The organism is Pseudomonas sp. Y24-6, assembly GCF_020295325.1.
GTDB classification, from domain to species: Bacteria; Pseudomonadota; Gammaproteobacteria; order Pseudomonadales; family Pseudomonadaceae; genus Aquipseudomonas; species Aquipseudomonas gregormendelii.
The window spans coordinates 171785-228335 of record NZ_JACBXG010000003.1 but is presented as its reverse complement, the minus strand read 5'-3'; the positions used below and the strand labels follow the sequence as shown (position 1 = coordinate 228335).

Below are 56551 nucleotides of genomic sequence, written 5' to 3'. Positions count from 1 at the left end.
GCCAGCAGCTCACGGGCCGCTTCGGCACGACCGGTGTCCATTTGCGCAGCGTTGAGCACGCCCTCTTCCTGCTGAGTCTGCAACTCAGCCACGCGTTCCTGATACAACGCGACGTTCAGGGCAGTACGATCCTCTTCAAGCTGGGCGCGACGGCCGCGCAAAACAGGGATCAACAGAAAACTCAGGGCAACCAGAAGCAGCAGACCTGCAGCAAGCCAGAAATCAATCATTCTTGGTTTTATCCAACAGGTGGTCGAGGCGCTCGCGTTCATCCACGGAAAGCGAGTCCGGGCTATCGGTGCGCAGGACGCGACGACGGCGAACAATCACGGCAATGATCACAAAACCGCCCAGCAGCAAGCCGGCGGGGCCGAACCAGAGCAGTGCGGTCTTGGCATTCAGCGCGGGGTTGTAGCGGACGAAATCACCGTAGCGATCGACCATGAAGTCGATGATCTGCTGGTTGTCCTTGCCCTCGCCGAGCATGCGGAAAATCTCTTTGCGCAGATCAGCGGCGATCGGCGCGTTGGAGTCGGCGATGTCCTGGTTCTGGCACTTGGGGCACCGCAGCTCCTTGGTCAGCTCGCGAAAACGCTCGCGGTCACCTTCCTTGGCGAACTCATAGGTGTCGATGGCCGCGTGAGCCATCCCGGCCATGCTCAAGCCCAGCACTGCGGCGGCAATCCAGCGCTTCATGGCTTGGCCTCGTCGACCAGCGCCTGATACTTGGCGGCCAGTTTTTCGCGCCAGACCTGTTCGTCGATGACCCCCACGAACTTGTCGCGGATGATGCCCTTGGCGTCGATGAAGAAGGTTTCCGGTGCGCCGTAGACACCGAGGTTCAGGCCCAGGGTACCTTCGTCGTCGCGGATATCCAGCTGGTACGGGTTGTGAAACTCCGCCAGCCACTTCAAGGCGTCCGCGTTGACGTCCTTGTAGTTGATGCCATAGATCACCACGCCCTTTTCGGCCAGCTTGTTCAGTACCGGGTGCTCGACGCGGCAGGAAATGCACCAGGTGCCCCACACGTTGACCAGCGCCGGCTTGCCAAGGATGTCCGCCCGGGTCAGCGTCTTGTCACCCTGCACCGCAGGCAGGGAGAACTCCGGGAACGGCTTGCCGATCATCGCCGACGGCAGCTCCGCCGGGTCCAGGTACAACCCGCGGTACAGAAAAACCGCCACCACCAGGAAAATCGCAAGCGGCAGCAACATCAACCAACGTCTCATGCAGTGGCTCCCGACATGCCCAGTGCTTCACGCACGCGGCTTTTGACCTTGACCCGATAACGCCGGTCCAGCGCCGCCAGCAATCCGCCGAAACCGGTCAGCAATCCGCCGAACCAGATCCAGCGCACGAACGGCTTGACGTGGACGCGTACGGCCCAGGCGCCATCGCCCAGAGGTTCGCCGAGGGCGACGTAGAGGTCACGGGTGAAGCCGGCATCGATCCCGGCCTCGGTCATGACCGAGTTCTGCACGGTGTACAGGCGTTTTTCCGGGTGCAGCACGCTGATTTCCTTGCCGTCCTTGATCACCCGAACGGTGCCCTTATCGGAGGTAAAGTTCGGGCCTTCGAAGTGTTTGGCACCTTCGAATACAAACTGGTAACCGCCCAGGCTCATGGATTCACCCGGCGCCAGGCGCAGGTCGCGCTCGGCACTGTTCTGGCTCGACAGGACCACGCCGAGGGCACACACGGCGATGCCCAGGTGCGCGATCTGCATGCCCCAGTAGCTACGAGTCAGGGTCGGCAGGCCCTTGATCAGGCCCTTGTGACGAGTCTTGTCAAAGATGTCGCGCACGCCGGCCAGCAACACCCAGGCCGCGAGCATGAAGGTCGCGATCACGGCCCAATTGAAATCGCCATAGGCGACGCCAGCGATCACGGCTAAAGCAGCGCTACCCAGCAACACCGGAGTGAGCATGCCCACCAGCCATTTAACCGGGGTGTCTTTCCAGCGCACCAGCATGCCAATGGCCATGACCACCATCAGCAGTGCCATCAGCGGGATAAACAGCGCGTTGAAATACGGAGGGCCGACCGACAGCTTGGCCCCGGTCATGGCATCCAGGATCAACGGGTACAAGGTGCCGAGCAGGATCATCGAAGCCGCCACCACCAGCACCAGGTTGTTGCCCAGTAACAGGGTTTCCCGGGACCAGAGGTTGAAGCCGACCTGACTCTTCACCACCGGCGCACGCAGGGCGAACAGCGTCAGCGAACCACCGACCACGAACAGCAGGAAAATCAGGATGAACACGCCGCGCTCCGGATCAGAGGCGAACGCGTGCACCGAGGTCAGAACCCCGGAACGCACCAGAAAGGTTCCCAGCAGGCTCAGTGAGAACGCAGCGATGGCGAGCAACACGGTCCAGCTCTTGAACACGCCACGTTTTTCTGTGACGGCCAATGAGTGAATCAGTGCGGTGCCGACCAGCCAAGGCATGAAGGAGGCATTTTCCACCGGGTCCCAGAACCACCAGCCACCCCAGCCGAGCTCGTAATAGGCCCACCAGGAGCCCAGGGTGATGCCGATTCCGAGGAAGGCCCAGGCGACGATGGTCCACGGACGCGACCAGCGGGCCCACGCCGCATCAAGACGACCGCCCAGCAGCGCGGCGATGGCGAACGCAAAGGCCACGGAGAAGCCCACGTAACCCATGTACAGCATCGGCGGGTGAACGATCAGGCCGATGTCCTGCAGCAACGGGTTGAGGTCACGACCGTCGGCCGGGATCTGCGGAAGGATGCGTGCGAACGGGTTGGATGTCAGGATCAGGAACAGCAGGAAACCCGTGCTGATCATGCCCATGATCGCCAGCACCCGGGCCAGCATCACTTGCGGCAGTTGCCGCGAGAACACGGATACGGCGAAGGTCCAGCCGCCCAGGATCAATGCCCAAAGCAGCAGCGAGCCTTCGTGCGCGCCCCACACGGCGCTGAATTTGTAGTACCACGGCAACGCGCTGTTGGAGTTGCTGGCGACGTAATCCACGGAGAAGTCGTCCGCCATGAACGCGTAGGTCAGGCAACCAAAGGCAAACAGCAGGAACGCGAACTGTCCCCAGGCCGCAGGTTGCGCAAGGCTCATCCACAGGCGATCGCCGCGCCAGGCGCCGAGCAAGGGCACCACCGACTGAACCAGGGCAAAACACAGCGCCAGGATCATGGCCAGGTGGCCCAGTTCCGGGATGTACAACCCGGCGCTATAGAGTCCAGCAGTCATCAGTTAGCCCTCTTTCGCAGGAGTAGGTGCCGACATGCCACTGTCTTTCAAGGCCTTGGTCACTTCCGGCGGCATGTATTTTTCATCGTGCTTGGCCAGCACTTCGTCGGCTACCACCACGCCCTCGGCATTGAGCTTGCCCAACGCCACGATCCCCTGCCCTTCACGGAACAGATCGGGAAGGATGCCGCGGTAGCTGATGGTCACGGTCTTGTTGAAATCGGTGACATTGAATTTCACGTCCAGGGAATCGCCGGAACGTTGCAGCGAACCGGCCTCGACCATGCCACCGGCGCGAATGCGCGTGTCCTGCGGGGCTTCGCCGCTGGCGATCTGGGTCGGTGTGTAGAACAGGTTGATGTTCTGTTGCAGGGCGCTCAGGGCCAGGCCGACAGCAGCGCCAACCCCGACCAGGATCGCGAGAATGATGATAAGACGCTTTTTGCGCAGCGGATTCACTTGCCGTTCTCCCGGCGCAGACGACGCGCCTCTTGTTGCAGATACCGCTTGCGGGCCAGGATCGGCGCCGCCACGTTCAGAGCCAGCACTGCCAGGCAGATGCCGTAGGCTGACCAGACATACAGGCCATGATGGCCCATGGCGAGGAAGTCGCCGAATGAAGCAAAACTCATCGCGCGGCCTCCAGGCTGTGCTGCACTTCAGCTTTCACCCAACTGGCCCGGGCTTCGCGCTTGAGCACTTCCAGGCGCATGCGCAGCAACAGCACTGCACCGAAGAAGCAGTAGAAACCCAGCACGGTCAGGAGCAGCGGCAGCCACATTTCAGCGGGCATCGCCGGCTTTTCGGTCAGGGTGAAAGTGGCGCCCTGGTGCAGGGTGTTCCACCACTCCACCGAGTACTTGATGATCGGGATATTGATCACACCGACAATCGCCAGCACCGCGCACGCCTTGGCGGCGCTCTCACGATTGCTGATGGCGTTGCCCAGCGCAATGAGACCGAAGTACAGGAACAGCAGGATCAGCATGGACGTTAGTCGCGCATCCCAGACCCACCACGAGCCCCAGGTCGGCTTGCCCCAGATCGCGCCGGTGACCAGCGCCACGGCGGTCATCCAGGCGCCGATGGGCGCTGCGCATTGCAGGGCGACGTCGGCCAGTTTCATCTTCCATACCAGCCCGACGATGCCGCACACCGCCAGCATCACATAGATCGACTGCGCCAGCATGGCAGCCGGTACATGGATATAGATGATGCGAAAGCTGTTGCCTTGCTGATAGTCGGGCGGCGCGAAGGCCAGGCCCCAAACCACGCCAATACCTATCAGCAGCAACGCCGCGATGCTCAACCACGGCAGCAGTTTGCCGCTGATGCCGTAGAACCATTTGGGTGAGCCGAGCTTATGAAACCAGGTCCAGTTCATTACTGTTTCCATCACGGTTGCTCTTCGCTATGAAGAGCCAAGGGTCTGCCTTTTTTTCAAAAGAAAACGATCAAAAAATGACCAGACCTCATTATTATTCGCCGACGCTGATCTTCAGGCCAGCAGCTATTGCAAAGGGTGTAAGGGTTATCGCCAGGGCGGTCAGGCTACCAAGCCACAACAGATAACCGGTCGCCGGCATGCCCATCAGTGCCGCCTGCAAGGCGCCACTGCCGAGAATCAATACCGGGATGTACAGCGGCAGTATCAAAAGCGCCAGCAGCAAGCCACCACGCTTCAAACCCACGGTCAACGCCGCGCCCACTGCACCCAGCAAGCTCAGCACTGGTGTACCCAGCAACAAGGAAAGCAGCAACACCGGCAGACAGGCGGCAGGCAATCCGAGCATTAACGCCAGCAGTGGTGCGAGCAAAACCAGGGCCAGGCCGGAGAAGGCCCAGTGTGCCAGTACCTTGGCTAAAACCAGAAGGGCCAGGGGGTGCGACGAAAGGACCCACTGTTCAAGGGAACCATCTTCGAAATCACTGCGAAAGAGCCCGTCCAGCGAGAGCAAAACCGATAAAAGGGCTGCTACCCAGACCAGTCCCGGAGACAAGGTTTGCAACAATTGAGACTCGGGCCCGACCGCCAAAGGGAACAGTGAGACCACGATGGCGAAAAATACCAGCGGATTGGCCAGTTCGGCCGGACGACGGAACAGCAAGCGCGCTTCGCGGGCAACCAACAGGCCAAAAACACTCATACGGCCCAGTTCCCCAGATCAATGTCGCGGTAGCCGGCCGGCATACGGCTCAGCGTGTGGTGGGTCGTCAGTACGATCATGCCGCCCTGCTCACAGTGGGCCGCGAGGTGTTCCTCGAGTTGCGCCACGCCCTGTTTGTCCAGCGCGGTGAAGGGTTCATCGAGAATCCATAACGGCGGACTGTCCAGGTACAACCGCGCCAACGCCACACGCCGCTGCTGGCCGGCGGACAGGGTGTGACAGGGCACATCCTCGAAACCACGCAGCCCGACGGCGCCGAGCGCCTGCCAGATGGCTTCATGGGAGGCCGGTTGATGCAGGGCGCAGAGCCAGCTCAGGTTCTCTTCCGGGGTCAGCAGGTCCTTGATCCCGGCAGCATGGCCAATCCACAACAGGTTGCGTGCCAATTCGTGCCGTTGCTCGCTGAGCGGCTGGCCGTTGAGCAACACTTGACCGGCCGTCGGCTGCATCAAGCCTGACAAAAGCCGCAGCAAACTCGTCTTGCCGCTGCCGTTGGGCCCGCTGATTTGCACCATTTCGCCACTGGCCAGTCTCAATTCGAGATTTTCGAAAAGCAGCCGAAGGTCTCGCTCACAGGCAAGGGCAACGGTTTGCAGGACTGGACTGGTCAAGAGATCACGGGCCTTTACGGTTCAAGTCGGCGGTATTGCGGCCGCTAAAGAGATGCAGAATAAATGCATTGGCGGCCCGTTATGGGGAGCTGCGTCAAACAAATGCATTGTTTCGCGCGCCCCATAGACGACGGGGCGGCATTATACATGCCATCCCCTACTCTCAAGAGTGCAATTTCCTCAGGTTGTGACCGCGTATGACAGGCGAAATGAACATCCTCCCGATCTCGCAGAATGCGCCGGCCACTTCACGCCCGCAAACCGGCGGCGAACTGCTCAAGTTGCTGACACCCATGGAGGGCCTGATATCCGCCGGCCAATCCGCCAACGCCGAAGTGCTGTCACTCAAGCAGGCCGACCAGGCCTTTCAATTGCTGCTCAAGATCACCCTGGAGAACGGGCGCCAGACGACGCTCCAGGCCATCAGTGCCCAGCCTTTGCCCCAAGGCTCCAGCCTGGCAATCACACAACCCTCGGCGGGCAACCTGGCGATCACCCTGCAACAGGCCCTCGCCTCAGGCGCGGCCACCCTCACCCGCCTCGACCCGGCGCAATTGCCCGCCGGCACGCTGCTGCAAGGCAAGGTCCTGACGTCCCAGGTGCTGCCGCAGGAATCCGGCCAGCCCACGGTGTATCGCTCAATGGTCGGCCTGCTCAACACTGCCCTGAGCGGCAGTACCTTGAGCATCGACAGCCCGACCCCACTGCGCATCGGCACTCTGCTCAGCGCCCTGGTGCAAGACAGCCAGACACTCAAATTCGTCCCGCTCGGCAGCCGCTCGGAGCAACTGGCAGTAACCCAGCAACTGGCCAGCCAGCACAGCCGGCAAGGCTCCTTGGACGGCCTGCTGAAGCTTCTGCAGAACCTGCCCGCCGGGAGCCAGACCTCCAGCGACTTGCGCGCTGCTGCCGAAAAGCTGCTGGCTGGTCTGCCGGATATTCAGCAATTGAGCAGCCCGAAAGGCTTGGCGCTGGCCCTGGCGAACAGCGGCGCGTTCCTCGAATCAAAGCTCCTTGGCGGGCTGAATCCGTCGCTGGCCCCGGATATGAAAGGTGATCTGCTCAGGCTGATCGCCCAATTGAGCCCGGCCCCCAACACGCACATGAACGCGATCATTGCCGCCAACACCCTGGCCCAGGCCATGCCGAGCTTCATGCGCAATGCCCTGGGCATGCTCAGCCAGGTGAGCGCCAAGCCCTCGCCGACCAGCTTTCCCCTGGCCGATCGCCTGTTGCAGAGTGCCGAAGGTGAGGATGATCTCGAACACCTGCTGCGCTTGGCGGCCGCTGCAGTATCGCGCCTGCAAAGTCACCAGCTGTCGAGCCTGGAACAGACAGGGGTGACCGCCGATGGGCGCTTGATGAGTACCTGGCAGCTGGAAATCCCGATGCGCAACCTGCAGGACATTGTGCCGCTGCAGCTCAAATTCCAGCGTGAAGACGCGCCGGAAAAAGAACAGCCGAAAGATCGGCATGAAGAACGCCCGCCCAAACAGCAACTGTGGCGAGTGGAGTTGGCGTTCGACATGGAGCCGCTGGGGCCGTTGCAGGTTCAGGCCCAGCTGATCAGCGGCAGCCTGTCTGGCCAGCTGTGGGCCGAACGGCCGTACACCGCCAGCCTGATCGAAAGCAACCTGGCAGCCCTGCGGCAACAACTGCTCGATTCTGGCCTGAACGTGGGCGACATCGACTGTCACTTCGGAACCCCACCCCAAGGCCCGCAAACAAGCCTCGAACAACGCTGGGTGGATGAAAACGCATGAGCCATTCCGACACTCCACGCCAGGCCATCGCCCTCAAGTACGACGGCACCCACGCCCCGACGCTCACGGCAAAAGGCGACGATGCCCTGGCTGAAGCGATCCTGAAGATTGCCCGTGATTATGAAGTACCGATTTATGAGAACGCCGAGCTGGTGAAATTGCTGGCGCGAATGGAGTTGGGGGAGAGTATTCCGGAGGAGTTGTATCGAACGATTGCGGAGATTATTGCGTTTGCCTGGAGGCTGAAGGGTAAATTTCCGCAAGGGCAGGATCCGGATGCGCCGATGGTGGAGAAGGACGTGACTGCACGTGGGGATGATTATTGAGGAGCCGTTTGTAAAAGATCGCAGCCCGTTTCACTCGACAGCTCCTACAGTGGAACGCGCACGGTCCCGTAGGAGCTGTCGAGTGAAACGGGCTGCGATCTTTTGATCTATCAGCTCTTGTGCAACTTGCGCATCAACTCCGCCTCGGCCTGGGTCAGGCCACAGGACGCCGTCAGCTCTTCGGCGCTGGCGCCCATGCCCACCAGGCGCGCTGCCTGGGCAAAAGACAGGCTCGACGGGTCACGTTGCTCAAGCGCCACCAGCTTGTCCGGTATTGGCCCGACTACCGCGCGCAGTTCCTGCAGCTCCTGGCCCATGCGCACGTTACCGTCCTGGTAGTTCTCAACGCGTCGGGTCAGGTCCTTGATCCGCTGATCGCGCAGCGCGTCGCCCTCGACCTGTTTAGCGGCGAGCTGTTTTTGCGCACGGACGTACGCCAGGAACATTGCCAGGGTGCCTGCCCACAAAAGGAACAGGACAATGACCGCGACCTCAAGAATCAATCAGATGTTCTCCAGGTCCGACCATTCTTCTTCGCTCATCATCTTGTCGAGCTCGACCAGGATCAGCAGTTCGTTGTTCTTGTTGCACACGCCCTGAATGAACTTGGCGGACTCTTCGTTCCCCACGTTTGGCGCGGTTTCGATTTCCGACTGACGCAGGTAAACCACTTCCGCGACGCTGTCGACCATGATCCCGACCACTTGCTTGTCGGCTTCGATGATGACGATGCGCGTGTTGTCGCTGATCTCGGCGTTCATCAGGCCGAAGCGCTGACGGGTGTCGATCACGGTGACGACATTACCACGCAGGTTAATGATGCCGAGCACGTAGCTTGGCGCACCCGGAACCGGGGCGATCTCGGTGTAGCGCAGTACTTCCTGGACGCGCATCACGTTGATGCCGTAGGTTTCATTGTCCAGTTTGAAGGTTACCCATTGCAGGATCGGATCTTCAGAACCCTTTGCCGCCGTCGCCTTGTCATTCATACCCTGACCCCTCAAAAAACCGCCGTTGGCGGTGTGCGTTCGGTGCAGCGGCCCTCGGTAGGTCGCTGCCTGTTTGTCATGTCGGTGTGTGGGCTGGCTTTTTGCTGCCCATGTGCCTTGCCCCGCCGCTGGCGATCAACTCCGCCAACTCGGCAACATCAAGCAACGCACACATGTGTTCAATCACGGTACCGGCCAGCCAGGGGCGTTGGCCCCGCTGGCTGCGCCATTTGATTTCGTTCGGGTCCAGGCGCAGGGAGCGGCTGACCTGATGCACCGCCAGCCCCCATTCGTAACCCTGGACCGAAATCACGTATTGCAGGCCCTGGCGAAAATCGTCGCGGTAGCGGTCGGGCATGACCCAGCGCGCGGTATCGAGGACTTTCAGGTTACCGGCCTGGCTCGGCAGAATCCCGAGGAACCAATCCGGCTGGCCGAACAAGGGTGTCAGCTCATGACCTTCCAGCGAGTAGATCGAGCCCAGGCACACCAGCGGCACCGCCAGGGTCAACCCGGCCACATCGAACAACAGGCATTCGAAGGGCTCGGCGGCCCAGGCGGGCCTGCCGTTGCTGTCCACCGGCGGCAGCCTGTTACCGGGCGGCAGGTGGACTTCGACAACCGGTGGAACCAGGGCCTGAGGCAGCGGCGCGATGGTCGACACGGGTGCCAGGGCCGGCGCAGGTGCTTCAACCAGCACTACCCTGGCCTGCTCAACCTGAACCTCTTCAACCGCAGCCACTACCGGAGCAACAACCGCCTCTGGCTTACGCGCATCCCGGACCTGCTCTTCAAGCACTGCCGCCTGGAAATCGTCCAGAGTAGCTTCGACTTCGACCGCTTCAACAGGCGCTTGAACTTCAACCGGCAGGTCTTCGGTCGCGTCCATCAGCAGGCTGTCCAGGTAGGACTGCAACGCCAGTTGCGGACGTGACGTGATCTTGACCGGCCGATTCACTGACACACCTCCACCGTAGGAGCTGCCGAAGGCTGCGATCTTTTGATCTGGTTTTTTTCAAGGACACTGCCAGGCAAGATCAAAAGATCGCAGCCTTCGGCAGCTCCTACGGAGGCAGGTTTCGATCTGCTGATCTGGTTTTTTTCAAGGACACCGCCAGGCAAGATCAAAAGATCGCAGCCTTCGGCAGCTCCTACGGAGGCAGGTTTCGATCTGCTGATCTGGTTTTTTTCAAGGACACCGCCAGGCAAGATCAAAAGATCGCAGCCTGCGGCAGCTCCTACGCAGGCAGGTTTCGATCTGCTGATCTGGTTTTTTTCAAGGATACCGCCAGGCAAGATCAGAAGATCGCAGCCTGCGGCGGCTCCTGTGGGGATCGGGTTCATCTAGGCCACCGCCGGGACAAGCTGCTGCTCCAGCAAATGCTTGAGCAACGAGCGATACGCCAATACACCGCGGCTCTTGCCATCGAACTGCGACGGCGTGAGACCGGCACGGCTGGCATCGCGCAGGCGCGTGTCGACCGGGATATAACCCTGCCAGGTTTCTTCCGGGAACATGTCGCGCACCACCCGCAGCGTGCCAATGGACGCCTGGGTCCGTCGGTCGAACAGGGTCGGCACGATGCTGAACGGCAGCGGCTGTTTGCGCGAACGGTTGATCATCGCCAGGGTGTTGACCATGCGTTCCAGGCCCTTGACGGCCAAATGCTCGGTCTGCACCGGGATCACCAACTGCTGGCTCGCGGCGAGGGCGTTAACCATCAGCACCCCCAGCAGCGGCGGGCTGTCGATGACCGCGTAATCGAAGTCTTGCCACAACTGCGCCAGACTCTTGGCGATCACCAGGCCCAGGCCACTCTGGCCCGGCGACTGCCGTTCCAGGGTCGCCAGCGCAGTGCTCGAAGGCAGCAGCGAGATGCTCTCATGGCTGGTGGGCAACAACAGTTGACCCGGCAACCCGGCGGGGACGCTGCCCTTGTGCAGGAACAGGTCGTAGCTGCTGTGCTCCAGGGCGTCGGGGTCATACCCGAAATAGCTGGTCATGGAGCCGTGGGGATCGAGGTCGACCACGACCACGCGCTTGCCCGCCTCGGCCAGCAACCCGGCTAAAGCGATGGAGGATGTGGTTTTACCAACACCACCCTTTTGATTGGCGACTGCCCAGACTCTCATTCGAATGATTCCTCCCGGTCGAAATGCCGACCGAGAAATAGCTCAGCGTGTTAATGCGGGTGACGGAGAATTGACGGCGCTCTCTCGTCCCGGCGGCTTGACCGGTGCAGGTGCAGTTTGTGTGCCAGCACGCTTCAATGCAGCGTCCGGTTGTGCATTGGCGGTACCGGTGCCTGTCAGGCTGCGCCGCACATCCAGGTTTCGTGACACCACCAGCACCACGCGCCGGTTGCGCGCACGGCCTTCAGCGGTGGCGTTATTGGCCACCGGCTGGAACTCGCCATAACCCACCGACGCCAGACGCCCCGGGTTCACTCCCTGCATCGCCAGCATGCGCACGATGCTCGCCGAGCGGGCAGAAGACAGCTCCCAGTTGGTGGGGTATTGCGCGGTGCGAATCGGTTGATCGTCGGTAAAGCCTTCGACATGGATGGGGTTGTCGAACGGCTTCAGGATGGCCGCGACCTTGTCGATGATGTTAAAGGCGATGTCGCTGGGCATGGCGTCGCCGCTGCCGAACAACAGGCTGGAATTGAGTTCGATCTCCACCCACAACTCGTTGCCACGCACGGTCATCTGGTTGGAGCTGATCAGGTCGCCGAAGGCGGCACTGATATCATCGGCAATGCTCTGCAGAGGGTTGTCACCCGCCTGCGCGATGCCGGCGTCGACCTGCTCGCTGTCCTTGACCAGAGGCTTGGCCGGGGTCACGGTCTTGGGGCGTTCATCGCCGATGGGGATGGGTTTCAGCGCTCGATCGGAGTCGTTGAACACGCCGATCAGCGCCTCGGAAATCACCTTGTACTTGCCTTCGTTGATCGACGAGATCGAGTACATCACCACGAAAAACGCGAACAGCAGCGTGATGAAGTCGGCGTAGGAAACCAGCCAGCGCTCATGGTTCACATGTTCTTCAGGTTGCCGGCGACGTGCCATTTTCCATAACCCCCATCAATCCATGAAGCCCTGGAGCTTCAACTCGATAGAGCGAGGGTTTTCACCTTCGGCGATCGACAGAATGCCTTCGAGCAACATTTCGCGATAACGCGACTGCCGCAGGGCGATGGCCTTGAGTTTGGCCGCGATGGGCAACAGCACCAGGTTGGCGCTGGCCACGCCGTAGATAGTGGCGACGAACGCCACGGCAATGCCGCTGCCCAGTTGCGACGGATCGGCCAGATTGCCCATGACGTGAATCAGGCCCATTACCGCACCGATGATGCCGATGGTCGGCGCGTAGCCGCCCATGCTTTCAAAGACTTTGGCCGCCTCGATGTCCCGGCTTTCCTGAGTATAGAAATCCACCTCGAGGATGCTGCGGATGGCCTCCGGCTCTGCACCGTCCACCAGGAGTTGCAAGCCCTTGCGCGAGTAGTTGTCGGGTTCGGCATCGGCCACCCCTTCCAAGCCCAGCAGCCCTTCCTTGCGGGCGGTGAGGCTCCAGTTGACCACGCGATCGACGCCACCGGCCAGGTCGACCCGCGGCGGAAACAGAATCCATACCAGGATTTGCATCGCGCGCTTGAAGGCGCTCATCGGCGACTGCAGCAGCGCCGCACCGACGGTACCGCCGATAACGATCAGTGCCGCCGGACCGTTCGCCAGTGCGCCGAGGTGACCACCTTCCAGGTAGTTGCCGCCGATGATGGCGACGAACGCCATGATGATCCCGATGAGGCTCAGTACATCCATCAGACACACGCCTCGACCAGGTGCCTGCCTATTTCGTCCAGGCTATACACCGCGTCAGCGAGCTCGGCCTTGACGATGGCCATGGGCATTCCGTAGATCACGCAGCTGGCTTCATCCTGGGCCCAGATGGTGCTGCCGCCCTGTTTGAGCAGGCGCGCGCCTTCGCGGCCGTCGGCCCCCATGCCGGTCAGCACCACCGCCAGAACTTTGTCACCGTAGGATTTGGCTGCCGAACCGAAGGTGATGTCTACGCACGGCTTGTAGTTGAGGCGCTCGTCGCCTGGCAGAATCTTCACCGCACCACGACCGTCGATCATCATCTGCTTGCCGCCCGGCGCCAGCAGCGCCAGGCCCGGACGCAGGATGTCGCCGTCTTCGGCTTCCTTGACGTGGATGCGGCAGAGTTTGTCCAGGCGTTCGGCAAAGGCCTTGGTAAACGCCGCCGGCATGTGCTGCACCAGCACGATGGGCGCCGGGAAATTCGCAGGCAACTGGGTCAGTACCCGCTGCAGCGCGACCGGGCCGCCGGTGGACGTACCGATTGCCACCAGCTTGTAGCCCTTGCGCTTGGGGGCAGGCGACGACGGGGCCGGGGCCGGCGCGCGCGAGGCAATCGGTGCCGGTGCCGCACGCGCAGGCGCACTGCTGCTGTAACTGCCAATGCTCGACGGAGCGGGCGCAGGTGCGGCTATGGGCGCGGCAACGGGGGCCGGTGCACTGTAGGCACTGGCACGCCGATTACTGCGCGAGAGGGTATGGATCTTCTCGCACAGCAGTTGCTTGACCTTGTCCGGGTTACGCGAGATGTCTTCGAAATTCTTCGGCAGGAAATCCACCGCACCAGCGTCCAGCGCATCCAGGGTGACCCGGGCGCCTTCGTGCGTCAGCGAGGAGAACATCAATACCGGGGTCGGGCAGCGCTGCATGATGTGCCGCACTGCCGTGATGCCGTCCATCATGGGCATCTCGTAGTCCATGGTGATCACATCCGGCTTGAGGGCCAGCGCCTGGTCGATCGCCTCTTTGCCGTTGGTCGCGGTACCGACGACCTGGATGTTCGGATCCGCCGAAAGAATTTCCGAGACGCGGCGACGGAAAAAACCCGAATCGTCCACCACCAGGACCTTGACTGCCATAAACACTCCGTTAGATGGAGCGCAGGCGCGATCGCCCCGCTCCACCAGAATCAAATACGCCGGGTGGCGTAACGCTTGAGCATGCTCGGAACATCGAGAATCAGCGCAATACGGCCATCACCGGTGATGGTGGCGCCCGACATGCCCGGGGTTCCCTGGAGCATCTTGCCCAATGGCTTGATGACCACTTCTTCCTGGCCTACCAGTTGGTCGACGACGAAGCCGATCCGCTGGGTGCCCACCGAAAGGATCACCACATGGCCTTCACGCTGCTCTTCATGAGCGGCGGAAGCGACCAGCCAGCGCTTGAGGTAGAACAGTGGCAACGCCTTGTCGCGCACGATCACGACTTCCTGGCCATCGACCACGTTGGTGCGCGACAGGTCGAGGTGGAAGATCTCGTTGACGTTCACCAGCGGGAACGCGAACGCCTGGTTGCCGAGCATGACCATCAGCGTCGGCATGATCGCCAGGGTCAACGGCACCTTGATGACGATCTTCGAGCCCTGGCCCTTGGCCGAGTAGATGTTGATCGAGCCGTTGAGCTGGGAGATCTTGGTTTTCACCACGTCCATGCCCACGCCACGCCCGGACACGTCGGAGATCTCGGTCTTGGTCGAGAAGCCCGGGGCAAAAATCAGGTTGTAGCACTCGGTGTCGCTCAGGCGATCGGCGGCGTCCTTGTCCATGACCCCGCGTTTGACCGCGATGGCGCGCAGGATGTTGGGGTCCATGCCTTTGCCGTCATCGGAAATCGACAACAGGATGTGGTCGCCTTCCTGCTCGGCCGCAAGAATGACCTTGCCACCACGGGACTTGCCTGCGGCTTCGCGCTCTTCCGGCGACTCGATACCGTGGTCGACGGCGTTGCGTACCAAGTGGACCAGCGGGTCGGCCAGGGCCTCGACGAGGTTCTTGTCGAGGTCGGTTTCTTCGCCGACCAGTTCCAGGTTGATCTCTTTCTTGAGCTGGCGAGCCAGGTCGCGAACCAGGCGCGGGAAACGCCCGAAGACCTTCTTGATTGGCTGCATGCGGGTCTTCATCACCGCGGTTTGCAGGTCCGCCGTGACTACGTCGAGGTTGGACACGGCCTTGGACATGGCCTCGTCGGCGCTGTTGGCACCCAGGCGCACCAGGCGGTTCCGCACCAGCACCAGTTCGCCGACCATGTTCATGATTTCGTCGAGGCGCGCGGTATCGACCCGCACGGTAGTCTCGGCTTCGGTGGCCGGCTTTTCCGCCGGCGGCGTGGCCGGTGCGCGAGCCGGGGCAGGCCTGGCGGCTTCGGCTTTTGGCTCAGGGGCTTTCGCCACCGGCTTGGGCGCTGCGGCCTTGGCTACTGGCGCGGCTACAGCAGCGCTGGCAGCGACCGTAGCCGTGCCGACTTCGGAGAACTTGCCTTTACCGTGCAATTCGTCGAGCAGCGCTTCGAATTCGTGATCGGAGATCAGGTCGCTGCCCACTGCGGCGGCGACTGGTGCTGCCGCTACGGGCGCCGACGCAATCGCCGACTCCAGCGCTTCGACGGCGAAGTTACCCTTGCCGTGGAGCTGATCGAGCAGTGCTTCGAATTCTTCGTCGGTGATGTCCGAGCTGTCGCCTGCGGCCTTGGGTGCAGCCGGTGCGGCAGGTGCCGCCGGGGCAACCACGGCGTCAATGGCGAACTGGCCTTTACCGTGCAACTGATCGAGCAACGACTCGAACTCGTCGTCGGTGATTTCGTCGCTGGCTGCAGCCGTGGTGCTGACGGGTGCTGGTGCGACAGGTGCCGCTTCGGCCTGGGCCTTGACCGCGTTCAACGAGTCCAGCAGTTGTTCGAATTCGTTGTCGGTGATGTCACCCGATGTGCTTTCTGCCTCTGGCGCCACTTCGGCAACCGGTGCGGCTTCGTCGGCCGATTGCGGCTCGGCCAGACGGGCCAGGGCTGCCAGCAACTCAGGCGTGGCCGCCGTGATCGGGCTGCGCTCGCGGACTTCGGTGAACATGCCGTTCACCGCGTCAAGTGCTTCGAGAACCACGTCCATCAGTTCCGAGTCGACGCGACGCTCACCCTTGCGCAGGATGTCGAACACGTTCTCGGCGATGTGACAGCACTCCACCAGCTCGTTGAGCTGGAGGAAGCCGGCGCCCCCTTTTACAGTGTGAAAACCGCGAAAAATTGCATTGAGCAAATCCGCATCATCCGGTCGGCTTTCCAGCTCGACCAGCTGTTCGGACAGTTGCTCTAGAATCTCGCCGGCCTCAACCAGGAAATCCTGAAGGATCTCTTCATCGGCGCCGAAGCTCATTAATGGGGTGCTCCTACAGGTCTAAAATCCAAGGCTGGATAGCAAATCGTCCACATCGTCCTGACCGGACACAACGTCTTCTCTTTTATCGGCATGAATCTGCGGACCTTCACCCTGAGAGAGATGTTTTTGTGGATCTTTTTCCGCGAGCATCGCTTGACGGTCATGTTCGATGCCCGCAAAGCGGTCCACCTGACTGGCCATCAGCACGAGCTTGAGCAGATTGCTTTCAACTTCGGTGACCAATTGAGTCACGCGCTTGATTACCTGGCCGGTGAGGTCCTGGTAATCCTGAGCGAGCAGAATGTCGTTGAGGTTGCCCGCCACCACGCGATTGTCTTCGCTGCTGCGTGTCAGGAAACCGTCGACCCGCCGGGCCAGCTCGCGGAACTCTTCGGCCCCGACTTCGCGGCGCATGAACCGTCCCCAGTCCGTGCTCAAGGCCTCGGCTTCCTGGCTCAGGCTGTTGACCAGCGGCGTGGCGTTTTCCACCAGGTCCATGGTGCGGTTGGCGGCGGCTTCGGTGAGCTTGACCACGTACCCCAGGCGCTCGGCAGCGTCCGTGATCTGCGAAACCTCCTCAGCTTGCGGCATATTCGGATCAATCTGGAAATTGACGATCGCGCTATGCAGCTCGCGGGTGAGCTTGCCCACCTCCTGGTACAGGCCACGATCACGGGTCTGGTTGAGCTCATGGATCAGTTGCACGGCGTCGCCGAACTTGCCTTTTTCAAGGCTCTCGACCAATTCGACGGCGTGTTTTTTCAGGGTCGATTCGAAATCGCCCTGTGAAATTTCTCTTTGCTCCATAGCTCCCCCGTGGCGCAGTGACTCAGCCGATGCGTTCGAAAATCTTTTCGATTTTTTCTTTCAACGCCTGGGCCGTGAAGGGCTTGACCACATAGCCGTTAACACCGGCCTGGGCTGCTTCGATGATTTGCTCGCGCTTGGCTTCGGCGGTCACCATCAGCACTGGCAGGTGCTTGAGCTTTTCGTCGGCGCGCACGTGGCGCAGCAGATCGATGCCGGTCATGCCGGGCATGTTCCAGTCCGTTACCAGAAAGTCGATGCTGCCGCTGTTGAGGACCGGAATGGCCGTAGTGCCGTCATCCGCCTCGACCGTGTTGGTGAACCCAAGGTCACGCAACAGGTTTTTTATGATCCGCCGCATCGTTGAGAAGTCATCAACGATGAGGATTTTCATGTTCTTGTCCAATTCGACCTCCAAGCAGTCTTAAACGCGCCCAGCACCTGGACACGCCATTTCATTCAATCCGGCAAAGCACTCGATGACTGTCTGGAGCACAACAGATCGCGACCGGCGCGTTTAACACCCGCCAGCCCGTTCGCAGTGTCCCCACACTGCCTTCAGCGCGCTCGCCACTCCCCCAAACGCCCCCGCAAACGGGCCGCGCACTGGCTGTGTAACTGGCTGACCCGCGATTCGCTGACACCCAGGACCTCACCGATTTCCTTGAGGTTCAGCTCTTCGTCGTAGTACAGCGCCAACACCAGTCGCTCACGCTCCGGCAAATTGGCAATCGCGTCCGCCAGCGCGGCCTGGAAGCGTTCATCTTCCAGGTCACGCGACGGCTCCGTATGAGCACTTGCGCCATCCTCGTGCAGCCCTTCGTGTTCGCCGTCCTGCAACAGGTCGTCGAAACTGAAGAGGCGGCTGCCCAGGGTGTCGTTCAAAATCCCGTAATAATCGTCAAGACTCAATTGGAGTTCGGCCGCAACTTCGTGATCTTTAGCGTCGCGACCTGTTTTAGCTTCAATCGAGCGAATTGCGTCGCTGACCATTCGGGTATTGCGGTGGACCGAACGTGGCGCCCAGTCCCCCTTGCGCACTTCATCGAGCATCGCGCCGCGGATTCGAATGCCCGCGTACGTCTCGAAACTCGCGCCTTTGCTGGCGTCGTATTTGGTGGATACTTCAAGCAGGCCGATCATCCCGGCCTGGATCAGGTCTTCGACCTGGACACTGGCCGGCAAACGCGCCAGCAGGTGGTAGGCAATCCGTTTTACCAGTGGCGCGTAACGCTCGATCAGCTCGCACTGCGCATCGCGGGCCGATTTCTTGTAGAGGTTATAGCCACTGGCGGTCATAGCACCGGTCCTGCCGTTTGTTGTACGAGGCGCTCGACGAAAAATTCCAGGTGCCCGCGCGGGTTCGCCGGCAGCGGCCAGGTATCGACCTTCTGCGCGATCGCCTTGAACGCCAGCGAACATTTGGAACGCGGGAACGCTTCGTAAACCGCACGCTGTTTTTGCACGGCCTTGCGCACGCTTTCGTCGTACGGCACCGCGCCAACGTATTGCAGGGCGACGTCGAGGAAGCGGTCCGTGACCTTGGTCAACTTGGCGAACAGGTTGCGCCCTTCCTGCGGGCTCTGGGCCATGTTGGCCAGGACGCGGAAGCGGTTCATGCCGTAGTCGCGGTTGAGCAACTTGATCAACGCATAGGCGTCGGTGATCGAGGTCGGCTCGTCGCACACCACCAGCAGGACTTCCTGGGCGGCGCGTACAAAGCTGACCACCGAATCACCAATGCCCGCAGCCGTGTCGATCACCAGCACATCGAGGTTATCGCCGATGTCGCTGAAGGCCTGGATCAGGCCGGCGTGTTGAGCCGGTGTCAGGTGCACCATGCTCTGGGTGCCGGACGCGGCCGGCACGATACGAATGCCGCCCGGGCCTTGCAACAGAACGTCGCGCAGCTCACAGCGGCCTTCGATCACGTCGGCCAGGGTACGTTTGGGTGTCAGCCCCAAAAGGACGTCGACGTTCGCCAGCCCAAGGTCGGCGTCCAGAAGCATGACGCGCCGTCCGAGCTCAGCCAAAGCCAGCGACAAGTTCACTGACACGTTAGTTTTGCCGACGCCACCTTTGCCGCCGGTCACCGCGATCACCTGTACGGGATGCATGCTGCCCATGTTATTTCTTTACCTTGTCTTGCATAGACGGAGGCCACATTACTGGCTGCGCGTTCATCATCTGAACAATGCATGGCAGACCATCGATGTAGGTACAAAAACGATTCATTAATACCTCAGCCAACCTGCTTGGTGGGACTGTGGTAAATATCAGCGAACATGTCAGCCATGGCTTCTTCGCTGGGTTCTTCCTGCATTTGCACGCTGACTGCGCGACTGACCAACTGATGACGCCGCGGCAGATGCAAGTCATCCGGGATCCGTGGCCCATCGGTCAGGTAGGCCACCGGCAGTTCATGACTGATCGCCAGGCTCAACACCTCGCCCAGACTGGCCGATTCATCCAGTTTAGTCAGGATGCAGCCGGCGAGCCCGCAGCGCTTGTAACTGTGATAAGCGGCGGTTAGAACCTGTTTCTGGCTGGTGGTTGCCAGGACCAGGTAATTTTTTGACTTGATGCCACGTCCGGCCAGGCTTTCCAGCTGCATGCGCAGTGCCGGATCGCTGGCCTGCAGGCCGGCGGTATCGATCAACACCACACGCTTGCGCAGCAAAGGCTCCAGCGCCTGCACCAGCGACTGCCCCGGGTCGACATGAGTCACCGGCACATTGAGGATGCGGCCCAGGGTCTTGAGCTGTTCCTGGGCGCCGATCCGGTAGCTGTCCATGCTCACCAGCGCAATATTCTGCGCGCCGTACTTGAGCACGTAGCGGGCTGCGAGCTTGGCCAGGGTGGTAGTCTTGCCCATGCCGGCAGGGCCGACCATGGCAATCACGCCACCCTCTTCCAGGGGTTCGATTTCCGGTGTGGCGATCATCCGCGCCAGGTGCGCCAGGAGCATGCGCCAGGCCTGGCGAGGCTCGTCAATGTCGCTGATCATTGCCAGCAGGTCACGCGACAGCGGGCCGGACAGGCCAATGCGTTGCAGCCGGCGCCACAGGTTGGCCTGGGCCGGGCGGCTGCCTTGCAGCTGATTCCACGCCAGGGAGCCCAACTGCACTTCCATCAATTCGCGCAGGCTGTTGAGTTCAAAGCGCATCGAGTCGAATGCACGCGGATCGACACCGCCGGTGGCAGCGGGCGCCGGCGCCGCGCGTGCAGGCTCGGTGTAGGTGGGCTCGACCAGCGGTTCGGCGGCAGTCAGGGGCAAGCCGGCGAACAGCTGGCGATTGGTCGCCTTATCGCTCTCGCCTTCGCTACGCAGGCTCAGTTCGGCCTGGGCAGTGACGATCCGCGACTGGGTCTTGCGCAATTCGTCCTCGAGTTCCATGTTCGGAACCCGCGGTGCCAGCGCCGACAGCTTGTAATCGAGGGCAGCCGTCAGCTCCACGCCGCCAGCGATTCGGCGGTTGCCGATGATCGCGGCATCGGCGCCCAGCTCGTCACGAACCAGTTTCATGGCCTGACGCATATCGGCGGCGAAAAAACGCTTAACTTGCATAAACCACTACCTCAGCCGTTGGGCCCTACTGTCGCAACGATGGTCACTTGCTTGTTGTCAGGGATTTCCTGATACGCCAACACGTGCAAACCCGGGACTGCCAGCCGACCGAACCGCGAGAGCATCGCGCGAACCGGACCGGCCACCAGCAGAATCACCGGTTGACCTTGCATTTCCTGACGCTGCGCGGCATCGATCAACGAGCGCTGCAGCTTCTCAGCCATGCTTGGCTCCAGCAGGACGCCCTCTTCCGAGCCTTGTCCCGCCTTCTGCAGACTATTGAGCAATATCTGTTCCAACCTTGGCTCCAGCGTGATAACTGGCAGCTCGGAGTCAGTACCTACAATGCTTTGGACGATTGCGCGGGATACGCCGACCCGCACCGCAGCCACCAGCGCGGCGGTATCTTGACTCTTGGCCGCGTTGTTCGCGATGGCCTCGGCGATGCTGCGAATGTCCCGAACCGGCACTTGTTCGGCGAGCAAAGCCTGCAGCACCTTGAGCAACTGCGACAGCGACACCACGCCCGGCACCAGCTCTTCTGCCAGCTTGGGTGAGCTTTTGGCCAGCAATTGCATGAGTTGCTGCACTTCTTCGTGCCCGATCAGCTCGCTGGAGTGCTTGTACAGAATCTGGTTCAAGTGAGTGGCCACTACTGTACTGGCATCGACCACAGTGTATCCCAGTGACTGCGCCTGGGCACGCTGGCTGACTTCGATCCAGACCGCCTCCAGACCAAAAGCCGGATCTTTGGCGGTGATGCCGTTGAGCGTGCCGTAGACCTGCCCCGGGTTGATCGCCAGTTCGCGGTCCGGGTAAATCTCCGCCTCGGCCAGGATCACGCCCATCAGGGTCAGGCGATAGGCACTCGGCGCCAGGTCGAGGTTGTCACGAATGTGCACAGTGGGCATCAGGAAACCCAGGTCCTGGGACAGCTTCTTGCGCACGCCCTTGATCCGCGCGAGCAACTGCCCACCCTGATTGCGGTCGACCAGCGGAATCAGGCGATAGCCCACTTCCAGGCCAATCATGTCGATCGGCGTCACGTCGTCCCAGCCCAGTTCCTTGGTTTCCTGGGCGCGGGCCGGCGACGGCAGCAGTTCCTGTTGGCGCTTGACCTCTTCCAGGGCCTGCACCTTGACGCCGTTCTGCTTCTTCCAGAACAGGTAGGCACCACCTGCCGCCAGCGCCGCCATGCTCAGGAAGGAAAAGTGCGGCATGCCGGGCACCAGCCCCATCACCGCCATCAAGCCGGCGGCCACGGCCAGGGCCTTGGGCGAGGCGAACATCTGGCGATTGATCTGTTTGCCCATGTCTTCCGAACCGGAAGCACGGGTCACCATGATTGCCGCTGCGGTGGACAACAGCAGTGATGGCAATTGCGCCACCAAACCGTCACCGATGGTCAGCAGCGCGTACACCTTACCGGCGTCGCCAAACGTCATGCCGTGCTGGAAGATACCCACGGCCATGCCGCCGATCAGGTTGATAAACAGAATCAACAGGCCGGCAATGGCGTCACCGCGCACAAACTTGCTGGCACCGTCCATCGAACCGTAGAACTCGGCTTCCTGGGCCACTTCCGAACGGCGCGCCTTGGCCTGGTTCTGGTCGATCAAACCGGCATTGAGGTCGGCGTCGATCGCCATCTGCTTGCCGGGCATCGCATCGAGGGTGAAACGTGCGCTCACCTCGGAAATCCGTCCGGCACCCTTGGTCACCACGACGAAGTTGATGATCATCAGGATCGCGAACACCACGATACCGACCACGTAGTTGCCGCCGATCACCACCTCACCGAAGGCCTGGATCACCTTGCCCGCAGCGGCGTGACCGTCCTGGCCGTGGAGCATCACCACGCGTGTGGAGGCCACGTTCAACGCCAGCCGTAGCAGCGTCGCCACCAGCAGGATGGTGGGGAACACCGCAAAATCCAGCGGCCGCAGCGCGTAGACGCACACCAGCAGGACCACGATGGACAACGCAATGTTGAACGTGAAGAACACGTCCAGCAGAAACGGCGGCATCGGCAACATCATCATCGCCAGCATGACCAGCAGCAACAACGGCACGCCCAGATTGCCCCGACTTAAGTCGGCAACGTTTGTGCGAGCACTGTTGAATAACTGAGAGCGATCCACCGATTTTCCCCGTTCCTGTAAAGCAAACTTTTGACGCCAGAAGCAGGCGCAAAGCCGCTATTGCAAGAAACCTTCCAACTTTCGCGGAGTGTTGAAACAGAGGGGTTAATTCAGGAATTGTGGTGTTGCCTGGCGGGCCTGATCGCGGGCAAGCCCGCTCCCACAGGTTGTGTGTCGACGGGTGATTTGGCGGTTATTCCTGCTTCTGTGGGGGCCGGCATCACCGGCACACAACTCAAGAATCGCGCCGCAGGTCCGGCGGAATCGGCAAGTCATCCTTGAGCGGGTCCGGGCGCTTGCCCCTGCCTGCCTTGTATTGGCGAATCTGATAGACATACGCCAGTACCTGGGCAACGGCCAGGTACAAGCCACCGGGTATTTCCTGGTCCAGCTCCGTGGAGTAGTAGATCGACCGCGCCAACGCCGGCGATTCCAGCAGCAGCACATTATTCGCCACGGCAATTTCACGCATCTTCAACGCCAGGAAATCGCTGCCCTTGGCCACCAGCATCGGCGCCCCGCCCTTGTCCGGGTCGTACTTGAGCGCCACGGCGTAGTGAGTCGGGTTGGTGATGACCACGTCGGCATCAGGAATGGCCGCCATCATCCGGCGCTGGGACATGTCGCGCTGCAGTTGCCGAATGCGCTGCTTGACCTCCGGTCGCCCTTCCTGGTCCTTGTGCTCGTCGCGCACCTCCTGCTTGGTCATCTTCAGCTTCTTGGCGCTTTCCCACAGCTGCACCGGCACGTCCACGGCGGCGATGATGATCAGGCCGCAAGCCATCCACAACGAGCTCCAGCCGACCACCTGCAGGCTGTGGATGATCGCCATGTCCAGCGGTTCGTGGGCGATGCGCAAGAGGTCGTCGATGTCCGCGGACAACACGGCCAGGGCCACGAACAGGATGATAAAGAACTTGGCCAGGGCCTTGAGCAGCTCTACCACGGCCTTCGAGGAGAACATGCGCTTGAGCCCGGCGCCGGGGTTCATGCGGCTGAACTTGGGCGCCATGGTGCCGGCGGAGAACAGCCAGCCGCCCAGGGAAATCGGGCCGATCAGGGCCGCGAGCAACAGCGTGATCATCACCGGCTGGATGGCCAGCAAGGCGATCAGCCCTGAATGCAGGAGGAAGGTCCCCATGGACCGCTGGTCGAGGATGACTTCGCGCGACAGCGAGAAATTCATGCGCATCAGGTCCATCATTCCCTGGGCGAGCGCCCCGCCGAAGATGAGCAGCGCGGCCGAACCGGCGAGCATGATGGCCAGGGTGTTGAGCTCTTTGGAACGGGCGATCTCGCCCTTCTCCCGGGCGTCCTTTTTCTTTTTCTCCGTGGGGTCTTCTGTCTTGTCCTGACCGCTCTCGCTCTCTGCCATGGCTCAGCGCGCCCGTGCCAGTTCGCGCAACCACTGCAGGGCCTCGGAGGCCAGTGGTTGATACTGATTGATAATGTCGGCAAGCCCGACCCAGACGATGAACAGCCCGAGCACCAGGGTCAGCGGGAAGCCGATGGAGAAGATGTTGAGCTGCGGCGCGGCCCGGGTCATCACGCCAAACGCGATGTTGACCACCAGCAGCGCCGTGATCGCCGGCAATACCAGCAGCAATGCGGCCCCCAGGACCCAACCCAGCTTGCCCGCCAGCTCCCAGAAATGCGTAACCATCAGGCCACTGCCGACGGGCAAGGTGGTGAAACTTTCGGTGAGGATTTCGAACACCACCAGATGGCCGTTCATGGACAGGAAGAGCAGCGTGACCAGCATGGTGAAGAACTGCCCGATCACCGCCACCGAAACGCCGTTGGTGGGGTCGACCATCGAGGCGAAGCCCATGCCCATCTGAATCGAGACGATCTGCCCGGCGATCACGAATGCCTGGAAAAACAGCTGCAAGGCAAAGCCCAGGATCGCCCCGATGAGAATCTGCTCGGCGATCAGCAGCAGGCCACTGAGGTCCAGCGCATTCACCGGCGGCATCGGCGGCAGACCCGGGACTATCACCACGGTGATGGCCAGCGTGAAGTAAAGGCGCACGCGAGTGGGCACCAGGGTCGTGCCGACAATGGGCATGACCATCAGCAGCGCGCCGACGCGAAACAACGGCAACATGAAGGTCGCCACCCAGGTGCTGATCTGGGTATCGGTCAGTTGCAGCAGCGACTGCATGGCTTAGCCAATGACCTGGGGAATACTGCCGTACAACTGCAGGATATATTCCATGAAGGTCTGCACCAGCCACGGCCCGGCAACGATCAGCGTGACCAGCATCACCAGCAGTCGCGGCAGGAAGCTCAACGTTTGTTCGTTGATCTGGGTCGCTGCCTGGAACATCGCCACCAGCAACCCCACCAGCAAGCTCGGGATCACCAGCACGGCCACCATCAGGGTGGTCAGCCACAGCGCCTCGCGGAAGATGTCTACCGCCACTTCCGGCGTCATGGCGACACACCGCCGAAGCTGCTGGCGAGCGTGCCGATGATCAGTGCCCAGCCATCCACCAGCACGAACAGCATGATCTTGAACGGCAGGGAAATGATCAGCGGCGACAGCATCATCATACCCATGGCCATCAGCACACTGGCCACAACCAGGTCGATGATCAGGAACGGAATGAAGATCATGAAGCCGATCTGGAACGCGGTCTTGAGCTCGGAGGTGACGAATGCCGGCACCAGAATAGTCAGCGGGGCCTGATCCGGGGTGGCGATGTCGGTGCGCTTGGACAGGCGCATGAACAGCTCAAGGTCGCTGCTGCGGGTCTGCGCCAGCATGAAGTCCTTGATCGGCACCTGGGCCTTGGCCACGGCATCCTGGGCGGTCAGTTTCTCGGCCAGGTACGGCTGCAGGGCATCCTGGTTAACCCGGTCGAACACCGGCGCCATGATGAACAGGGTCAGGAACAGCGCCATGCCCGTGAGGATCTGGTTCGACGGCGTCTGCTGCAGGCCCAGGGCCTGGCGCAGGATCGAGAAGACGATGATGATCCGGGTGAAACTGGTCATCAGCATGACAAACGCCGGGATGAAACTCAGCGCCGTCATGATCAGCAGGATCTGCAGGCTGACCGAGTACTCCTGGGCGCCGTCGGCATTGGTGCCGAGCGTGATGGCCGGGATCGACAACGGATCGGCGGCCAATGCCAGTGGTGCAGCCAGCAGCAAGGCCAGCGTCAAGACGATGCGTAGCGCACCCATTACTTCTTATCCTTCTGGTCCTTGCCCATCAGCTCCATCAGGCGCAGGGCGAACTCCGGGGTGGCTTTTTCCGAACTGGCCGGCACCTGCACCGGTTCCTTGAGCACATGCAAGGCGGTGATGCTGCCAGGGCTCAGGCCTAGCAGGATCTGCTCATTGCCCACTTGCACCAGCATCAAGCGATCACGCGGCCCGAGTGCGCGCGAACCGATCAGTTCGATCACCTGGCCTTTGCCGGCAGGGCCTGCCTGCTGCACCCGACGCAGCAACCAGGCGAGGAAGAAGATCAGCCCCAGCACCAGCAGCAAGCCGAACACCAACTGCGTCAATTGCCCCGCCACCCCACTGCCCACCGCCGGCGTCGCGGCAGCCGTGGCCACCGGTTCGGCCGCCAGGGCGCTCAAGGGCAATGCCAACAAAAAACCCAGGACCCTGTTCACTCAGCGAAGCTTCTTGATGCGTTCGCTTGGGCTGATCACGTCCGTCAGGCGGATGCCGAACTTCTCGTTGACCACCACCACTTCGCCGTGGGCGATGAGCGTGCCATTGACCAGCACGTCCAGCGGCTCACCGGCCAGGCGATCGAGTTCGATCACCGAGCCCTGGTTGAGCTGCAGCAGGTTGCGAATATTGATATCGGTGCTGCCCACTTCCATGGAAATCGACACCGGAATATCGAGGATCACGTCCAGGTTCGGACCGTCCAGGGTCACTTGCTCGTGGTTTTTCGGCGAGGCGCCGAACTCTTCCATTTGCAGGCGATTGGACGGCGAGCTGCCGGAATCAGCAGCCAGCAGCGCGTCAATCTCGTCCTGCGAAGCATCACCGGATTCTTCCAGGGCCGCAGCCCATTCATCAGCCAGTGCCTGGTCGTCCTGGGAATTCATATCGCTAGCCATCATGTGTCCTCGGCGAGCGCCCATCTCGGATGGACGCCGTCAGTTAAAAACGAATAAAGACGCCGATCACCGGCGCTCGATCGGCTCGATCACCTGCAACGCGAGGTTGCCTTTGTGCGAGCCCATCTTGACCTTGAACGCAGGCACGCCATTGGCGCGCATGATCATTGTTTCCGGCATGTCCACCGGGATGATGTCCCCCGGCTGCATGTGCAGGATGTCCCGCAGGCGCAGTTGACGACGGGCGACAGTGGCACCGATCGGCACGTCGACGTCCAGCACGTCCTGGCGCAGGGCGTTGACCCAGCGCTCGTCCTGATCGTCGAGGTCAGACTGGAAGCCGGCATCGAGCATCTCGCGCACCGGCTCGATCATCGAGTACGGCATGGTGATGTGCAGGTCGCCGCCACCGCCATCGAGTTCGATGTGGAAAGTCGACACCACAATCGCCTCGCTCGGGCCGACGATGTTGGCCATGGCCGGGTTCACTTCCGAGTTGATGTACTCGAAGTTGACTTCCATGATTGCCTGCCAGGCCTCCTTCAAATCGATGAAGGCCTGCTCCAGCACCATGCGCACCACGCGCAGCTCGGTCGGCGTGAATTCGCGACCTTCAATCTTGGCGTGGCGACCGTCACCGCCGAAGAAATTGTCCACCAGCTTGAACACCAGCTTGGCGTCGAGAATGAACAAGGCAGTGCCGCGCAACGGTTTGATCTTGACCAGGTTGAGACTGGTAGGCACGTACAGCGAGTGCACGTATTCGCCGAACTTCATCACCTGCACGCCACCGACCGCCACGTCTGCCGAGCGGCGCAGCAAATTGAACATGCTGATGCGGGTGTACCGCGCGAAACGCTCGTTGATCATCTCCAGGGTCGGCATGCGTCCACGGACGATGCGATCCTGGCTGGTCAGGTCGTAGCTTTTGACAGCACCGGGTTCAGAGGCGTTGTCGGTCTGTACCAGACCATCGTCGACGCCATGCAACAGCGCATCGATCTCTTCCTGGGACAGCAGGTCCTGCACGGCCATGTCGTGTTCCTACTGCAGTACGAAATTAGTGAAGAGCAACTGCTCGATGGCGACCTTGCCGAGTTCTTTCTGCGCCACTTCCTGGACGCTGGCGGTGGCCTTCTGACGCAGCATTTCCTGACCGACCGGCGAGGCCAGGGTGGCGAAGTCCTGCCCGGAGAACAGCATCACCAGGTTGTTGCGGATGACCGGCATGTGCACCTTGAGCGCGTCCAGGTCAGCCTGGTTGCGACCCATCATGGTGATGCTCACCTGCATGTAGCGCTGGCGGCCGCTCTGGTTGTAGTTGGAAACGAACGCCGGCAGCAACGGCTCGAAAACCGCCGCCTGCTTGCCAGCCACGGCGGTTTCGGCAACGACGGCAGGCTTGCTTTCGGGGCTGTGCATGAAGAACCAGGTCGCCCCCACGGACACGCCGATGGCCAGCAGCAACGCCACCACGACCATGATGATCAGCTTGAGTTTGCCTTTGGTTGCAGGGTCTTTTACTGCCGCGTCGCTCTTCGCCATGCCAATAATCCGTCACTATTCGGGGTTTCACAGTTGCACGGGAAGGCAAGAGCAAGTGTTATGCCATGTAAGGAAAATTGCGTGGGGATGGAAGCGCAAAAGATCGCAGCCTGCGGCAGCTCCTACGGGGTGTACACCATCCCCACTGCAGGAGCAGCCGCAGGCTGCGATCTTTTAAAAGGGCACCGCCGATGTGTCAGGCGTAATAGTCGACTGCACTGGAGCCGATCACGCTGGTGGCTGCGGACGTTTGCGCAACCGCCGGGGCGAGGTCTTCATCCATGGCGTCCAGACGACCGCCACCGGCTTGCGCGCGCCCAGCCTGACTCTGCTGGGCCTGTTGCTGATCCTGGCCCCGGGACTGGTCGGAGACATTGACGTCGACCTGCCCCATGCCCTGCTGCACGAACATCTCGCGCAGCCGGTGCATTTGCCCGTCCAGCGCTTCGCGAACGCCGGGATGGGCGCTCATGAAGGTTACCTGGGTCTGCTGGTCGGGCACCATGTTCACCCGGATGTCCAGGCGGCCAAGCTCGGCCGGCTGCAACTGGATATCGGCCGCCTTGAGGTTGGCGCTTGAGAGATACATCACGCGGTTGACCACTTCCTCGGTCCAGCCGCTCTGGTGCATGGCGATGGGCTGGTTTACCGGGATCGCGTTGGCGGTCTTGGGCGTGGCCGCCTGGGTCAGTGCAGCCAGGCGGTTGGCGAAATCTTCGACGCGGGTGTCGCTGGTCGAGGCTTTCAAGTCCTTGAGGCCATCATCGATCAGGCCGCTGAAGGCCTTCTCTCCTCCCTGGCTGGTACTGTCCTTGCCGGCTTGCACGTCCAGCATATTGGCGAGGCCGGAGGCGAAATTCTGCGCCGAAGTCGGCTCGCCGTCTGCCTGGGTCGGGGAAGCCTTGGCTTGCGCCTGACTGGAAGCGGACACATGCCCGCTCTGCTCAAGGGCCATGCGCACGGCTGGAAGCGCATCGAGGGGGTCGGCTTCAGGATCGAAATCCGGGTCGGCAGCGACGGCTGCAGCCGCCAGTGCGGCGGCGGTAGCGGGGTCGAGCGCAGGCTCGGTCGCCGCGACAGGGGTGGCGGGCCGAGACTCAACCACGGGCGCAGTTGCAGGGTCAGCCGCAACCGTTGTGTCGCCGGTCTCGTCACGGGTGACCTTATCGTCGACCTGCGCCGGTTTGTCGGCGGGCAAGGATTTGCCGCTATCGGCAACTTGAGGTTTCGCAGCGGCAGACTTGTCGTTGCCCAAGTCCTTCTTTGCAGCGAAGTCAGGCGACTTGTCGCGCACCGTCCGGGCAGCGGTGTCAAACCCGTCAGCAGGCCTGGTTCGCTCCTGCCGGGCATACACGTTAGCGAAGCTCGAGGCCTTGCCCGCAGGCTCGGCGGGCGACGCCAAGGGATTGGCGGATGCGGGTTGAGCCTTGGCCTTGGCGGCGGCCTGAAGCAGCAAATTCGGGGTAACGGGCATGGGACAGTCTCCGCCGCACTGTGGTCGATGATACAAGTGGATGGATTACTGCAAAGGTCGAGCCAGGTTTACTGAGCTGACGCTAGACGGACCGCGTGATGTGACTGCCTGCGAGGGAGCGCTCGGCCTGATAGAGAGGAAGAACCAAAGCAAACTCGGAGCCGATCGCATGGACGAGTTTTTCCAGCTCGCCCTGTTCGGTGCTTCTGCCGTTTTTGGCGCGCTGCTCCAGCTCATTGCATAACTCTGCAAGGCGAACCGCCCCCATGTTGCTGCAACTGCCTTTAAAACTGTGGGCAGTTTCCATCAGCTGCGCGGCATCCTGCGTCCCGCGCAAGATAACCAACCGCTCTTCGGCGTCGGCAAGGAAGATATCCAGCAACATCGGATACTCATCTTCCATGACTTCCTGCAAGGCGCGCAAAACGTCGCGATTCAGATGTGGGGAATCCACTTGTTCACTCCTTGATCAAGAATGGGCAGGATTATGCCAGAGCCTCCCAGAAAAACTCCACGTGAGCACTGCGACCATCGTCGGACCACCGGGCGTTACGCCCCAATTGTCGGACCAGGCTGATACCACGTCCCGACAAACGGACACTGTCCAGCGGTCGCTCGATCACCCGAACCACATCAAATCCCTTGCCACTGTCTTCCACCCGAATGGTCAGGCAACCGCCCTCGCCCTCCGGCACCACCTGCAGGTGCACGCGCACGTAACCCGCATCCAGGGCATCCAGGCGCGTGTTGCGCTCCTGATAATAGCGGGCAAATCCCAGGGCATCGCGCTTGAGACTGGAGTCGAGCCCGAGCACGCCGTGCTCCAGGGCATTGGAGTACAGCTCCGCCAGCACAGTGTACAGCGCTCCGCTCCGGGCCCGCAGGCCGTGCACTTCGCTGAGCAGTTGCAGCAGGTAGGGCAGTGGATTGAAGCGCTTGAGCGAGGCGGCGCGAAATTCGAAACTGACGGACCAGTCCAGCGGGCACGACTGCCCACTGTCGGAGTAGACCAGTGTCGGTGGGCGCATTTGCGCCGCGTCGATCAGGCTGACTTCGAGCAGACTGACATCGTCCCGGGCTTGCCCGCGAAAATCACCCAATGCCTGCTCGATTTCCTGGAACAGTGCATCCGGCTGCCGGTTGGCGGCAAACACTTGCTGCAGGCGCTCCACTCCGAACAGCTGTTCGTTGGCATCGCAGGTGTCGATCACGCCATCGGACAACAGGAACACCCGATCACCCACCGCCATGGGCAGCACTTCGCTGCGATCGTCGAACGCCTCCGGGCTCAGCACCCCCAGCGGCAAATGCCTGGCCGGCAACGGCGTGCGCTCGCCAGTAGCGATCCGGTGCAGGTAGCCGTCGGGCATGCCGCCATTCCAGACTTCCACCGAGCGGCTCTGAAAGCTCAGGCGCAGCAACGTCGCGCAGCAGAACATGTCCACCGGCAGGATGCGCTTGAGCTTGGCGTTCATCTCGCGCAGGGTTTCCGAGAGCCCGTAACCCTTGGCAGTCATGCCGTAGAAGACCTCGGCCAGGGGCATGGCGCCAACGGCCGCAGGCAAGCCATGACCGGTGAAGTCCCCCAGCAGCACGTGCATGTCACCCGCCGGGGTAAACGCGGCCAGCAGCAGATCGCCGTTGAACAACGCATACGGCGATTGCAGGTAGCGGATGTTGGGGGCGTTCAGGCATCCGGAATGCGCCACCTTGTCGAACACCGCCTTGGCCACGCGCTGCTCGTTGAGCAGGTATTCGTGGTGCCGGGCGATCTGGTCACGCTGTTCCAGCACCGTAGCCTGCAAGCGGCGCAAGCGGTCCATTGCCTTGATCTTGGCGGCGAGGATCACCTGGTTGTAGGGCTTCGCCAGAAAATCGTCACCGCCAGCCTCCAGGCAGCGCGCCAGGGCTTCGCTTTCGGTGAGCGAGGTCAGGAAGATGATGGGCACCAGGGTTTCCCCGGCCAGCGCCTTGATCTGTCGTGCGGCTTCGAAACCGTCCATCACCGGCATCATGGCGTCCATCAACACCAACTGCGGGTGCTGCGAACGAAACGCTTCGACGGCCTCGGCGCCGTTGGCGGCGGTCAACACCGCATGGCCCTGGCGGCGGACGATGGTCGACAGCAACAGGCGATCGGCCGCACTGTCCTCGGCGATCAGGATCGTCAGTGCTTCAAGCGGCGACTGCACCGAATTCAACTGATGTCGAACAGTTTGTCGAAATTGGAAATGGCGAGGATCTTCTTCACGTCGATGCTGCTGTTGACCACGCGAATGTCGGAATGGTCGCCGCCAGCGTGATCGCGCAGCAACAGCAGCATGCCCAGGGCAGAGCTGTCGAGGTAGGTGGCGTCCTTCAGATCCACCACCACAGCATTGAGGTTCCTGTCCTCATAGGACTGGCGAAACTCCTGATGCTTGGCGAAATCGAAACGACCCTTGATCGATATCGTCAGTTTTTGCCCATCCGGGGAAACTTCTGAGACGACTGACATTGTTGGCTTCCTTGTCTTGGGGGAACTTGCTTGTACAAGGTTTAGCATTTGGTGGTGACAGGAGCAAGATCAAAAGGGGCGGATATTAATAAGGGTTTTGCCGCGGCAGCCGCTGGGACAATTCATCCAGCAGCTTCTGCTCACGCTTGTCCTCCAGGCGGCGCGCCTCATCCATGTAGCGCAGCACCAGTTTGCGCAGCCCTTCCACCCGGGCATAGGCCTGCTGCCAGGTGTCGCGCGCCTTGTTCAGGTTGTTCTGGTGCCAGGCCAGGCTTTGCCGCTGCTGATCGATGGCAGTGCCCAGTTGCGCGAGAAACCCCTGATAGCCGAGCAACCACTGGCCGGACACCCCACTGCTGCCGCGCACGATCCATTGCTCCTGATAATCGAGGCGGAAGGCTTCAAGGTCGGCGAGCTTGCTTTCGGCCAGGCGCACCTGGCCCTGAAAATGCCCAAGGCGCTGCACCGCGGCTTTCTCGACCTTCTCGGCCATGTCCACCACGGGCGCCAGGCGCGAAGCTCGACTCTGGGCCATGGCCGGTTAGCCGCCGGCCGCCGGGGCGAAGATCGAGCCAAGATAGGCTTCGCTTTCACCCAGGCTGATGTTGTCGTTCAAGCCCTGGCGCAGGTATTTGACCAGCTGCGGTTGCAGGGCAATCGCCAGGTCGGTCTCGCGGTCACCGCCGGCCACGTAGGCGCCGACGCTGATCAGGTCGCGACTCTGTTGATAACGCGACCACAGCTGCTTGAAGTATTGCGCCCGGGTCATGTGCTCCGGCGTCACTACCGACGGCATGACCCGGCTGATGGACGCTTCGATATCGATAGCGGGGTAGTGACCTTCCTCGGCCAGGCGCCGCGACAGCACGATGTGACCGTCGAGCACGCCCCGTGCGGAGTCGGCAATCGGGTCCTGCTGGTCATCGCCTTCGGACAGCACCGTATAAAACGCGGTGATCGAGCCCCCGCCCTTCTCCGCATTACCCGCGCGCTCGACCAGTTTCGGCAACTTGGCAAACACCGAAGGCGGGTAACCCTTGGTCGCCGGCGGTTCGCCAATGGCCAGGGCGATTTCCCGCTGGGCCTGGGCGAAACGGGTCAGGGAATCCATGAGCAACAGGACATTCTTGCCCTTGTCGCGGAAGTACTCGGCGATGCGCGTGCAGTACATCGCGGCACGCAGGCGCATCAACGGCGCATCGTCCGCCGGCGAAGCCACCACCACTGAACGCTTGAGCCCTTCCTCGCCCAGGATGTGCTCGATGAACTCCTTCACCTCGCGTCCGCGCTCGCCGATCAAGCCGACGACCACGATGTCGGCCTCGGTGAAGCGGGTCATCATGCCCAACAGCACACTCTTGCCCACGCCGGTACCGGCAAACAGACCCAGACGCTGGCCGCGCCCCACGGTCAACAATCCGTTGATCGAGCGGATGCCCACATCCAGTGGCTCGCTGATCGGTTCGCGCTTGAGCGGGTTGATCGTCGGGCCATCCATCGGCACCCAGTCCTCGGCTTTCATCCCGCCCTTGCCGTCCAGCGCACGACCGGCGCCGTCCAGTACCCGCCCGAGCATGCTCATGCCCATCGGCAAGCGACCGGCATCGGCCAGCGGCACCACCCGGGCGCCCGGCGCAATACCGGCGACGCTGCCCACCGGCATCAGGAACACTTTATTACCGGAGAAGCCCATGACTTCGGCTTCCACCTGCACTGGCTGGTAACTGTCGTCGTTGATGACCATGCAGCGGCTGCCCATGGCGGCGCGCAAGCCTTCGGCTTCGAGGGTCAGGCCGACCATGCGCAGCAGGCGGCCTTCCAGGATCGGGCCGCCGGTCAGTTGCGTGGCCTCGGCGTAACTGCCCAGGCGCTTGGCGAAGCTGGTGCGATCAAGGCGCATCAGGTTCGTCCGCCGCCGGGGCGACTGGCGGCGGATTGCGCCCCGACAGTTCCACGCTCAAGTCCGGGGCAGCAGGATGCAGGGCCTGTTCGTGAAGTTGATCGAACAGCTTGTCCATGACCCGCGCCAGGCGTGTTTCCACTGTGGCATCGATACGACTGTGTTCGGTCTCGACCCGGCAACCGCCGGGCAACAGCGTGTCGTCCTCGACGATGCGCCAGGTTTCTTCATGCCGCTCGCGCAGGGCTTTGACCTGTTCGAAATCCTGCGGATTGATGTACAGCCGCACGTTCCCCACGCCCAGCGGCAAGAGCTTCAGGGCATCGCGCATGACGTGTTCAAGCTGGGTCGAATCGATCGCCAGTTCGCGCTGGATCACCTGTCTGGTGATGTGCTGCACCAGGTCGACTAAAGATTTTTCGATCTGGGTGTCCTGCTCGGCAATCGGTTCGAACAACTGACCCATGAGCTTTTCCAGCGCGCCGACCTTGGCCGACAGCGCCGCTTCGGCTTCCTGGCGAACCTTGAGCGTCGTGCTGTGGAAACCCTCGCGCTCGCCCGTGGCGAAGCCTTCGTTGTAGGCCTCCTGGCGAATGCTCTCGAGTTCTTCGAGGGTCATTGGCTGGACCTCATCCAGCGGCACCTCCTGCATTTCCGGAGGCTCGGGCACAGGTTCCGGCTCGGGCGCGGGGACGTAGGGATCGAAACTGGGCAGGGACCAGATATCGACAGTGCTGACGTCCTTGGCACGGATCAGGTCAGTCTGGGACTCATCGTGTTTGGTCGACATGGTGACCTTAGATCATCTCTTCGCCGCCCTTCCCGCCGAGAACGATTTCTCCGGCTTCGGCCATACGGCGGGCGATGGTGAGGATTTCTTTCTGTGCGGTTTCCACGTCGCTGACGCGCACCGGGCCCTTGGCCTCGAGGTCGTCGCGCAACAGTTCGGCCGCTCGTTTGGACATGTTCTTGAAGATCTTCTCCTTGACGTTCTCGTCCGAGCCCTTGAGGGCCAACACCAGTACGTCGGAGGACACTTCGCGCAGCAACGCCTGGATGCCGCGGTCGTCGACATCGGCCAGGTTGTTGAACACGAACATCAGGTCTTCGATCTGACCGGACAGGTCTTCGTCGACTTCGCGGATCGAATCCATCAACTGCCCTTCCATCGAGCTGTCGAGGAAGTTCATGATATCGGCTGCGCGCTTGATGCCACCGAGGTTGGTGCGCGAAGCGTTGGAGTTGCCGGAGAACTGCTTCTCGAGAATCTGGTTGAGTTCCTTCAGCGCCGCCGGCTGCACGGTGTTCAGCGAGGATACGCGCAGGATGATGTCCAGGCGCACCTTGTGGTCGAAATTGCCCAGCACTTCGCCAGCCTGGTCCGGGTCGAGATACGCCACGACGATCGCCTGGATCTGTGGGTGCTCGTAGCGTATCACGTCGGCGACGGCGCGTGGTTCCATCCATTTCAGGCTGTCGAGGCCGCTGGTGTTGCCCCCCAGCAGGATCCGGTCGATCAGTCCGTTGGCCTTGTCTTCGCCCAGGGCCTGGGTGAGCATCTTGCGCACGTAGTCGTCAGAACCGACGCCCAGGCTGGTCTGGTCGCCGACGATGTCGACGAACTCGCTCATCACCTGTTCGACCTGCTCGCGGTGCACGTTGCCCATCTGCGCCATGGCCACGCCCACACGCTGGACCTCCTTGGGCCCCATGTGGCGCAACACCTGCGCAGCATCGGTAGAGCCCAGGGACAGCAGCAGGATCGCGGCTTTGTCGACCTTGGACAGTTTGGCGGCAACGGCTCGGTTATCACTCATCTGCGTTAATCCACTCTTTCACGACCTGGGCCACACGACCCGGATCTTCTGCCACCAGACTCTTGATTGCGTTCAACTGTGCATCATAGCCTTCGCTCGGGCTCGGCAGCAGGATGCTCTGCGGGCCGCCGAGGCTGACGCGGTCGTTGGCCAGTTCGCCATCCAGGCCGCCCATGCCACCCAACTCGACGTCGCTGCCCATGCCGACCAGCTGCTTGCCTTTGCCGCCATTGGTGATGTTGTTGAGCACCGGGCGCAGCACACCAAACACCAGCACCAGGATGAACAACACGCCCAGCACTTGCTTGATCACGTCCCAGAACCACGGCTGGGAATAGAACGGCACGTCGGCAATCACTTCGCTGCGCTCGGCGGAGAACGGCATGTTGATCACACTGACACTGTCGCCACGGCTCGCGTCGAAGCCGACCGCGTCCTGCACCAGACGGGTGAAGCGCGCCAATTCATCGGCGCTCCACGGCGCGCGGCTGGTTTCACCGTTGGCCGGGTTGATCTTGACTTGGTCGTCCACCACCACCGACACCGACAGGCGATTCAAACGGCCCTGCTGCTGCTTGGTGTGGCTGATGGAACGGTCGAGCTCGAAGTTCTTGGTGGACTGCTGACGCTTGTCTGCCGGGTAAGGCGCCAGCATCGGCTGACCGGTGGCCGGGTCCATGATCTGTTGGCCATTGGCGTCCAGCAGCGGCTGACCGGGCTGCACCATGCCGGCAGAAGCGGTAGCGCCACCGGTGGTTGCAGGCGCGGACGCCGGCGATGGCGGCTGGTTGCTCAGGGCCCCCGGTACGCCTTGCGGACCATTGCTGGTGGTGCGTTGTTCGTTAACCGACTGCTCGCTGCGCAACGCCGGCTGGTCAGGGTTGAACTGCTCGGAGGTCGATTCGACGGCGCTGAAATCCACGTCGGCGGACACTTCAGCCTTGTAGCGATCGTTACCCAGCACCGGTTGCAGGATGTTGTGCACGCGCTGGGTCAGCATGCTTTCCATGCGGCGGCTGTAATCGAATTGCTTGCCGGCCATGGTCAGCTCGGAATTTTCCGCCTGGTCCGATAGCAGGTTGCCCTTCTGGTCGACCACGGTGACCTGGGACTTGCTCAGCTCAGGCACGCTGGTCGCCACCAGGTTGATGATCGCCAGCACCTGGCCAGGCTCCAGGGAGCGGCCGGAGTACAGTTCGATCAGTACCGAGGCGCTGGGCTTGCGTTCGTCGCGCACGAACACCGAGCTTTTCGGAATGGCCAGGTGCACCCGGGCACCCTTGACGTTGTTCAGGCTGGAGATGGTGCGCGCCAGTTCGCCTTCCAGGCCGCGACGATAACGGGTGGCTTCCATGAACTGGCTGGTCCCCAGGCCCTGGTCCTTGTCGAGGATTTCAAAGCCGATATTGCCGTCGCTGGGGGTGACACCAGCGCCCGCGAGCTTGAGCCGCGCGCGGGACAGGTCTTCGGCCTTGACCAGCAAGGCGCCGGAATTGGGTTCGACGGAGTAGGCAATGTCAGCGGCCGCCAGGGTGTCCATCACCTGCTTGGCGTCCATTCCGGCGAGGCTGCCGTACAGCGGGCGGTAATCCGGCTGCTGGGACCACAGGACCACGGCAAAGCCAATGGCCACGCTCGCTGCCAGGCCGACCAACAGGCCGACCTGACGCAGCATGGTCATCTGGGAAAGGTTTTCCAGGAAGGACAAGCCGAACAGCGGCGGTTTGCCGCCTATTGCGCTGGCCTTGGCCGGAACGTTATCGCTGGCTGCTTCTGCCATGACTCAATATCGTCCTTAAACCGGCATCTGCATGATGTCTTGATACGCCTGGACCAGCTTGTTGCGCACCTGGGTGATGGCCTGGAACGACACGCCGGCTTTTTCCTTGGCGATCATCACGTCAGTCAGGTCGACACCGCTTTTACCGATCTCGAACGCGGTGGACAGCTGGCTGGACGCCTGCTGGGTTTCGTTCACTTTATTGACGGCCTGGCCGAGCATATCGGAGAAGCTGCTGCCCGGCAGTTGAGGCACGGCGGCAGTCGCTTTTGGCGCAGACATGGCGTCCATTTGCATGGCTCGCATATCCAGCATCAACCGATTAAATTCAATACCTTGGCTCATGTTCCACTCCCAATGACTACCCGCAATTTTTTGACGCTCACTCGGCGGGTATACAGGTGGTAGCAACAAGGGTGCCAGCTATGTGGGCACTGATCACAAATCAGGTTCTCCGGGATCAGGTGGCGAACAGGTAAGCTTCCACGTCCATCCCGGCATCGCGCATCTGCGCCAGTTTGTAGCGCAGGGTGCGCGGGCTGATGCCCAGGCGTTCGGCGGCTTCCTTGCGCCGGCCGCGTTCAGTGCGCAGGGTGTCGATGATCATCTGGAACTCGCGTCGGCGCAGATCATCCCCTAAGGCCCCGGCGGACTCGGCCTCGACCAGGGGCAGCGGCGCCGCCAATGCCGGCAACGGCGCACAGGCAACCGGCCCGGCCAGGCAGAAATCCTGAGGCTGGATCAACCCGCCCTGCTGCAGGATCAACGCCCGCTGGATGGCGTTATCCAGCTCGCGCACATTCCCCGGCCACGGATAAGCGATCAGGCACGCCTGCGCTTCTGGCGAAAGCCTGGCCGCCGCATGCTTCATTTTATTGACGTGTTTGGCCAGCAGACGCTCAGCCAGCGGCAGAATGTCGGCGGTCCGTTCGCGCAACGGGCGCCAGGCCAGCGGGAACACCGACAGCCGATAGTACAGATCCTCCCTGAAGCGCCCTGCCGCCACTTCTGCCGCCAGGTCGCGGTTAGTGGTGGCAACCACCCGGATATCCAGGGAAATCGGCTTGCGCGCACCCACCCGCTCGACCTCCCGCTCCTGCAACACTCGCAGCAGCTTGGCCTGCAGCCCCATGGGCATCTCGGATATCTCGTCGAGCAGGATAGTGCCGCCATCCGCCTGCTCGAACTTGCCTGCCTGCGCGGCAATCGCGCCGGTGAACGAGCCCTTTTCGTGGCCAAACAACGTGGCCTCGAGCATGTTGTCGGGGATTGCCGCGCAGTTGATCGCAATAAACGGCTGGGCAGCCCGATGGGAGTGCTGATGGATGTACCGCGCCAGCACTTCCTTGCCGGTTCCGGACTCGCCGGAAATCAGCACGGTGGAATCACTGCGGGCCACGCGAGCGGCCAGGTCCAGCAGCTGGGCGCTGGCCGGCTCGAACGCAATCGGCCCCTCGCCCTCGGCCGGGACACTGCCCAGGGCGTGCCGCGCGAGCAGATCGAGCAGCGCCTTGGGCTCGAACGGCTTGACCAGATAGTCCACCGCACCCTGGCGCATGGCATCCACCGCGCGCTCGACCGCACCGTGGGCCGTCATCAGCAACACAGGCAGCTGCGGCTGCCGCGCGCGTAACAGGCTCAACAATTGATGACCATCCATGCCCGGCATGTTGACGTCGCTGAGCACCAGGTTGAACGCATCCCTGGTGACGGCCGTCAGGGCCTCTTCTGCCGAGCCGACGGCGACATAGTCGTGCCCCGCGAGCAACAGGGTATCGGCCAGCGCTTCGCGCAGTGCCCGGTCATCCTCGACCAGCAGAACCTTGATTGGCATTTGGGTTACTTCGCTCCCTGCTTGCGATAGGCGTTTTCGATTGCGGTGGGGACCAGAGTCTGCGTGGCGCTCTCTGGTTTTTCGCGAGCGAGCTCGCTCCTACAGGGGGGTTGTTCATTGGAAAACAGCGGCAGGATCACCTGCGCACAGGTGCCACGACCGGGTCGCGAGCGCAGCAGCAATTCGCCCTGATGGGCACGGGCGACTGCCTTGACCACGGTCAGGCCCAGGCCCGTACCGGTGGCCTTGGTGGTGAAAAAGGGTTCGCCCAGGCGCGCCAGCACCGCAGGATCGATGCCGCTGCCACTGTCGCTGATCGCCACCCGCAGATGGCTGCCCCGGGCATAGAGATGCACCTTCAATCGCACGTCCGTGGCGCTGGCCTGGATGGCATTCTCGATCAGGTTGAGAATCGCCCCCACCAGGGTGTCGCGGTTGCACAGCAACTCACCGGCATGGCTGTCGCATTGCCAGCGAATCGGCAGACCCTGCACATGCGCCTGGGCCGCAGCCTGCAGCGACTGCATGAGCATTTTCGCGGTGATGCGATCGGTCAGCGGCAGCTCGCCTCGGGCGAAAATCAGCATGTCGCGCACCTGATGCTCCAGCTCGTGCAGCCGCTCTTTCAAACGCCCGGCGAAGCGCTGCTGCGTGGCCACGGGCAGCTCCTGTTCGGTCAGGTGACTGGCGTAAAGCAAGGCGGCGGACAACGGCGTGCGGATCTGATGCGCCAGGGACGCGACCATCCGCCCCAGGGACGACAGGCGTTCATGCCGGGCCAACTGGTCCTGCAGGTGACGGGTTTCAGTCAGGTCGTTGAGCAGCACCAACTGGCCCGGCTCGGCATCCAGCGAGCGGGTCGAGATCGACAGGCGCCGACCGTCCTTGAGGGAGATTTCATGCCCGTCGTCCTCACGCGGCGCAAAGCAGCGGGCAATCACCTGGCGCCACAACTCGCCTTCCAGGGGCAGACCCAGCAACTCACAGGCAGCAGGATTGGCTTCGCGCACGATGCCCTGGGCGTCGATGACGATGACGCCACCGGGCAACAGATCAAGGAGGTTTTGCAGGCGGTTGGCCAGGCGTTCTTTTTCCGCCAGTTCCTGCATGCGCTGGGCGCTGACCACTTCCAGCTCGCCCTTGAGCTCGGTCACCCGGGCTTCGAGCATGCTGTAGGAGTCAGTCAACTGGCTCGACATCTGGTTGAACAGCGCAAACGACTGCTCAAGACCCAGCCGGCTGGCCTGCTCTGCGGACGACAGTGGCCCCGAAGCGTCAGGGACAGGAGACATCTGGGCGGCTTGGGGCATCGGGCACTCTCGCTTGGCTGACCGTCAGTTAAACGGAACGTTGCGAGGGATGTAGCAATACCCGTGCCTAAAAAAAACCGCCTATAAATGAAGGACTTGAAAAACAGGCGTCAATCATCTGCCTGTTCATCACCATCACGCCGGCTCATGCCGTACTTGCGCATCTTCTCCACCAGGGTGGTTCGACGAATACGCAGGCGTTCAGCGGCGCGCGCCACGATGCCATTGGCATCATCCAGCGCCTGCTGGATCAGCCCCTGCTCCAGGCCACCGAGGTAGTCCTTGAGGTCCAGGCCTTCCGGCGGCAGCAAGGCATTGGCGGAGAAGTCCGGGGTATGGCCGTTGATGGCCACCCGCTCTTCCAGGTCGCTGCGCAGGCTGTCGACCAGTTGCTCGTCTTCGTCGTCGACGTAACGGAATTTCTTCGGCAACTCGACCACGCCGATCACCCCGTACGGATGCATGATCGCCATGCGCTCCACCAGGTTGGCCAGCTCGCGGACGTTGCCCGGCCAGCCGTGACGACACAGCGACATGATCGCCGCCGAGTTGAAACGGATCGAACCGCGCTTCTCGTGCTCCATGCGCGAGATCAGTTCGTTCATCAGCAGCGGGATGTCTTCGACGCGCTCACGCAACGGCGCCATCTCGATCGGGAACACGTTCAGGCGATAGTAGAGGTCTTCGCGGAAGGTGCCGATCTCGATCATGCTTTCGAGGTTCTTGTGGGTCGCGGCAATGATGCGCACATCGGCGCTCTGGGTCTTGTTGCTACCCACACGCTCAAAAGTGCGCTCCTGCAGCACGCGCAGCAGCTTGACCTGCATCGGCAGCGGCATGTCGCCGATTTCGTCGAGGAACAGCGTGCCGCCATTGGCCAGCTCAAAGCGCCCGGCACGACTGGTGATCGCCCCGGTGAACGCGCCCTTCTCGTGGCCGAACAATTCGCTTTCCAGCAACTCGGCCGGGATCGCCCCGCAGTTGACCGGCACGAACGGCGCGTCACGACGCTTGGAGTGGTAGTGCAGATTGCGCGCCACCACTTCCTTGCCGGTGCCCGACTCGCCGAGAATCAGCACGCTGGCGTCGGTGTCAGCCACCTGCTGCATCATCTGGCGCACATGCTGGATCGCCCGGCTGGTGCCGACGAGGCTGCGGAACAGATTGGGTTCGCGATGCCGACCGCGCTCGCGGGCCTGGTCGTACATCTCGCGATAGACCTGGGCACGGTGCAGGGAGTCGAGCAATTTGCTGTAGCTGGGCGGCATTTCCAGGGTCGACAGCACGCGTCGACGCTGGTCATCAGGCAAGTCGCTGGCAGAATTATCGCCCATCAACAAAACCGGAAGGAACTCATCCCAGGTTGAGAGTGTCTTAAGCAAGCCCAAAAGTGCACCAGGAGCATTGACCGTCCCGATTAGGACACAGATCACTTCACGACTAGACGATAGAGAGCCCACAGCCTGCTGCCAGTCATGGCTTCCGCAGGGCAAATTTTCTTCACCGAGAAAATTCAGAATCACCGCCAAGTCGCGGCGGCGGACGCTATCGTCATCAATCAGCAGGATTTTGGTTTCACGCCACATGCAATAGCAACTTCCCTAGTCAACCCGGTGCCCGAAATGAGTGGGCAAGCTAGACGCTTGCAGACCTGTTAAGTCTATGAGACGCCTGGAATCTGTAAACAGCCACTAGTTAAGTCAAAAAACCGTGCACAGTCAAATATATGGCGCAGATGTCTGGATTAACCGGGGATTCATTAGCCGAACAGATGGTAAACCTTCGCCGCACTCTTCGCTTGGGTGATCTGCGACATCTCGTCGACTATCGCCTGACGCTCGCCCATCGTCGCCGTCAATAAATCCTTGTACACCGCCAGCAGGCTTTCCAGATTGGTGCGCACAGCCTCCTCGTCGACCGGCGCTTCGCTCAGCACCTCATCGACGCATTCCCGGCAGGCCGTATCCAGCTCGCCAATCGCATCCCAATCACGCTCGGCCAGCGCATCGATGAGCGCTTCGCGGGTTTGTTCAATCCGTTGCAATGCTTGACTCATGGCGTTGTTCCTCGAGAATTAAAGCGAAGACCATCAGGGCGCGATGGCATCCCATCCTTCCTTGATGTTGCTGAGCAACCCGGCGACCTCATCGAGAATGAGCGGATCGCTTTTGATGTTCGCCTCCGTCAGGCGACGCATCATGTAGTCGTAAAGACTGTCGAGATCTGCCAAAGGCGTTGGCGATTTCTCTGGGTCCAGGCCCTCACGCAAACCTCCGATGATCGCCACGGCCTTGCCGATGCACAGGCCCTTGCCAGCAGTATCGTTGCGCTCCAGCGCGCCCTTTGCCTGGGCAATACGATCAAGACCGCCTTGCATCAGCATCTGCACCAGGCGGTGCGGGCTAGCCTCGGAAGTCTGCGCGTGCGAGTTAACGCTCTGATACTGGCGTAGGGCTCTCATAGGGTTCATGTTCGATTCCTTGAAAAACTGTAAACGGTCAATTATCTACCATGACTTTTTATCGACCCAAGCCGGCAGAACTTTAGTCTTGGAGCGGCGAGCCAGATAAAAAAAACCCGGAGCGCCTGAGCACAGGAGTCCGGGTTGTCGGTCAGGCAATCATCAGTCGTCGCTGACTTTGTTCAGCGCGTTGAGCGTGGTCATGATGCTCTTGGAACTCGCGTTCAACTGGGCAACCAGGGTGTCCATCGCGGTGTACTTGGCGGTCAACGTGGTCTGCAAGGTCGCTATGCGGCGTGTCAGGCTTTCCTGATCGACCTTGAGCGAATCCAGGGACTCAGTCAGGCTGGTCTGGCGCTGAGCCAGGACTCCGTCGGATTTTGCAAACGCATCGGTCGCGCTGGTCATGCGACTGATCAGGCCAGTCTTGCCGGTAAACAGCTCGACAACCTGGGGACCAAACGCTTTCACGCCCTTGTCCCACTTGGCATCGTCAAGGGTCAACAACCCCGTACTTTTGTCAGTGTTGATGCCCAGTTGCGAGAGCATGCTCAGGCCGCTGTTGCCTGACCCAGCTTCAGCGGAAACCAACTCATTGCGCACTGACGACACCAGGCTGCGCATGGTCGCATCACCGGTCAGGGCTCCAGCAGTAGTTGTCGCACCGCCAGTCGCGGTCGCCGTAGCAGTCACCTTGGTTTGTGTATTGATGGCAGTCATCAGCGCGTTGTAGGCCGAAACGAAAGCCTGGGCAGACGTTTTCAGCTGCGCGGTGCTGCTCGACACCGTAATGGTGGACTTGCCTGCTGTAATCAGCTCCAGGTTTACACCGCTCACCACCGAGGAAATGGAGTTGGAAGCAGACTCCATTTTCACATTATCAAGCGTGTATTCGGCATTCTGCGGGACAGTGGTGACCACGTAATCCTTGGTCAGCTCCGCGGCACCGCTGAGGGTCAGCTCAGTACCTTTGCCGGTGGTGTTCGAACTCACGACCAAACGAGATCCGTTGGCGTCGGTCAGAATGTTGGCACTGATGTTCTTCGATTTAAGCTGTTCGTTGATCGCGTCACGGGTTTCCTGCAGCGTGGCACCCGGCTCAATGATCACACCGTAATCATTACCCGATTGGGAAATGGTCAGGGTGGTTGCCTGAGTCCCGCTATTCACTACGCTCGAAGCGCCACCGGCAAACACAGCAGTGGAGACCTTCGAGGCCGTGGCCAGTTTGGTCACTTCAAGTGCATAGGTACCATTGGTAGCGGCATCGTTGACCGTGGTCTTGGCGATTTTCTCATCCGAAGACGCACCGGAAATGCTGCCGAATGCGGTGGCTGTATTGAGTTTGGCAATCGCTGCCCGGTAGGTGTCCAGCGCGCTCTTGATCATCGACAGACCCGACAGCGTGGTGCTGGTGGAAGCGGTCTGCTTGTCGATCTGGGCTTGCTTGGGCGCTTTTTCGGCTTCGACCAAAGCGGTGACAATTTTCTGGGTATCAATCCCTGACCCAATGCCACTGACGGTTGAACTTGCCATGTTTCTTCTCCTTCCCGGACGGTCGCCATGTTCTTGACGAGCGATTAACCTTTAACAGCCAGCATCAAAACCCGTGCCAGATCAGGCTCTTTCGTCGAACAAAAGGCTGCTGGCGTCGTGCAGGCTCGCTGCCAGTTTTAATGCTGCTTCTGAAGGTAGCTGGCGAATGACTTCACCGCTCTCTGTAGCAATGACCTTGACCACGACACGACCCGTCGAATCATCGATGGAGAAATCCAGATTGCGCTTGGTCGATTGCACGAAGTCGCGGATCTCGGTCACTGCTTTTTCCAATTCTGCCCGCTTGGGCTGTTCCACTGGTGTAACTGTGCTCACATCGGCAGATTGCACCAACGGTTTTGCGCTGACTGTCCCTTGCACCGGATTCACGGGCGGGGCTTGATTCAACATGACACTCATGTCCATTACCATCTCCTCACATGAGAAACCAACGGAATGAACAAAAGGGCGCGTTAGACGCGCCCTTCCATTTCAATCACCAGACGCTGGAATTACTGAAGCAGTTTCAGTACAGCGGATGGCAGCTGGTTAGCCTGGGACAGGATCGCGGTGGAAGCCTGTTGCAGGGTTTGTTGCTTGGTCAGCTCGGCAGTTTCGGAAGCGAAGTCAGCATCCTGAACGCGACCGCGGGCAGCGGTGGAGTTCTGGGCGATGCTTTGCAGGTTGGCTACGGTGCTGTCGAAACGGTTTTGAACGGCACCCAGTGCGGCGCGCTGGCTGTCGATCTGCTGGATGGCAGCGTCGAGAGCTTGAACCGATTGCTGCGAACCAGCAGCAGTCAGGATGTCCAGGTCGCCAACGGTGGTTTGGGTTTCGCTGGCGTTGGTGGTGCCAGCAGTCAAGCCCAGGTCGCCCAGCGAGCCGGTGTTGCCTGCCGAGATAACGATGTCTGCCTTGCCGCTAAGTTGAATCTTGCCATCGGCTGTTTTAGTAGCGGTAGCACCGGCACTGGCGCTGTTGATCGACGAAATAACAGCATCAAGATCGCTACCTTTGGTGATCTTGATTTCTGTGGTACCGATTTTCAGCGAGGTATCAGCAGTCATCTTCACGTCGGAAATGCCGCTTTTCAGACCTAGCGAGGCGAGAGAGCCGCTGTCATTAGCGCCAGTATTGTCTGCCAGTGTCAGTTTGGTGCCGTTCTGGGAGGTGATAGAGATTTGACCGTCAACAATCTTAGCGTTACCAACACCGACACCAGCCAATGCCTCGATCTGATCAAGAATGGAGTCAACGTCGTCCGAAGTGCCATTCCAAGTAACAGCAGAGCCATTGACCAAGATGCTACCGGCTTTTTGAGGAACGACCGCACCATCCGTCTTAGTGCTTGTGGTACCAGCGGTAAGACCAAATTTACCTACATCAGCACCTGAAATTGAAACGGGACCGGCGTCATTGGAAATGGTTAGTTTTCCGCCATTAACTGTGGCGGTAATGCCAGTAGCAGCAGCACCTGCAGCAGTTAATTTAGCTTGGATATCTGCCTGCACCGCATCAATATCAGTGGCAACTGCTGCATCTAGCTTGATATCAACACCATTGATGCTGAGTTTTTCATTACCGGTGACGTCAAAAGTCCCAGTAACAGCAACGCCCTCTACATCAGTTTGCTTTAACGTGGTGGTCGAACCTTTTACGCTGGCTGCCATCGCAGACATTTCTTTGCCAGTCACTTCAGCGCTGCTGTAAGAACCTTTCAGGCCCGAAGCGCTCAAGTTGCCCATGCCGAACGAAATGGTTTCGTTAGCGCTGGCGCCTACCTGGAAGCTGGTGTTCTGGAACGAACCGTCCAGCAGGTTCTTGCCACCGAAGGTGGTGGTGTTGGAGATACGGTTCAGCTCACCCGACAGTGCGGTGAATTCCTGGTTCAGGGAAGTACGGTCGTCACTGCTGTTCGAGCCGTTCGCCGATTGCAGAGCCAGTTCACGCATACGCTGCAGGATGTTGGTGGATTCTTGCATCGCGCCTTCAGCAGTCTGGGCGATGGAGATACCGTCGTTGGCGTTTTTCACGGCAACGTTCAGACCATTGATCTGGCTGGTCAGACGGTTAGCGATCTGCAGGCCGGCAGCGTCGTCTTTAGCGCTGTTGATTTTCAGGCCGGAAGACAGACGGCTCATCGAGGTGCTCAGAGCATCGGAAGCCTTGTTCAGGTTTTTCTGAACGCCCAGGGAGGTGATGTTGGTATTAACAGATAAAGACATGACGAATTCCTCGTTGGTTGGGTGCTGCGGCTTCCGGCCCTGGCAACCGCCGGGTGTGGCCTAGAGAACCTTCGTAATAGTTATCGTCGTAAAAGCAGGTTGCTTGAGCGCTTTTTTGATTTTTTTTACTAGCACCGTGCCACTCCTTGCGATTCAACACCTTAGCTCTGCCCCCCAGAATGCAAAAACGCCCATGACCTCGCGGTCATGGGCGTTTTTTTGGCGTTATTTAACTGGCGCGTCAGGGACGGTGAATAATCGCCGAACCCCAGGACAAGCCCACGCCGAAACCACTGATTGCCACGCGCTTCCAGCTGGAGTCGAACATGTGCTTTTCCAGCAGCAGCGGAATGCTCGACGACACGGTGTTGCCGGTCTCGACCATGTCCTTGACGAACTTCTCCGGCTCGCCTTCGAAACGCCGAGCCACGGCGTCGACGATGGCCGCACTGCCCTGGTGGATGCAGAACGCATCGATGTCCTGAGACTGCAGGCCAGACTCATCGAGCAACTCGTGCAGATGCGCCGGCACCTTGAGCAGGGCAAAGTTGAACACCTGCCGGCCGTTCATATAGAACACGCCGTCCGTGACCTTCAGGTGCGGGGCACCGGAGCCGTCGGTGCCGAACTTGGCCTTGCCGAGCTGCCAGGCCGCGTCTTCCCCCATCCAGGTGGCGGTGGCGGCGTCGCCGAACAGCATGGTGGTGTTACGGTCTTCCGGGTCGACGATTTTCGAATACGGGTCTGCAGTGATCAGCAGGCCGTTCTTCAGGCCGGTGGCTTCCATGAAGCCCTTGATGGCGTAGATGCCATAGACATACCCCGAGCACCCCAGGGAGATGTCGAAGGCTGCGACGTTGGTCGACAGGCCGAGCTTGTCCTGGACGATGGCCGAAGTGTGCGGCAGGCCTTCTTCGTCCCCGTTCTGGGTGACGACGATCAATACGTCGATGGCTTGACGATCAAGCTGCGGATTATTGGCGAACAACGCGTTGGCGGCCTCGACACACAGGTCGGAGGTTTCCTGGGCAGCGTCCTTGCGCGGCAGGAACGCCGAGCCGATTTTTCCAAGGATGAATTCTTCATCCTTTTCGAACTTCGCGCCCTGAGCATAGTTATCCAGCCCACTCGCTGGCACGTAGCTGGCAATGCTTTTTATGCCAATCATTGTGGCTTCCCAATACTAAATAGCTGGAGATCACCGCTCGCAAGACCGAGAGGTACTGACAATACTGGACTTCGCCGAGTGAAAAAATACGGCGCAGGCGCTCCGCAATCCGGAAAACACGCCCGACAAGGGTCCGCCCCCTGCCCATCCTTTTTTACACAATACAGTGAAGATGCGCTTTATGACTCGCAGGTCACGCATTATGCGTGGCTTATACCAAACATCCAGTCACAAACAGGCGATCAACCGCCGACTGGAGGGTAAAAACGATCAACCTAAGGGAGGAAAAAGCGTCAACTAGACATCGCCGGCACCCTGGGGTGCCGGCAATCAAGGAGGGTTACAGCTTGTTGAACAGGCTCAACTGGGCGATTTTGACGAACGCCAATTGCGAGGCTTGCAGCAGTGATTGCTGAAAGGCCAGGTCGATAGATGCAGTTGCCACGTCAGTATCGCCAATTGCGGCCTGGGTACTGGTGTTTACCAGACCGATGCTGGTGTTTTCGGCGCTCTGGATGTCGATCGCACCCAATCGAGCACCAATGGACCCGCGAACGTTGTCGATCTGCTCGCTGGAGTTGGACAGGTTACTGATCGCCGCATTAACCGCGTCCTTGAGCTTGATCTGAGCCAGATCATTGCCGTCGGCAGGGGTTTCGAGCGCCTGGCGTAACTGACTCAATGTATCCAGTGCACTCTGAGTCTTGTGGCTGCTGGCACCTACTACGAATTGATCATTCGCTGCCGGGGCGCCGGTGAAGTCGAGCTTGACCCCCGCTACCGTGATCGAGCCCGCAGTCAGCACCCCAGCACCGATTGGCTTGCTGTCCGAGCCCATTGGCTGGGCAAAGACTTCGTAGTTTGTCGCATCGGTGAATTTGACCACCACGCCGCTGTTAGGAAATCCGTTGACGTAGTCAGATTGACTGGAGACGCCAGAACCGGTGATCTGAGCAGTCGAGGTATTGCTCGGCGTACGTGAAGAGTTAAAGCTGTCAGGCTTGGTGCCCAACGAAAAAATGTGATCCTTCACTTCTTCATCTGGCGTCATTGGCAACGTGGTCACCGGATCGATAGGCGCCTTTAGTCGCAGCGTGATGTCGAACTCCACTCCGCGCAAATTGATGGTCGAACCACCTTGCTTGCTCGCATCAAAAGTGCCATTGCCGGACACTTCGGTGGTCACGTCGTTACCATCCTTATCAGCGATGGTGTAGTGAGTACTGTCGACGAACTTCAGTTCGTAAGGCTCGCCTGCAGCAAAGTTCTTGGTGTAGGCCGCATTCGATTTCATCAGGCCTGCCGACACTGAAACCGTACCGTCATTAGGCTTGGAGGGATCGAGTACCGCCTGGGTGCGACCTGAGTTCGTGGCCGACTCGAGGACGCTCTTACCGGTGTCGTTGGTCGCAATCGACAAGATGTCAGAGACTTGCAAGCTCAACTGGTTGTCATCCCCCTGATAAGAGTAGGTGCCATCGTTGTTGCGCACATACGGCGGCGTCAGGGTTTTCGAGCCGGAGAACATGTAGTTGCCGGACGGATCCTTGCTATTGAGCAGGCCCAATACTTGCTCTTCGATCTCACCGATTTCGCTGGCAATCGACTTTCGATCAGCATCGCTGTAGCCACCGTTGCCGGCCTGCAGCGCCAGTTCGCGACCGCGCTGAATCGAGGTATTCAGGCTTTCAAGGACGCTCTCCTGGTTGGACAGCGAACTCTTGATGCTGCCCATATTGGTACTGTATTGCCCCAGCATCGCCTTCTGCTGCTGCAACATCAACAACTGCGCAGCCCCGACAGGATCATCACCGGCACTCTGAATACGCACGCCCGAAGTGATCTGCTCCTGAGTCTTCACAATCGAGGAGAAGTTGTTCTGGTACTTGGCCGCACTCGTCTCAAAGTACTGGGCTGTAGAAATTCGCATCGTCGAAGACTCCCTTAAAGACTGTTGATCAGCGTGCTGAAGGTTTCTTGCGCGGCCTTGATAATCTGCGACGACGCGGTGTAGTACTGCTGGAACTTGACCAGATCGGCGGCCTCGTCGTCCAGGTTAACCTGGGACACGGAGGCGACTTCGGACTTGGCGCGGGCCAGGATCGCCCCGCTGGCGGTGCTGTCGCCCAGGGCCTGGCTGGCCTTGGCGCCGACCTGTTCCACCAGGCGGCTGTAGGCGGTGGTCATGCTCATGCCGGCGTTGCCGCCGCTGACGCCGACCGTGGCCTTGGTTTGCAGGCCCAACAATTCGTTGGCGTTGCGGTTGTCTTTCTTGCCGTCGACGTTGAAGGCGACTTCGTACTTGTCGTTCTTCGACGGCGAGCCGCTGACCGTGGTGTTGAAGGAGAACGATTTGCCAGGGATCGCCGTGCCCGTCGCGTCGAGCATCGGCACGTTGATCGTCAGGTCGTTGCCCTGCCCCGGCACGATGGTGCCGGTGCCAATGCTCTGGCCTTTGGCGTTGAACACTTCGTAGCCCTGGCTGCCGCCGACAGCGTCCTTGAATGTCAGGGTCACCGGCATGGAATTCTTGATCCCGGCCTGCAGGTCGGCCAGGTCGGCGCCGGCGTAGATGTCCATCGGCACGGTCAGCGCGGGCGCGGTCAAGGCGCCAGTGCCGCCGTTGCCGGTGTTGCTGGTCGCGACCAGGGCGCCGGCAAAGGCCAGCTTGTTGGAATCGGTCATCTGCGTGGTGATGTTGCTGGCACCGGTGCGTGTCGGGATCACCTTGAAGGTATCGCCCGCACTCAGGGCAGCGCCGTTGAGATTGAGCTTGAACCCATCGATCTCGGCCGCCGGATTCAGATCAAAACTGCCCATGCTTTTGCCGTCGGAGCGCTTGACCGTGTACTTGTCCGCAGCGGTGAACGTCACTTCGTAATCGAAGGCGGTCAACGCACTGGAGTTGGTGATGGTGACGTCGAGATTGCCCGAGCCCGCGCTGTTGCTCGAGGCGGCCAGGCTGCGCTGGCTGATCGCTGCGGCACTGTTGATGCTGGAGAACAGCGATGCACCGAATTCGCCATTGGCGTCGAGGCCCTGGCCCAACTGCCGGTTGATCTTGTCGGCGACCACGATGGCGGTGCGGCCCAGGTCGTTCATTGCCGGCACCAGCACGTCGTCGCGGTAGCGCAGCAGTCCGCCGATCTTGCCGCCGCTGATGACAGAGGTCACATCGCTCACCGAAGAAGGCGATTTGACCTGGATAGTCACCTGGTTCTTGTCGATGCCGGTGCGGGCGGTCGTCAGGGTGTTGGACGTGTTGCCCAACACCAGCGACTGGCCGGTACCAAGGGATACGTTGTAGCTGCCGTTCTGTTCCTGGACGGTCACGCCGACCAGCTCATTGAGTGTGCGCACGGCTTCGTTACGCGCATCGAGCAGGTTGTTCGGGCCGCTGCCGGTCGAGCTGCCGGCCTGGGAAATCTGCTGGTTCAGCGAGGCGATGGAGGCCGTCAGCTGATTGACCTTTTCGGTCATGGTGGTCAGCTGGCTGTTGATGCCTTCGTTTTGCTGCTGCATCTGCGACGACAACGCGTTGAAGCGGTTGCTCAGGGTCTGCGCATTGGTCAGCAGCAACTGCCGCGCAGCCGTGTCGCTGGGCGTGGCGGCCGAGGTCTGCACGGCGGCAAAGAAGCTGCTCAACACCGCACTGATGCCGGTGGTTTTGTCCGAGAACAGCTTGTCGAGCGGGTTCACCTGCTCGAGGTAGGAGTTGGCATCGTTGCTCAGCGAAGTGCTGGTCTGCAGCTGCTGATCGAGATAGGCGTTATACACCCGACGCACATCCGCCAGGGTCGTGCCGCTGCCGATGAACACCCCGCCATTGAGGTTCGAGGCATTGCTGGTCTGAATGGTCTGCTGGCGTGAATAGCCGGCGGTGTTGGCGTTGGCAATGTTATTGCCGACAGTCGCCAACGACACCTGACTGGCGTTGAGACCCGACATCCCGATATTGAGCAAACTCATGGTTCAGACCTTATACCTTGTGCCTATAAAGGCGTAGTGGAAACGCCCGCCGCAGCGTAGTTCTGATAACTCGTCATCTGCCTGGCTATTTGCGAAATCTTGCTGGCGTAGTTCGGGTCGGTTGCGTAGCCGGCCTTCTGCAACTCGCGTACAAATTGTTCGGGGTTATCGGCAGACTTCACGACATCTTGATAGCGATTGTTGGATTGCAGCAGCGTCACGAGGTCGTGGAAGCTGTCTTTGTAGGAGTCGTAGGAACGGAACTGCGCCGTCTCCTTGACCATCTCGCCGTTTCTGAATTCGCTGGTGATGGCCCGGGCTGAATCGCCCTTCCAGTTGCTGCTGGCCTTGATGCCGAACAGGTTGTGGCTGCTGCTGCCATCCTGGGCGCGCATGACCGACTTGCCCCAGCCGGTTTCGAGGGCGGCCTGGGCCACCAGGTAGCGCGGATCGACGCCGATGCGGTCGGCGGCTTCCTTGGCCATGGGCAGCATGGCGTTGACGAATTCGTCGGCAGAGCTGAAGGCTTTCTTTGGCGGTGCCAGCGGGATCTGCGCCATGGCCCGGCCGTAGACCTGCAGGCGACCGCTGGCCGGCGCCTCGGTTTGCGCGGTCAGCCAGTCGCCGTTGTACAGCGAGCCGGAACCGGTCGGGCTGATCGTGGGCACGTCGATTTTGTTGATGGCGGTCGCCGCTGTCGTCGCAGTCACAGCCGGAGTCGCGGCCGATGGCACCAGGCCGGCGAGCAGGCGGTCTGCGAGCTTTGGCGGCAACGCCAGGCGGCGCTGGTTGATCAGCGCCATGTCATTGCGATGCGCGCCCTCGCCTGCTGCCTGCGGTGCATGGATCGAACGCGAAGCCCACAACGGGCGCTGGCCATTGAGGCGCGACAAGGGTCCGTTGGTGGCTGCCGTGCCGGCGGCGATTGGCGTTTCCACGGCGGCCTTGGCCTCGGCTTGCTTGGCGGCGGACGCTGCCGCCGCTTCACCCGGGGCCATGGGTTTGTTCTTTGACATCTGGCGCATCAGCACGTCGGCCAGGCCGATACCGCCGCCTTCGCGGGACATGGAAACGGCCAGCTGCTGGTCGTACATTTCCTGGTACTGCTTGGCTTCGGCGGTGTTGAGCGGGTTGTCCTGGCCCAGCGCATTGGTGGCCGAGCGCATGGACTTGAGCATTTCACCGAGGAACAGCGACTCGAATTCCTGCGCCACTTTGCGCATGTTCGCGTCGCTGTTCTTGTCGCCGACCTTGAGCTGGTTGAGGCGATTCAAGTCCGAGTAGGACCCGGAATCGCTACTGCTGACCAGACCGCTCTTGTACATATCCATGGGCGCAGTCCTCAGATCACGATCAGGTCGGCTTGCAGTGCGCCGGCCTGTTTCAGTGCTTCGAGAATGGCCATCAAGTCACCCGGCGCGGCGCCGACCTGGTTCACCGCTCGCACGATTTCGTCGAGGGTGGTGCCCGGGCCGAACTTGAACATCGGCTTGGCTTCCTGCTGGGCGTTGACCCGCGAGCGTGGCACCACGGCCGTCTGGCCATTGGACAGCGGGCCCGGCTGGCTGACGATCGGGTCTTCGGTGATGGTCACGGTCAGGCTGCCGTGGGTCACGGCGGCCGGGGACACTTTCACGTTCTGGCCGATCACGATGGTGCCGGTACGCGAGTTGATGATGACTTTGGCCACTGCCTGGCCCGGATCGACTTCCAGGTTCTCGATGATCGACAGGTAGTCCACGCGCTGGCTCGGGTCCAGTGGCGCACTGACGCGGATCGAGCCGCCGTCGATGGCCTGGGCCACGCCCGGGCCGAGCATGTTGTTGATCTTGTCGACGATGCGCTTGGCGGTGGTGAAGTCCGAACGGTTGAGGTTCAGGGTCAGGCTGTTGCCCTGGTTGAAACCACTTGGCACCGCCCGCTCGACCGATGCACCACCGGGAATGCGCCCCGCCGACGGGACGTTGACGGTGATCTTCGAACCGTCGCGGCCCTCGGCATCAAAACCGCCGACCACCAGGTTGCCCTGGGCGATCGCGTAGACGTTACCGTCAATACCTTTGAGCGGCGTCAGCAGCAAGGTACCGCCGCGCAGGCTCTTGGAGTTGCCGATGGACGCTACGGTGATGTCAATCTGCTGACCCGGTTTGGCGAACGCCGGCAAGTCGGCACTGATCGACACCGCCGCGACGTTTTTCAACTGCACGTTGCCCGAACCCGGCGGCACCTTGATGCCGAACTGCGAGAGCATGTTGTTGAAAGTCTGCAGGGTGAACGGGGTCTGCGTCGTCTGGTCGCCGGTGCCGCTAAGCCCGACCACCAGGCCGTAGCCGATCAGTTGGTTGGAACGCACGCCAGAAATACTGGCGATGTCCTTGAGCCGCTCGGCTTGCGCGCTAAACGCAGCCGAGAGCATCAGGGCGGCCACCATCAGGCGTTTGAAGTTCAACATGCTCAACTTGATAGCCACCTAGAAAGGAAACAGCGGGCTGAGGAAGAAACGGTCGAACCAGCCTGGCTGACTCGCATCGGCAAAGGCACCGGTGCCCGAGTAGGTAATACGTGCATCGGCCACCCGGGTCGACGACACGGTGTTGTCCGTGGCGATGTCATCGGCGCGGACCATGCCGGCAATGCGCACCAGCTCATCGCCGGTGTTGAGGGTCAGCCACTTCTCGCCGCGCACGGCGATGATGCCGTTGGGCAATACGTCGGCGACAGTCACGGTGATCGAGCCGGTCAGGCTGTTGCTCTGCCCGGACTTGCTGTCGCCCTTGGTCGCACGGTCGGCACTGTAGCCGGCGTTGAGGCTCAGGTCGCCGCCACCAATTGGATTATTAGTGGTGAGGCTGGAGCCGAACAACGAGGTCAGGCCGACGCTGGTGTCGCTGTTCTTGCCGATCTGCGAGTTGGCGTTCTTGCTGGCCTGGGTGCGCTCGTTCAGCGTGATGGTGATGATGTCACCGACGCGGAACGCCTTGCGGTCGCTGTACAGGTTCTGTTCGAAGCCGGCCTGGTAGATCGAGCCATTGTTGGCGGCAGCCGGCAGCGGTGTGCGCGGCAACACCGGGGCATAGTAAGGGTCATTGGGCCGCGGCGCAGGCGCGACACAGCCGGCGAGCGCGGTGACGCCACTCAGTGCCAGAACAGATACGAAGCGATTCATGACCCTACCTCACGGTGTTGCAGGCGACCGCGTGGCCGCCCCATATTCTTGATTACAGATTCTGCGTTACGAACGAGAGCATCTGGTCGGCGGTGGAGATCACCTTGGAGTTCATCTCGTAGGCGCGCTGGGTGGTGATCATGTTGACCATCTCCTCAACGGTGCTGACGTTGGAGGTTTCCAGGGTGTTCTGCAGCGTGGTGCCGAAACCGGCGAGGCCCGGGGTGCCAACCTGTGGCGCGCCGCTGGCGGCGGTTTCCAGGAACAGGTTGTTGCCCACGGCTTGCAGGCCGGCCGGGTTGATGAAGTCGGCGGTCTGCAGGTTGCCGATCACCTGGGACGCGGCGTTGCCGGGAACGGTGACCGACACGGTACCGTCGCGGCCGACCGTGAAGGTCTGGGCGTCGTTCGGGATGACAATGGCCGGCTCCAGGGCGAAGCCGCTGGCATTGACGATCTGGCCATTGGAGTCCAGGTGGAAAGTACCGTCACGGGTGTAGGACGTGGTGCCGTCCGGCTGCAGGATCTGGAAGAAACCGCGACCGTCGATGGCCATGTCCAGCGGCTGCTCGGTGGTTTGCAGGCTGCCGGCGGTGAAGTTTTTCTGGGTGCCGACGATGCGCACACCCGTACCCACTTGCAGACCCGACGGCAATTCGCTGTCCTGGGTCGACTGGGCGCCAGGCTGACGCTTGATCTGATACAGCAGGTCCTGGAACTCGGCGCGATCACGTTTGAAACCCGTGGTCGACACGTTCGCCAGGTTGTTGGAAATGGTGGTCAGGTTGGTGTCCTGGGCGGACAGACCGGTTTTGGCAACCCATAGAGCCGGAAGCATTCGATTCTCCTCGTGCGCCTGTTTTACGGCGCGACGTTCTGGTAATTAGCTGATCTGCAAGACCCGAGCCATGGCCTGGTCGTCTT

General features: G+C 61.0%; 59 protein-coding genes and 1 pseudogene (2 of these 60 cut by a window edge). 2 read left to right on the top strand and 58 right to left on the bottom strand.

What is annotated here, in order from left to right; genetic code table 11:
• The 9 genes from ccmI to ccmA all read right to left on the bottom strand — a co-directional run.
• Positions 1–230: the 5' portion of a c-type cytochrome biogenesis protein CcmI gene (ccmI, locus tag HYI44_RS07435; RefSeq protein WP_225569076.1), read on the bottom strand. Its footprint begins 970 nt before the window's first position; only the first 230 of its 1200 coding nucleotides appear in the window; its start codon is at positions 228–230; its stop codon lies off the left edge, out of view.
• Positions 223–696, bottom strand: a complete 474-nt coding sequence (locus HYI44_RS07430) for a cytochrome c-type biogenesis protein (RefSeq protein WP_122837967.1) — start codon at positions 694–696, stop codon at positions 223–225. Before HYI44_RS07430 ends, ccmI begins: the two co-directional genes overlap by 8 nt.
• Complete coding sequence (locus HYI44_RS07425; protein WP_122837966.1) at positions 693–1229, bottom strand: DsbE family thiol:disulfide interchange protein; 537 nt, start codon at positions 1227–1229, stop codon at positions 693–695. The genes HYI44_RS07430 and HYI44_RS07425 overlap by 4 nt, the downstream gene beginning before the upstream one ends.
• Positions 1226–3229 (bottom strand): heme lyase CcmF/NrfE family subunit, encoded by a 2004-nt coding sequence (locus HYI44_RS07420; RefSeq protein WP_045061194.1) that lies wholly within the window; start codon positions 3227–3229, stop codon positions 1226–1228. Before HYI44_RS07420 ends, HYI44_RS07425 begins: the two co-directional genes overlap by 4 nt.
• A 3-nt stretch (positions 3230–3232) precedes the next feature.
• Positions 3233–3688, bottom strand: coding sequence for a cytochrome c maturation protein CcmE (gene ccmE, locus HYI44_RS07415; RefSeq protein WP_122837965.1), 456 nt, complete (start codon positions 3686–3688; stop codon positions 3233–3235).
• On the bottom strand, positions 3685–3861 hold the full coding sequence (gene ccmD, locus HYI44_RS07410; protein WP_008055370.1) for a heme exporter protein CcmD: 177 nt from the start codon (positions 3859–3861) through the stop codon (positions 3685–3687). Before ccmD ends, ccmE begins: the two co-directional genes overlap by 4 nt.
• On the bottom strand, positions 3858–4613 hold the full coding sequence (locus HYI44_RS07405) for a heme ABC transporter permease (RefSeq protein WP_045061196.1): 756 nt from the start codon (positions 4611–4613) through the stop codon (positions 3858–3860). The genes ccmD and HYI44_RS07405 overlap by 4 nt, the downstream gene beginning before the upstream one ends.
• Positions 4614–4707: 94 nt before the next feature.
• Positions 4708–5376 (bottom strand): heme exporter protein CcmB, encoded by a 669-nt coding sequence (gene ccmB / locus HYI44_RS07400; RefSeq protein ID WP_045061197.1) that lies wholly within the window; start codon positions 5374–5376, stop codon positions 4708–4710.
• Positions 5373–6008 (bottom strand): cytochrome c biogenesis heme-transporting ATPase CcmA, encoded by a 636-nt coding sequence (ccmA, locus tag HYI44_RS07395; protein WP_225569075.1) that lies wholly within the window; start codon positions 6006–6008, stop codon positions 5373–5375. The genes ccmB and ccmA overlap by 4 nt, the downstream gene beginning before the upstream one ends.
• 197 nt (positions 6009–6205) lie before the next feature.
• Here ccmA and HYI44_RS07390 point away from each other — a divergent pair, with 197 nt between their 5' ends.
• The gene (locus HYI44_RS07390) at positions 6206–7771 is read left to right on the top strand and encodes a flagellar hook-length control protein FliK (RefSeq protein WP_122837962.1); all 1566 of its coding nucleotides are present in this window, start codon (positions 6206–6208) and stop codon (positions 7769–7771) included.
• The gene (locus tag HYI44_RS07385; RefSeq protein ID WP_045061200.1) at positions 7768–8097 is read left to right on the top strand and encodes an EscU/YscU/HrcU family type III secretion system export apparatus switch protein; all 330 of its coding nucleotides are present in this window, start codon (positions 7768–7770) and stop codon (positions 8095–8097) included. The genes HYI44_RS07390 and HYI44_RS07385 overlap by 4 nt, the downstream gene beginning before the upstream one ends.
• 110 nt (positions 8098–8207) lie before the next feature.
• Here the strand turns inward: HYI44_RS07385 and HYI44_RS07380 are convergent, their stop codons facing one another.
• From HYI44_RS07380 to HYI44_RS07140, 49 genes and pseudogenes are all read right to left on the bottom strand, one after another.
• Complete coding sequence (locus HYI44_RS07380; protein WP_122837960.1) at positions 8208–8600, bottom strand: DUF2802 domain-containing protein; 393 nt, start codon at positions 8598–8600, stop codon at positions 8208–8210.
• Complete coding sequence (locus tag HYI44_RS07375; protein WP_007946765.1) at positions 8601–9086, bottom strand: chemotaxis protein CheW; 486 nt, start codon at positions 9084–9086, stop codon at positions 8601–8603.
• Between the two features lie 76 nt (positions 9087–9162).
• The gene (locus tag HYI44_RS07370) at positions 9163–10044 is read right to left on the bottom strand and encodes a CheW domain-containing protein (RefSeq protein ID WP_225569074.1); all 882 of its coding nucleotides are present in this window, start codon (positions 10042–10044) and stop codon (positions 9163–9165) included.
• A complete protein-coding gene (locus HYI44_RS07365) occupies positions 10041–10430 on the bottom strand; it encodes a hypothetical protein (protein WP_225569073.1) in 390 nt (129 codons plus the stop codon). Before HYI44_RS07365 ends, HYI44_RS07370 begins: the two co-directional genes overlap by 4 nt.
• Positions 10431–11219 carry a ParA family protein gene (locus HYI44_RS07360; protein WP_122837957.1) on the bottom strand — a complete coding sequence of 263 codons (789 nt, stop codon included), beginning with the start codon at positions 11217–11219 and terminating at the stop codon, positions 10431–10433.
• Positions 11220–11261: 42 nt separating this feature from the next.
• Positions 11262–12155, bottom strand: coding sequence for a flagellar motor protein MotD (gene motD / locus HYI44_RS07355; RefSeq protein ID WP_122837956.1), 894 nt, complete (start codon positions 12153–12155; stop codon positions 11262–11264).
• 15 nt (positions 12156–12170) lie between these two features.
• On the bottom strand, positions 12171–12911 hold the full coding sequence (locus tag HYI44_RS07350; RefSeq protein WP_045061205.1) for a flagellar motor protein: 741 nt from the start codon (positions 12909–12911) through the stop codon (positions 12171–12173).
• Positions 12911–14047 (bottom strand): protein-glutamate methylesterase/protein-glutamine glutaminase, encoded by a 1137-nt coding sequence (locus HYI44_RS07345; RefSeq protein ID WP_225569072.1) that lies wholly within the window; start codon positions 14045–14047, stop codon positions 12911–12913. The genes HYI44_RS07350 and HYI44_RS07345 overlap by 1 nt, the downstream gene beginning before the upstream one ends.
• 50 nt (positions 14048–14097) lie before the next feature.
• Positions 14098–16335, bottom strand: a complete 2238-nt coding sequence (locus HYI44_RS07340) for a chemotaxis protein CheA (protein WP_225569071.1) — start codon at positions 16333–16335, stop codon at positions 14098–14100.
• A 21-nt stretch (positions 16336–16356) separates the two neighbouring features.
• Positions 16357–17145, bottom strand: a complete 789-nt coding sequence (locus HYI44_RS07335) for a protein phosphatase CheZ (protein ID WP_225569070.1) — start codon at positions 17143–17145, stop codon at positions 16357–16359.
• A 22-nt stretch (positions 17146–17167) separates the two neighbouring features.
• Positions 17168–17539, bottom strand: a complete 372-nt coding sequence (locus tag HYI44_RS07330; protein WP_003183998.1) for a chemotaxis response regulator CheY — start codon at positions 17537–17539, stop codon at positions 17168–17170.
• Between the two features lie 164 nt (positions 17540–17703).
• Positions 17704–18444 carry an RNA polymerase sigma factor FliA gene (gene fliA, locus HYI44_RS07325; protein ID WP_122837952.1) on the bottom strand — a complete coding sequence of 247 codons (741 nt, stop codon included), beginning with the start codon at positions 18442–18444 and terminating at the stop codon, positions 17704–17706.
• The gene (gene fleN, locus HYI44_RS07320) at positions 18441–19271 is read right to left on the bottom strand and encodes a flagellar synthesis regulator FleN (RefSeq protein ID WP_045058906.1); all 831 of its coding nucleotides are present in this window, start codon (positions 19269–19271) and stop codon (positions 18441–18443) included. Before fleN ends, fliA begins: the two co-directional genes overlap by 4 nt.
• Positions 19272–19387: 116 nt before the next feature.
• Positions 19388–20713 (bottom strand): flagellar biosynthesis protein FlhF, encoded by a 1326-nt coding sequence (gene flhF / locus HYI44_RS07315; protein WP_225569069.1) that lies wholly within the window; start codon positions 20711–20713, stop codon positions 19388–19390.
• A gap of 11 nt (positions 20714–20724) precedes the next feature.
• On the bottom strand, positions 20725–22854 hold the full coding sequence (gene flhA / locus HYI44_RS07310; RefSeq protein WP_122837950.1) for a flagellar biosynthesis protein FlhA: 2130 nt from the start codon (positions 22852–22854) through the stop codon (positions 20725–20727).
• A 235-nt stretch (positions 22855–23089) separates the two neighbouring features.
• The gene (flhB, locus tag HYI44_RS07305) at positions 23090–24229 is read right to left on the bottom strand and encodes a flagellar biosynthesis protein FlhB (RefSeq protein ID WP_225569068.1); all 1140 of its coding nucleotides are present in this window, start codon (positions 24227–24229) and stop codon (positions 23090–23092) included.
• A 3-nt stretch (positions 24230–24232) separates the two neighbouring features.
• Positions 24233–25018: a flagellar biosynthetic protein FliR gene (fliR, locus tag HYI44_RS07300; RefSeq protein ID WP_225569067.1), complete on the bottom strand. Its 786-nt coding sequence runs from the start codon at positions 25016–25018 to the stop codon at positions 24233–24235.
• A 3-nt stretch (positions 25019–25021) separates the two neighbouring features.
• Positions 25022–25291, bottom strand: coding sequence for a flagellar biosynthesis protein FliQ (fliQ, locus tag HYI44_RS07295; protein ID WP_046816911.1), 270 nt, complete (start codon positions 25289–25291; stop codon positions 25022–25024).
• Positions 25288–26046 carry a flagellar type III secretion system pore protein FliP gene (gene fliP / locus HYI44_RS07290; RefSeq protein WP_045058901.1) on the bottom strand — a complete coding sequence of 253 codons (759 nt, stop codon included), beginning with the start codon at positions 26044–26046 and terminating at the stop codon, positions 25288–25290. The genes fliQ and fliP overlap by 4 nt, the downstream gene beginning before the upstream one ends.
• Complete coding sequence (gene fliO / locus HYI44_RS07285; protein WP_122837947.1) at positions 26046–26486, bottom strand: flagellar biosynthetic protein FliO; 441 nt, start codon at positions 26484–26486, stop codon at positions 26046–26048. Before fliO ends, fliP begins: the two co-directional genes overlap by 1 nt.
• Positions 26487–26945, bottom strand: coding sequence for a flagellar motor switch protein FliN (gene fliN / locus HYI44_RS07280; protein WP_045058899.1), 459 nt, complete (start codon positions 26943–26945; stop codon positions 26487–26489).
• A gap of 66 nt (positions 26946–27011) precedes the next feature.
• The gene (gene fliM, locus HYI44_RS07275; RefSeq protein WP_122837946.1) at positions 27012–27980 is read right to left on the bottom strand and encodes a flagellar motor switch protein FliM; all 969 of its coding nucleotides are present in this window, start codon (positions 27978–27980) and stop codon (positions 27012–27014) included.
• 9 nt (positions 27981–27989) lie between these two features.
• Positions 27990–28490, bottom strand: coding sequence for a flagellar basal body-associated protein FliL (fliL, locus tag HYI44_RS07270; protein WP_122837945.1), 501 nt, complete (start codon positions 28488–28490; stop codon positions 27990–27992).
• Between the two features lie 196 nt (positions 28491–28686).
• A complete protein-coding gene (locus HYI44_RS07265) occupies positions 28687–29964 on the bottom strand; it encodes a flagellar hook-length control protein FliK (protein WP_225569066.1) in 1278 nt (425 codons plus the stop codon).
• Between the two features lie 82 nt (positions 29965–30046).
• Entirely contained in the window at positions 30047–30418 is a 372-nt protein-coding gene (locus HYI44_RS07260) for an Hpt domain-containing protein (RefSeq protein ID WP_122837943.1), read from the bottom strand.
• 31 nt (positions 30419–30449) lie between these two features.
• Positions 30450–32165 carry a fused response regulator/phosphatase gene (locus HYI44_RS07255; RefSeq protein WP_225569065.1) on the bottom strand — a complete coding sequence of 572 codons (1716 nt, stop codon included), beginning with the start codon at positions 32163–32165 and terminating at the stop codon, positions 30450–30452.
• The gene (locus HYI44_RS07250; protein WP_122837941.1) at positions 32162–32461 is read right to left on the bottom strand and encodes an STAS domain-containing protein; all 300 of its coding nucleotides are present in this window, start codon (positions 32459–32461) and stop codon (positions 32162–32164) included. The genes HYI44_RS07255 and HYI44_RS07250 overlap by 4 nt, the downstream gene beginning before the upstream one ends.
• Positions 32462–32546: 85 nt before the next feature.
• Positions 32547–32996, bottom strand: a complete 450-nt coding sequence (gene fliJ / locus HYI44_RS07245) for a flagellar export protein FliJ (protein WP_045058893.1) — start codon at positions 32994–32996, stop codon at positions 32547–32549.
• A gap of 6 nt (positions 32997–33002) precedes the next feature.
• On the bottom strand, positions 33003–34361 hold the full coding sequence (gene fliI / locus HYI44_RS07240) for a flagellar protein export ATPase FliI (protein WP_045058892.1): 1359 nt from the start codon (positions 34359–34361) through the stop codon (positions 33003–33005).
• The gene (gene fliH / locus HYI44_RS07235) at positions 34351–35151 is read right to left on the bottom strand and encodes a flagellar assembly protein FliH (RefSeq protein ID WP_122837939.1); all 801 of its coding nucleotides are present in this window, start codon (positions 35149–35151) and stop codon (positions 34351–34353) included. The genes fliI and fliH overlap by 11 nt, the downstream gene beginning before the upstream one ends.
• A gap of 7 nt (positions 35152–35158) precedes the next feature.
• A complete protein-coding gene (fliG, locus tag HYI44_RS07230) occupies positions 35159–36178 on the bottom strand; it encodes a flagellar motor switch protein FliG (protein WP_045058890.1) in 1020 nt (339 codons plus the stop codon).
• Positions 36171–37958, bottom strand: coding sequence for a flagellar basal-body MS-ring/collar protein FliF (gene fliF, locus HYI44_RS07225; RefSeq protein WP_122837938.1), 1788 nt, complete (start codon positions 37956–37958; stop codon positions 36171–36173). Before fliF ends, fliG begins: the two co-directional genes overlap by 8 nt.
• Before the next feature lie 15 nt (positions 37959–37973).
• A complete protein-coding gene (fliE, locus tag HYI44_RS07220; RefSeq protein ID WP_045058888.1) occupies positions 37974–38303 on the bottom strand; it encodes a flagellar hook-basal body complex protein FliE in 330 nt (109 codons plus the stop codon).
• Positions 38304–38418: 115 nt separating this feature from the next.
• Positions 38419–39792 (bottom strand): sigma-54-dependent transcriptional regulator, encoded by a 1374-nt coding sequence (locus tag HYI44_RS07215; RefSeq protein ID WP_225569064.1) that lies wholly within the window; start codon positions 39790–39792, stop codon positions 38419–38421.
• A gap of 125 nt (positions 39793–39917) precedes the next feature.
• Positions 39918–41084, bottom strand: a pseudogene (locus tag HYI44_RS07210) (sensor histidine kinase); the annotation flags it as partial.
• Between the two features lie 128 nt (positions 41085–41212).
• Positions 41213–42688 (bottom strand): sigma-54 dependent transcriptional regulator, encoded by a 1476-nt coding sequence (locus HYI44_RS07205; protein ID WP_045058886.1) that lies wholly within the window; start codon positions 42686–42688, stop codon positions 41213–41215.
• Positions 42689–42861: 173 nt separating this feature from the next.
• Positions 42862–43158: a flagellar protein FliT gene (fliT, locus tag HYI44_RS07200; protein ID WP_045058885.1), complete on the bottom strand. Its 297-nt coding sequence runs from the start codon at positions 43156–43158 to the stop codon at positions 42862–42864.
• Between the two features lie 33 nt (positions 43159–43191).
• Positions 43192–43572 (bottom strand): flagellar export chaperone FliS, encoded by a 381-nt coding sequence (gene fliS / locus HYI44_RS07195; RefSeq protein ID WP_045058884.1) that lies wholly within the window; start codon positions 43570–43572, stop codon positions 43192–43194.
• A gap of 153 nt (positions 43573–43725) precedes the next feature.
• Complete coding sequence (gene fliD / locus HYI44_RS07190) at positions 43726–45099, bottom strand: flagellar filament capping protein FliD (protein ID WP_225569063.1); 1374 nt, start codon at positions 45097–45099, stop codon at positions 43726–43728.
• Positions 45100–45180: 81 nt separating this feature from the next.
• Positions 45181–45525: a flagellar protein FlaG gene (locus HYI44_RS07185; RefSeq protein WP_225569062.1), complete on the bottom strand. Its 345-nt coding sequence runs from the start codon at positions 45523–45525 to the stop codon at positions 45181–45183.
• Positions 45526–45611: 86 nt separating this feature from the next.
• Positions 45612–47324, bottom strand: a complete 1713-nt coding sequence (locus HYI44_RS07180; protein ID WP_225569061.1) for a flagellin — start codon at positions 47322–47324, stop codon at positions 45612–45614.
• A gap of 241 nt (positions 47325–47565) precedes the next feature.
• The gene (locus HYI44_RS07175; protein ID WP_225569060.1) at positions 47566–48492 is read right to left on the bottom strand and encodes a ketoacyl-ACP synthase III; all 927 of its coding nucleotides are present in this window, start codon (positions 48490–48492) and stop codon (positions 47566–47568) included.
• Positions 48493–48832: 340 nt separating this feature from the next.
• Positions 48833–50422, bottom strand: coding sequence for a flagellar hook-associated protein 3 (locus HYI44_RS07170; protein WP_122837932.1), 1590 nt, complete (start codon positions 50420–50422; stop codon positions 48833–48835).
• A gap of 14 nt (positions 50423–50436) precedes the next feature.
• The gene (gene flgK, locus HYI44_RS07165; RefSeq protein ID WP_122837931.1) at positions 50437–52461 is read right to left on the bottom strand and encodes a flagellar hook-associated protein FlgK; all 2025 of its coding nucleotides are present in this window, start codon (positions 52459–52461) and stop codon (positions 50437–50439) included.
• A 23-nt stretch (positions 52462–52484) separates the two neighbouring features.
• A complete protein-coding gene (flgJ, locus tag HYI44_RS07160; RefSeq protein ID WP_225569059.1) occupies positions 52485–53792 on the bottom strand; it encodes a flagellar assembly peptidoglycan hydrolase FlgJ in 1308 nt (435 codons plus the stop codon).
• Between the two features lie 11 nt (positions 53793–53803).
• The gene (locus tag HYI44_RS07155; RefSeq protein ID WP_045058876.1) at positions 53804–54913 is read right to left on the bottom strand and encodes a flagellar basal body P-ring protein FlgI; all 1110 of its coding nucleotides are present in this window, start codon (positions 54911–54913) and stop codon (positions 53804–53806) included.
• Positions 54914–54931: 18 nt separating this feature from the next.
• A complete protein-coding gene (flgH, locus tag HYI44_RS07150) occupies positions 54932–55627 on the bottom strand; it encodes a flagellar basal body L-ring protein FlgH (RefSeq protein ID WP_225569058.1) in 696 nt (231 codons plus the stop codon).
• Positions 55628–55679: 52 nt separating this feature from the next.
• Positions 55680–56465: a flagellar basal-body rod protein FlgG gene (gene flgG / locus HYI44_RS07145; protein ID WP_045058874.1), complete on the bottom strand. Its 786-nt coding sequence runs from the start codon at positions 56463–56465 to the stop codon at positions 55680–55682.
• Between the two features lie 45 nt (positions 56466–56510).
• Positions 56511–56551, bottom strand: partial view of a flagellar basal body rod protein FlgF gene (locus HYI44_RS07140; protein ID WP_122837928.1) — the end only. It continues 700 nt past the right edge of the window; only the last 41 of its 741 coding nucleotides appear in the window; its start codon lies off the right edge, out of view; its stop codon occupies positions 56511–56513.

What these genes read in the sequence shown, in the direction of transcription:
- flhB (WP_225569068.1), bottom strand. Translation starts at nt 24,229, where the DNA reads ATGGCAGAGAGCGAGAGCGGTCAGGACAAGACAGAAGACCCCACGGAG.
- ccmB (WP_045061197.1), bottom strand. Translation starts at nt 5,376, where the DNA reads ATGAGTGTTTTTGGCCTGTTGGTTGCCCGCGAAGCGCGCTTGCTGTTC.
- motD (WP_122837956.1), bottom strand. Translation starts at nt 12,155, where the DNA reads ATGGCACGTCGCCGGCAACCTGAAGAACATGTGAACCATGAGCGCTGG.
- HYI44_RS07430 (WP_122837967.1), bottom strand. Translation starts at nt 696, where the DNA reads ATGAAGCGCTGGATTGCCGCCGCAGTGCTGGGCTTGAGCATGGCCGGG.
- fliI (WP_045058892.1), bottom strand. Translation starts at nt 34,361, where the DNA reads ATGCGCCTTGATCGCACCAGCTTCGCCAAGCGCCTGGGCAGTTACGCC.
- HYI44_RS07340 (WP_225569071.1), bottom strand. Translation starts at nt 16,335, where the DNA reads ATGAGCTTCGGCGCCGATGAAGAGATCCTTCAGGATTTCCTGGTTGAG.
- flhF (WP_225569069.1), bottom strand. Translation starts at nt 20,713, where the DNA reads ATGCAAGTTAAGCGTTTTTTCGCCGCCGATATGCGTCAGGCCATGAAA.
- HYI44_RS07350 (WP_045061205.1), bottom strand. Translation starts at nt 12,911, where the DNA reads ATGGATGTACTGAGCCTCATCGGGATCATCATGGCGTTCGTCGCCATC.
- fliG (WP_045058890.1), bottom strand. Translation starts at nt 36,178, where the DNA reads ATGAGTGATAACCGAGCCGTTGCCGCCAAACTGTCCAAGGTCGACAAA.
- HYI44_RS07155 (WP_045058876.1), bottom strand. Translation starts at nt 54,913, where the DNA reads ATGTTGAACTTCAAACGCCTGATGGTGGCCGCCCTGATGCTCTCGGCT.
- HYI44_RS07330 (WP_003183998.1), bottom strand. Translation starts at nt 17,539, where the DNA reads ATGAAAATCCTCATCGTTGATGACTTCTCAACGATGCGGCGGATCATA.
- HYI44_RS07365 (WP_225569073.1), bottom strand. Translation starts at nt 10,430, where the DNA reads ATGAACCCGATCCCCACAGGAGCCGCCGCAGGCTGCGATCTTCTGATC.
- fliS (WP_045058884.1), bottom strand. Translation starts at nt 43,572, where the DNA reads ATGAACCCTATGAGAGCCCTACGCCAGTATCAGAGCGTTAACTCGCAC.
- flgG (WP_045058874.1), bottom strand. Translation starts at nt 56,465, where the DNA reads ATGCTTCCGGCTCTATGGGTTGCCAAAACCGGTCTGTCCGCCCAGGAC.
- HYI44_RS07205 (WP_045058886.1), bottom strand. Translation starts at nt 42,688, where the DNA reads ATGTGGCGTGAAACCAAAATCCTGCTGATTGATGACGATAGCGTCCGC.
- fliM (WP_122837946.1), bottom strand. Translation starts at nt 27,980, where the DNA reads ATGGCCGTGCAGGACCTGCTGTCCCAGGAAGAGATCGATGCGCTGTTG.
- HYI44_RS07170 (WP_122837932.1), bottom strand. Translation starts at nt 50,422, where the DNA reads ATGCGAATTTCTACAGCCCAGTACTTTGAGACGAGTGCGGCCAAGTAC.
- fliF (WP_122837938.1), bottom strand. Translation starts at nt 37,958, where the DNA reads ATGGCAGAAGCAGCCAGCGATAACGTTCCGGCCAAGGCCAGCGCAATA.
- fliJ (WP_045058893.1), bottom strand. Translation starts at nt 32,996, where the DNA reads ATGGCCCAGAGTCGAGCTTCGCGCCTGGCGCCCGTGGTGGACATGGCC.
- fliP (WP_045058901.1), bottom strand. Translation starts at nt 26,046, where the DNA reads ATGGGTGCGCTACGCATCGTCTTGACGCTGGCCTTGCTGCTGGCTGCA.
- fliT (WP_045058885.1), bottom strand. Translation starts at nt 43,158, where the DNA reads ATGAGTCAAGCATTGCAACGGATTGAACAAACCCGCGAAGCGCTCATC.
- HYI44_RS07360 (WP_122837957.1), bottom strand. Translation starts at nt 11,219, where the DNA reads ATGAGAGTCTGGGCAGTCGCCAATCAAAAGGGTGGTGTTGGTAAAACC.
- fleN (WP_045058906.1), bottom strand. Translation starts at nt 19,271, where the DNA reads ATGGGCAGCATGCATCCCGTACAGGTGATCGCGGTGACCGGCGGCAAA.
- HYI44_RS07185 (WP_225569062.1), bottom strand. Translation starts at nt 45,525, where the DNA reads ATGGACATGAGTGTCATGTTGAATCAAGCCCCGCCCGTGAATCCGGTG.
- HYI44_RS07375 (WP_007946765.1), bottom strand. Translation starts at nt 9,086, where the DNA reads ATGAATGACAAGGCGACGGCGGCAAAGGGTTCTGAAGATCCGATCCTG.
- ccmD (WP_008055370.1), bottom strand. Translation starts at nt 3,861, where the DNA reads ATGAGTTTTGCTTCATTCGGCGACTTCCTCGCCATGGGCCATCATGGC.
- HYI44_RS07390 (WP_122837962.1), top strand. Translation starts at nt 6,206, where the DNA reads ATGACAGGCGAAATGAACATCCTCCCGATCTCGCAGAATGCGCCGGCC.
- flgH (WP_225569058.1), bottom strand. Translation starts at nt 55,627, where the DNA reads ATGAATCGCTTCGTATCTGTTCTGGCACTGAGTGGCGTCACCGCGCTC.
- HYI44_RS07405 (WP_045061196.1), bottom strand. Translation starts at nt 4,613, where the DNA reads ATGAACTGGACCTGGTTTCATAAGCTCGGCTCACCCAAATGGTTCTAC.
- fliN (WP_045058899.1), bottom strand. Translation starts at nt 26,945, where the DNA reads ATGGCTAGCGATATGAATTCCCAGGACGACCAGGCACTGGCTGATGAA.
- fliQ (WP_046816911.1), bottom strand. Translation starts at nt 25,291, where the DNA reads ATGACGCCGGAAGTGGCGGTAGACATCTTCCGCGAGGCGCTGTGGCTG.
- HYI44_RS07385 (WP_045061200.1), top strand. Translation starts at nt 7,768, where the DNA reads ATGAGCCATTCCGACACTCCACGCCAGGCCATCGCCCTCAAGTACGAC.
- HYI44_RS07425 (WP_122837966.1), bottom strand. Translation starts at nt 1,229, where the DNA reads ATGAGACGTTGGTTGATGTTGCTGCCGCTTGCGATTTTCCTGGTGGTG.
- HYI44_RS07215 (WP_225569064.1), bottom strand. Translation starts at nt 39,792, where the DNA reads ATGCCAATCAAGGTTCTGCTGGTCGAGGATGACCGGGCACTGCGCGAA.
- flgK (WP_122837931.1), bottom strand. Translation starts at nt 52,461, where the DNA reads ATGAGTTTGCTCAATATCGGGATGTCGGGTCTCAACGCCAGTCAGGTG.
- HYI44_RS07265 (WP_225569066.1), bottom strand. Translation starts at nt 29,964, where the DNA reads ATGCCCGTTACCCCGAATTTGCTGCTTCAGGCCGCCGCCAAGGCCAAG.
- fliA (WP_122837952.1), bottom strand. Translation starts at nt 18,444, where the DNA reads ATGACCGCCAGTGGCTATAACCTCTACAAGAAATCGGCCCGCGATGCG.
- HYI44_RS07345 (WP_225569072.1), bottom strand. Translation starts at nt 14,047, where the DNA reads ATGGCAGTCAAGGTCCTGGTGGTGGACGATTCGGGTTTTTTCCGTCGC.
- fliH (WP_122837939.1), bottom strand. Translation starts at nt 35,151, where the DNA reads ATGTCGACCAAACACGATGAGTCCCAGACTGACCTGATCCGTGCCAAG.
- fliD (WP_225569063.1), bottom strand. Translation starts at nt 45,099, where the DNA reads ATGGCAAGTTCAACCGTCAGTGGCATTGGGTCAGGGATTGATACCCAG.
- HYI44_RS07250 (WP_122837941.1), bottom strand. Translation starts at nt 32,461, where the DNA reads ATGTCAGTCGTCTCAGAAGTTTCCCCGGATGGGCAAAAACTGACGATA.
- flgJ (WP_225569059.1), bottom strand. Translation starts at nt 53,792, where the DNA reads ATGGATATGTACAAGAGCGGTCTGGTCAGCAGTAGCGATTCCGGGTCC.
- fliE (WP_045058888.1), bottom strand. Translation starts at nt 38,303, where the DNA reads ATGAGCCAAGGTATTGAATTTAATCGGTTGATGCTGGATATGCGAGCC.
- HYI44_RS07175 (WP_225569060.1), bottom strand. Translation starts at nt 48,492, where the DNA reads ATGATTGGCATAAAAAGCATTGCCAGCTACGTGCCAGCGAGTGGGCTG.
- HYI44_RS07420 (WP_045061194.1), bottom strand. Translation starts at nt 3,229, where the DNA reads ATGACTGCTGGACTCTATAGCGCCGGGTTGTACATCCCGGAACTGGGC.
- fliL (WP_122837945.1), bottom strand. Translation starts at nt 28,490, where the DNA reads ATGGCGAAGAGCGACGCGGCAGTAAAAGACCCTGCAACCAAAGGCAAA.
- HYI44_RS07180 (WP_225569061.1), bottom strand. Translation starts at nt 47,324, where the DNA reads ATGTCTTTATCTGTTAATACCAACATCACCTCCCTGGGCGTTCAGAAA.
- fliR (WP_225569067.1), bottom strand. Translation starts at nt 25,018, where the DNA reads ATGCAGTCGCTGCTGCAACTGACCGATACCCAGATCAGCACCTGGGTG.
- HYI44_RS07335 (WP_225569070.1), bottom strand. Translation starts at nt 17,145, where the DNA reads ATGGAGCAAAGAGAAATTTCACAGGGCGATTTCGAATCGACCCTGAAA.